This is a genomic window from Microbulbifer variabilis ATCC 700307 (genome assembly GCF_000380565.1).
GTDB classification, from domain to species: Bacteria; Pseudomonadota; Gammaproteobacteria; order Pseudomonadales; family Cellvibrionaceae; genus Microbulbifer; species Microbulbifer variabilis.
This window is the reverse complement of the sequence record NZ_AQYJ01000026.1, coordinates 171,767-229,437: the sequence shown is the minus strand read 5'-3', so window position 1 is coordinate 229,437 and position 57,671 is coordinate 171,767. Positions and strand designations below refer to the sequence as shown.

49 protein-coding genes and 1 pseudogene (1 of these 50 cut by a window edge) are annotated in these 57,671 nt (G+C 43.4%); 34 read left to right on the top strand and 16 right to left on the bottom strand.

Going from position 1 to position 57,671, the window contains the following annotated elements:
- The first annotated feature begins 207 nt into the window (after positions 1 to 207).
- Positions 208 to 6,828: an RHS repeat-associated core domain-containing protein gene (locus G367_RS0111800; RefSeq protein WP_020413338.1), complete on the top strand. Its 6,621-nt coding sequence runs from the start codon at positions 208 to 210 to the stop codon at positions 6,826 to 6,828.
- Positions 6,829 to 6,830: 2 nt separating this feature from the next.
- Positions 6,831 to 7,181 carry a DUF6984 family protein gene (locus G367_RS0111795; RefSeq protein WP_020413337.1) on the top strand — a complete coding sequence of 117 codons (351 nt, stop codon included), beginning with the start codon at positions 6,831 to 6,833 and terminating at the stop codon, positions 7,179 to 7,181.
- Between the two features lie 123 nt (positions 7,182 to 7,304).
- Here G367_RS0111795 and G367_RS26160 read toward each other — a convergent pair whose 3' ends face one another.
- A complete protein-coding gene (locus G367_RS26160) occupies positions 7,305 to 7,628 on the bottom strand; it encodes a helix-turn-helix domain-containing protein (RefSeq protein WP_157533486.1) in 324 nt (107 codons plus the stop codon).
- Positions 7,629 to 7,837: 209 nt separating this feature from the next.
- Here G367_RS26160 and G367_RS23740 point away from each other — a divergent pair, with 209 nt between their 5' ends.
- The 22 genes from G367_RS23740 to G367_RS0111645 all read left to right on the top strand — a co-directional run bounded on the left by G367_RS23740 (position 7,838) and on the right by G367_RS0111645 (position 23,662).
- Complete coding sequence (locus G367_RS23740; protein ID WP_020413335.1) at positions 7,838 to 8,734, top strand: hypothetical protein; 897 nt, start codon at positions 7,838 to 7,840, stop codon at positions 8,732 to 8,734.
- Positions 8,735 to 10,251: 1,517 nt separating this feature from the next.
- Positions 10,252 to 10,431 (top strand): carbon storage regulator CsrA, encoded by a 180-nt coding sequence (gene csrA, locus G367_RS0111770; RefSeq protein ID WP_020413333.1) that lies wholly within the window; start codon positions 10,252 to 10,254, stop codon positions 10,429 to 10,431.
- Between the two features lie 1,179 nt (positions 10,432 to 11,610).
- Positions 11,611 to 12,030: a lysozyme inhibitor LprI family protein gene (locus G367_RS25145; protein WP_020413331.1), complete on the top strand. Its 420-nt coding sequence runs from the start codon at positions 11,611 to 11,613 to the stop codon at positions 12,028 to 12,030.
- Positions 12,031 to 12,104: 74 nt separating this feature from the next.
- Entirely contained in the window at positions 12,105 to 12,497 is a 393-nt protein-coding gene (locus G367_RS0111755; RefSeq protein WP_020413330.1) for a DUF5958 family protein, read from the top strand.
- A gap of 67 nt (positions 12,498 to 12,564) precedes the next feature.
- A complete protein-coding gene (locus tag G367_RS0111750; RefSeq protein WP_020413329.1) occupies positions 12,565 to 13,029 on the top strand; it encodes a DUF4262 domain-containing protein in 465 nt (154 codons plus the stop codon).
- Between the two features lie 1,152 nt (positions 13,030 to 14,181).
- Entirely contained in the window at positions 14,182 to 14,484 is a 303-nt protein-coding gene (locus G367_RS0111735; RefSeq protein ID WP_020413326.1) for a hypothetical protein, read from the top strand.
- Positions 14,485 to 14,588: 104 nt separating this feature from the next.
- Complete coding sequence (locus G367_RS0111730; protein WP_020413325.1) at positions 14,589 to 14,918, top strand: hypothetical protein; 330 nt, start codon at positions 14,589 to 14,591, stop codon at positions 14,916 to 14,918.
- 511 nt (positions 14,919 to 15,429) lie between these two features.
- Positions 15,430 to 15,747, top strand: coding sequence for a hypothetical protein (locus G367_RS0111720; protein WP_020413323.1), 318 nt, complete (start codon positions 15,430 to 15,432; stop codon positions 15,745 to 15,747).
- A gap of 89 nt (positions 15,748 to 15,836) precedes the next feature.
- On the top strand, positions 15,837 to 16,214 hold the full coding sequence (locus G367_RS0111715) for a hypothetical protein (protein ID WP_020413322.1): 378 nt from the start codon (positions 15,837 to 15,839) through the stop codon (positions 16,212 to 16,214).
- A gap of 133 nt (positions 16,215 to 16,347) precedes the next feature.
- Positions 16,348 to 16,596, top strand: coding sequence for a hypothetical protein (locus G367_RS25675; RefSeq protein ID WP_020413316.1), 249 nt, complete (start codon positions 16,348 to 16,350; stop codon positions 16,594 to 16,596).
- A 149-nt stretch (positions 16,597 to 16,745) separates the two neighbouring features.
- On the top strand, positions 16,746 to 17,030 hold the full coding sequence (locus G367_RS0111705) for a hypothetical protein (protein WP_020413320.1): 285 nt from the start codon (positions 16,746 to 16,748) through the stop codon (positions 17,028 to 17,030).
- Positions 17,031 to 17,108: 78 nt separating this feature from the next.
- Positions 17,109 to 17,324 (top strand): hypothetical protein, encoded by a 216-nt coding sequence (locus G367_RS0111700; RefSeq protein WP_020413319.1) that lies wholly within the window; start codon positions 17,109 to 17,111, stop codon positions 17,322 to 17,324.
- 832 nt (positions 17,325 to 18,156) lie between these two features.
- The gene (locus G367_RS0111690) at positions 18,157 to 18,561 is read left to right on the top strand and encodes a hypothetical protein (protein ID WP_020413317.1); all 405 of its coding nucleotides are present in this window, start codon (positions 18,157 to 18,159) and stop codon (positions 18,559 to 18,561) included.
- Positions 18,562 to 18,672: 111 nt separating this feature from the next.
- Positions 18,673 to 18,921, top strand: a complete 249-nt coding sequence (locus G367_RS0111685) for a hypothetical protein (protein WP_020413316.1) — start codon at positions 18,673 to 18,675, stop codon at positions 18,919 to 18,921.
- Positions 18,922 to 19,172: 251 nt separating this feature from the next.
- Complete coding sequence (locus G367_RS0111680; protein ID WP_020413315.1) at positions 19,173 to 19,409, top strand: hypothetical protein; 237 nt, start codon at positions 19,173 to 19,175, stop codon at positions 19,407 to 19,409.
- 99 nt (positions 19,410 to 19,508) lie between these two features.
- Entirely contained in the window at positions 19,509 to 19,763 is a 255-nt protein-coding gene (locus tag G367_RS23730; protein WP_020413314.1) for a hypothetical protein, read from the top strand.
- An 83-nt stretch (positions 19,764 to 19,846) separates the two neighbouring features.
- Positions 19,847 to 20,326, top strand: a complete 480-nt coding sequence (locus tag G367_RS0111670; protein WP_020413313.1) for a hypothetical protein — start codon at positions 19,847 to 19,849, stop codon at positions 20,324 to 20,326.
- A 547-nt stretch (positions 20,327 to 20,873) separates the two neighbouring features.
- Positions 20,874 to 21,266, top strand: a complete 393-nt coding sequence (locus tag G367_RS26795) for a DUF5958 family protein (RefSeq protein ID WP_020413312.1) — start codon at positions 20,874 to 20,876, stop codon at positions 21,264 to 21,266.
- 67 nt (positions 21,267 to 21,333) lie between these two features.
- On the top strand, positions 21,334 to 21,816 hold the full coding sequence (locus G367_RS0111660) for a hypothetical protein (protein WP_020413311.1): 483 nt from the start codon (positions 21,334 to 21,336) through the stop codon (positions 21,814 to 21,816).
- 102 nt (positions 21,817 to 21,918) lie between these two features.
- Complete coding sequence (locus G367_RS0111655) at positions 21,919 to 22,332, top strand: hypothetical protein (RefSeq protein WP_020413310.1); 414 nt, start codon at positions 21,919 to 21,921, stop codon at positions 22,330 to 22,332.
- A gap of 467 nt (positions 22,333 to 22,799) precedes the next feature.
- Entirely contained in the window at positions 22,800 to 23,123 is a 324-nt protein-coding gene (locus G367_RS0111650; RefSeq protein WP_020413309.1) for a hypothetical protein, read from the top strand.
- 272 nt (positions 23,124 to 23,395) lie between these two features.
- The gene (locus G367_RS0111645; RefSeq protein ID WP_020413308.1) at positions 23,396 to 23,662 is read left to right on the top strand and encodes a hypothetical protein; all 267 of its coding nucleotides are present in this window, start codon (positions 23,396 to 23,398) and stop codon (positions 23,660 to 23,662) included.
- A 117-nt stretch (positions 23,663 to 23,779) separates the two neighbouring features.
- Here G367_RS0111645 and G367_RS0111640 read toward each other — a convergent pair whose 3' ends face one another.
- Complete coding sequence (locus G367_RS0111640; RefSeq protein WP_020413307.1) at positions 23,780 to 24,298, bottom strand: hypothetical protein; 519 nt, start codon at positions 24,296 to 24,298, stop codon at positions 23,780 to 23,782.
- A 55-nt stretch (positions 24,299 to 24,353) separates the two neighbouring features.
- The gene (locus tag G367_RS0111635) at positions 24,354 to 25,589 is read right to left on the bottom strand and encodes a polymorphic toxin type 44 domain-containing protein (RefSeq protein ID WP_020413306.1); all 1,236 of its coding nucleotides are present in this window, start codon (positions 25,587 to 25,589) and stop codon (positions 24,354 to 24,356) included.
- Between the two features lie 1,120 nt (positions 25,590 to 26,709).
- Here G367_RS0111635 and G367_RS0111625 point away from each other — a divergent pair.
- The 3 genes from G367_RS0111625 to G367_RS0111610 all read left to right on the top strand — a co-directional run bounded on the left by G367_RS0111625 (position 26,710) and on the right by G367_RS0111610 (position 28,726).
- A complete protein-coding gene (locus G367_RS0111625; RefSeq protein ID WP_020413304.1) occupies positions 26,710 to 26,907 on the top strand; it encodes a hypothetical protein in 198 nt (65 codons plus the stop codon).
- 7 nt (positions 26,908 to 26,914) lie between these two features.
- A complete protein-coding gene (locus G367_RS0111620; RefSeq protein WP_020413303.1) occupies positions 26,915 to 27,283 on the top strand; it encodes a LexA family protein in 369 nt (122 codons plus the stop codon).
- 1,095 nt (positions 27,284 to 28,378) lie between these two features.
- Positions 28,379 to 28,726, top strand: coding sequence for a hypothetical protein (locus G367_RS0111610; protein WP_020413301.1), 348 nt, complete (start codon positions 28,379 to 28,381; stop codon positions 28,724 to 28,726).
- Positions 28,727 to 28,906: 180 nt separating this feature from the next.
- On the opposite strand, the gene G367_RS0111605 is transcribed toward G367_RS0111610, so the two are convergent.
- The 3 genes from G367_RS0111605 to G367_RS25135 form a co-directional block, all read right to left on the bottom strand.
- Positions 28,907 to 29,245, bottom strand: coding sequence for a hypothetical protein (locus G367_RS0111605; RefSeq protein ID WP_020413300.1), 339 nt, complete (start codon positions 29,243 to 29,245; stop codon positions 28,907 to 28,909).
- Between the two features lie 1,101 nt (positions 29,246 to 30,346).
- On the bottom strand, positions 30,347 to 30,988 hold the full coding sequence (locus G367_RS25140; protein WP_020413298.1) for a hypothetical protein: 642 nt from the start codon (positions 30,986 to 30,988) through the stop codon (positions 30,347 to 30,349).
- Positions 30,989 to 31,333: 345 nt separating this feature from the next.
- On the bottom strand, positions 31,334 to 31,978 hold the full coding sequence (locus G367_RS25135) for a hypothetical protein (protein ID WP_020413297.1): 645 nt from the start codon (positions 31,976 to 31,978) through the stop codon (positions 31,334 to 31,336).
- A gap of 345 nt (positions 31,979 to 32,323) precedes the next feature.
- Here G367_RS25135 and G367_RS23715 point away from each other — a divergent pair, with 345 nt between their 5' ends.
- Positions 32,324 to 33,178: a hypothetical protein gene (locus tag G367_RS23715; protein ID WP_020413296.1), complete on the top strand. Its 855-nt coding sequence runs from the start codon at positions 32,324 to 32,326 to the stop codon at positions 33,176 to 33,178.
- Between the two features lie 555 nt (positions 33,179 to 33,733).
- Here the strand turns inward: G367_RS23715 and G367_RS26945 are convergent.
- The 4 genes and pseudogenes from G367_RS26945 to G367_RS0111565 all read right to left on the bottom strand — a co-directional run.
- Positions 33,734 to 34,084 (bottom strand): annotated as a pseudogene (locus G367_RS26945) (PhnD/SsuA/transferrin family substrate-binding protein); the annotation flags it as partial.
- A gap of 56 nt (positions 34,085 to 34,140) precedes the next feature.
- Positions 34,141 to 34,335 (bottom strand): PhnD/SsuA/transferrin family substrate-binding protein, encoded by a 195-nt coding sequence (locus G367_RS26940; protein WP_211214929.1) that lies wholly within the window; start codon positions 34,333 to 34,335, stop codon positions 34,141 to 34,143.
- A 633-nt stretch (positions 34,336 to 34,968) separates the two neighbouring features.
- A complete protein-coding gene (locus G367_RS0111570; protein WP_020413293.1) occupies positions 34,969 to 35,187 on the bottom strand; it encodes a hypothetical protein in 219 nt (72 codons plus the stop codon).
- 107 nt (positions 35,188 to 35,294) lie between these two features.
- On the bottom strand, positions 35,295 to 36,272 hold the full coding sequence (locus G367_RS0111565; RefSeq protein WP_020413292.1) for a trypsin-like serine peptidase: 978 nt from the start codon (positions 36,270 to 36,272) through the stop codon (positions 35,295 to 35,297).
- Positions 36,273 to 37,716: 1,444 nt separating this feature from the next.
- Between G367_RS0111565 and G367_RS0111560 the strand changes: the two genes are divergently transcribed.
- Positions 37,717 to 39,543 carry a DUF885 domain-containing protein gene (locus tag G367_RS0111560; protein ID WP_020413291.1) on the top strand — a complete coding sequence of 609 codons (1,827 nt, stop codon included), beginning with the start codon at positions 37,717 to 37,719 and terminating at the stop codon, positions 39,541 to 39,543.
- A 198-nt stretch (positions 39,544 to 39,741) separates the two neighbouring features.
- Here G367_RS0111560 and G367_RS0111555 read toward each other — a convergent pair whose 3' ends face one another.
- Positions 39,742 to 40,242, bottom strand: coding sequence for a phytoene desaturase family protein (locus G367_RS0111555; protein ID WP_020413290.1), 501 nt, complete (start codon positions 40,240 to 40,242; stop codon positions 39,742 to 39,744).
- A gap of 323 nt (positions 40,243 to 40,565) precedes the next feature.
- Positions 40,566 to 40,760: a hypothetical protein gene (locus tag G367_RS0111550; protein WP_169337112.1), complete on the bottom strand. Its 195-nt coding sequence runs from the start codon at positions 40,758 to 40,760 to the stop codon at positions 40,566 to 40,568.
- Between the two features lie 256 nt (positions 40,761 to 41,016).
- Here G367_RS0111550 and G367_RS0111545 point away from each other — a divergent pair, with 256 nt between their 5' ends.
- The gene (locus G367_RS0111545) at positions 41,017 to 47,586 is read left to right on the top strand and encodes a BamB-related PQQ repeat family beta-propellar protein (protein ID WP_020413288.1); all 6,570 of its coding nucleotides are present in this window, start codon (positions 41,017 to 41,019) and stop codon (positions 47,584 to 47,586) included.
- Between the two features lie 322 nt (positions 47,587 to 47,908).
- Here the strand turns inward: G367_RS0111545 and G367_RS0111540 are convergent, their stop codons facing one another.
- Together G367_RS0111540 and G367_RS0111535 are read right to left on the bottom strand one after the other, a co-directional pair.
- Positions 47,909 to 49,486: a phytoene desaturase family protein gene (locus tag G367_RS0111540; protein ID WP_020413287.1), complete on the bottom strand. Its 1,578-nt coding sequence runs from the start codon at positions 49,484 to 49,486 to the stop codon at positions 47,909 to 47,911.
- Between the two features lie 309 nt (positions 49,487 to 49,795).
- Positions 49,796 to 50,359 carry a hypothetical protein gene (locus G367_RS0111535; protein WP_020413286.1) on the bottom strand — a complete coding sequence of 188 codons (564 nt, stop codon included), beginning with the start codon at positions 50,357 to 50,359 and terminating at the stop codon, positions 49,796 to 49,798.
- A gap of 466 nt (positions 50,360 to 50,825) precedes the next feature.
- Here G367_RS0111535 and G367_RS0111530 point away from each other — a divergent pair, with 466 nt between their 5' ends.
- The 4 genes from G367_RS0111530 to G367_RS0111520 all read left to right on the top strand — a co-directional run bounded on the left by G367_RS0111530 (position 50,826) and on the right by G367_RS0111520 (position 56,245).
- Positions 50,826 to 51,725, top strand: a complete 900-nt coding sequence (locus tag G367_RS0111530) for an NmrA family NAD(P)-binding protein (RefSeq protein ID WP_020413285.1) — start codon at positions 50,826 to 50,828, stop codon at positions 51,723 to 51,725.
- A gap of 141 nt (positions 51,726 to 51,866) precedes the next feature.
- Complete coding sequence (locus G367_RS26935; RefSeq protein ID WP_083922721.1) at positions 51,867 to 52,085, top strand: GDCCVxC domain-containing (seleno)protein; 219 nt, start codon at positions 51,867 to 51,869, stop codon at positions 52,083 to 52,085.
- Between the two features lie 1,203 nt (positions 52,086 to 53,288).
- On the top strand, positions 53,289 to 54,416 hold the full coding sequence (locus G367_RS0111525; protein ID WP_020413284.1) for a hypothetical protein: 1,128 nt from the start codon (positions 53,289 to 53,291) through the stop codon (positions 54,414 to 54,416).
- 335 nt (positions 54,417 to 54,751) lie between these two features.
- Positions 54,752 to 56,245, top strand: coding sequence for an APC family permease (locus G367_RS0111520; protein WP_020413283.1), 1,494 nt, complete (start codon positions 54,752 to 54,754; stop codon positions 56,243 to 56,245).
- A 118-nt stretch (positions 56,246 to 56,363) separates the two neighbouring features.
- On the opposite strand, the gene G367_RS0111515 is transcribed toward G367_RS0111520, so the two are convergent.
- Both G367_RS0111515 and G367_RS0111510 read right to left on the bottom strand, forming a co-directional pair.
- Positions 56,364 to 56,963 carry a hypothetical protein gene (locus tag G367_RS0111515; protein ID WP_020413282.1) on the bottom strand — a complete coding sequence of 200 codons (600 nt, stop codon included), beginning with the start codon at positions 56,961 to 56,963 and terminating at the stop codon, positions 56,364 to 56,366.
- A gap of 286 nt (positions 56,964 to 57,249) precedes the next feature.
- Positions 57,250 to 57,671: the 3' portion of a patatin-like phospholipase family protein gene (locus G367_RS0111510; RefSeq protein ID WP_020413281.1), read on the bottom strand. Its footprint extends 745 nt past the window's final position; 422 of the gene's 1,167 nt are visible here — the last part of the coding sequence; the start codon falls outside the window, past its right edge; the stop codon is at positions 57,250 to 57,252.

Sequence of the window (57,671 nt, the reverse complement as noted above, 5' to 3'; positions counted from 1 at the left end):
ATTTTGAAATGGCTTTTAGATAGCCCCTTGGTTTTACACCTTACACCGAGTATTTCGTTGACCTGAAGTCAAAAATCAGGAAAATGCGCAGCGCTGTTAATAATATTCAAATACTCGGTGGTGGTTGTGTTTCCAGGCCTACGCGTTCTTGCACCTCTCTTCCTTTTGCTTTTTTCCTCCTTAAGTTTCGCTAACAATTTCGGAGGCATGGTTTCCACCGCGACAGGTCCATTTACTGTTAAATGGACTGTTAGTGAGTCAGGGTTAGACGGCTGGAGGGTCAATAAAGTAAGTGGCCCCAGCGGCAGTTTTTTTAGTCGAAGTGGCAAAACAGCAGGGAGCTACTCAGAAACTTTCTACCCCACTGAGGATGGTGTCTATACATTTGAGCTCACTGTAGATCGGATCTGCTGTGCAGGGAAGGATATCGCCTCCTACACGCTTGACGCTCATTCAGTGTCAGTGAGACTGGCAAAACCGGGGAAACCTGCTGCTCCGACCTCTGTAACCAATAGTCAAACCGGAGCATTTACGGTTTCTTGGTCCTCTCCCTCAGGTGCAGCTAGCCAGCGTTATGAACTGGTGCATCAATTAAATGATGGCAGCTGGTCATCTCCGATAAGTGTTTCGGGCCGCTCCTATAGCGTGAGCGGACTATCTACAGGTGAGTGGGACTTTAAAGTGCGTGCCTGCAATAGTGCGGGCTGTGGGAGTTACTCCAATGAGAAACGAGTCAATGTAGCCATTCCGCCCTCTACGCCAAGTGCTATTTCTGTATATGGTGGGGAGGAAGAGCGACAGCAGATAGTTTTGCCCCTGCTAGAACCGATACCGATGGTACTGATTATCCCACCTAACAACTCGGAGTCGGAGGGGGCTGTCACTGTAAAGTGGAGTGAGGCTGATTCTGGAGAAAGGGCTACCGGGTATGAAATCGAGCAATGTAAAGATAATTGCTCGGCAGAATCAGATTGGACCCGTGTTTATTCAGCCGTAGGCGTTGGCCCGATCAGCCTGCCTCTGGAGGGGGGCACACCATTAGCGAGCGGTACTTACCAATATCGTATACGAGCCTACGTTACCGTTGGTAGTTATACCACCTATAGCGACTGGATTACCTCCTCGTCAGTCACGGTAGTTCGAAAGCCAGATACGGTGCTCAATTTTACTCAACCGAGCCATGGCACACAAAGTGAAAGCTTTACAGTAGCCTGGTCGTCTGTCTCTGGTGCTTTTAATCCCGTTACTCGCTATGAACTCAAATGTAGCATCAATAATGGTGGATACACTTATTCCAACTGTGGCAGCTCAAACTTAGGCACTAGTACGTCTATGCAAGTCACATTGAATCAGGGAGATTCAGGGGTATACCGGTTTATTGCCAGGGCTTGTAACAGTGATGGTTGCAGTGGGTGGACGCCTTCGGCTAATACCAAGGTTGTAATGGTGAATGTCCCTCTAGAAGCACCGAATGCGCCCAAGTTTATCTCCACTCCTGAAGATAGTGAGTTTGGTGATTACGATATAAGCTGGAGTGAGCCGGATCTTACTTGGACCTCATTTGAGTTGCAGCGCGAGCGGCGGAACGATCCGGACCCAATCTGTGGCGATAGCTGTTGGAAGGTTGTTTCGGGAAATTTGGCGGGAACGACCTATGAGGCTCGCGGTGATCTAGAAGATAAGTATCGCTACAGGGTCCGTGCCTGTAATGGTCCAGAGTGCTCCGATTGGGCCACCAGTGACTGGATTGATGTTCACAACCTGGAAGGTATTGAGCCTGCGGTAAGCTTGGCCTTAGCTGATACTCCGGGAACCATGCAGTATAGCGCTGAGGTTAGTTCGCAAGGCGATGCAGTGATCTCAATACCTATCGAAGTTGCTCCTGGAGTTAATAATCTAGTTCCTAACCTGGGTATTCGTTATTCAGGTGCCCGTTATCGCGAAAGAAATAACGAGATGCTGCCAGAAGATATTCTGGGTTATGGCTGGAGATTGAGCGGTCTACAGGAGATTCGCCGCTGTGTGAAGAATCGTCCCAATACAGATCGTATTATGCTGGACGATACCGATTCGCTGTGTTTGAACGGTCAGCCATTGGTGCTCGTATCCGGCAGCTACTGGGAACCCGGTTCAACGTATCGAAAGTTGAAGGATGACTTCAGCCTTGTTGAGTTAAAGGAGACCGATGAGCAGCCATGGTTCCTTGTACACAAGCCCAATGGTGAGGTCCGTGAATTCGGTAATACAGAGGATAGTCAAGTTCGTGCGGGGCAGAACCCTAGCTTTGCCTGGAGTATCAGCAAGACCACCGACGTCTTTGGCAACAGCATAGCCTATCGCTACCACCTGGATACGGTTGAGGGCATTAACTACCCACTGGAAATTACCTACGGTAATGAAGGCGATGCGCGTATCGAGTTTGCCTATGGCACTCGCAGTGACGCACCGCCTCAACCATTGTCCCCCGGTGAAATTGAGCAGGAGCAACTTGTCTTGCTCCATCATATTAATGTTTATCTCGACAGCCAGTTGTTGCGAGAGTATCGCCTAATTACTGAGCCTGAGCCCGAACCTACCGGCGAAGATACCGAGCACTACCGTCGCCTGCAGCAAGTTCAGCAGTGTGGTTACGATGAGCACGGCACTAGCTACAAGTGCCTAAACCCTCTTGTGTTCGGTTGGGATGAAGTTGACAGCAATAGTGAGCTGGATCTCGATATTGGAGTCTCTAAAATTATTGACGGCTTAGGAAAAGCCACCAAGTTCTATCACACCACTGTTCGTGATGTTGCAGTAAAGTCCTCAGAGGGTGGTGACGGTATTTTTCTTGAAAGGCCTTTTGGGGAAGGGGTGCTGCCAGCAAATACAGAAAACCTCGAAGCGGATAATGGCGATTATCGAACGGTGGTCGGTGAGGTACACAAGTCCAATGGCATGGCCAATGGCTGGCATGTGACTAAATACTATTATCAGGGGGTTGGCCTGGTAAGCACGCAGAACTGGGGCTTCCTCGGCTTCTACGCACAAAAGATCCATGATGAAGAATCGGGTATTGTCACTTATTTACAGTTCCGTCAGGACTTCCCACATTTCGGTAAAGTGGCGAGAAAACTCCAATTCCAGGGAGCCTATGGTTCCCATACCCAGCAATTGGCCGATCAGCGCTACCAATATACGGCACTGGAACTGTCCACGGGTTTAGATAAGAGCTACTACCCCTTCCTTGAGAAGAGCGCTGAAGCCCTTTTTGAAAGAGATCAAATCGTTGGTTACCGCTCGATAGAAAATAGTGTCGAGAAGAACACCTTTGGGGCTTTCGGAGAGCTTCTGGAGAGTCAAACTACCCTGGAGGTGACTGCAAAATCACTCACTGAGTCGAGTGGCCAGGCCAGTTGGGGGGAAATTGCTAGCTTCTCCTTGAACGGCATCGACAGAAGTCGAGAGATTTTTACCAGCTTTGAAAACCGAGTTAGCAATGATCAATGGCTGGTGGGGTTTGTCGCTGCTCAGGAGTTGAGTGAGTACGATGGGGATACCACAGGGACACCCGACCGCACAGAGACGGTTATCTCGTTGCCCTACCAATCTACAAATCGAGTCGCAACTCGAGTGCGCTTCCCGGATGATACAGAACTGAGGCTGAGTACGGATTTCAATTATGACGAATCTGGCAATTTGGTTAGCGAGACCACCAGCGGATCTAATATTGAGACAAGAACAACCTTTGCGACTGACTTTGTTGATCGACGATACCCGGCAACGCTGACCAATGCGCTGAACCAGTCCTTGACCCTGAGCTATGACCACCGTTTTGGCGCTGTTTCTAAAATAATAGTAGATAGCGATGGTCTTACCACCAGTACTCAATACGATGAATTTGGTCGTGAGCTTAATAAAACCAATACCGATGATATTGCCTTTACAACCAAATACACTCAATGCTTTGCAGGCACTTGTCCTGTCTCTGGTGGAATACTTGCGGCCTATAAGGTAACTAAGGATTCCTCGATTACACCACAGGTGGACCTTTACTATGATTTACTGGGGCGCTTGGTTCAGCAGGACCAAGAGGCTTTCGATGGCCAGCGCATAGCTCACCGCGAATTCAACTACGACCTGCAAGGTCGCTTGTACCTGGAAACTGAACCTTACTACCCAGGGGAAAGCAAACCGCTGACAATTTATGACTACGATATAAAAGATCGTATTAGTAAGGTCGTCCGTCCAGATGGAAGTGAAATCCGCACTAACTACTATCCCGACCTGGCGCAAAGGTACATCCGTATCGAGGCAGAGGAAGATATTTTAGACAGTAATGGCAGTCTGCTTGTGACGCAGATTAAACATCACTTCTACAATATTTCTGGTAGCCAGGTGAAAGTGGTCGAGGCAGTGGGAACGGATAAAGAGGTTGCCACCGAGTACGACTACTATGGTAGTGGCTTATTGAAATCTGTACTGGTTAATAGTGACTCCACCACCCGCTCCACGTTCTTTTACGACAATGCAGGTAATAATGTACAGACCGTTGACCCTGCTTTTGGTACGGTCACGACGCACTACACTGCACTGGGGCAGGTTAGAGAACAGACAAACAACAAGGGGCAAACCCTAAGTTATCTGTACGATAAGCTTGGTCGTATGCTTGAGCAGGTCGATGCCAATGGCGTGTCTACTTGGACCTATGATGCCCCGAACGCCACTGGCAATATCGCCAGCCGAAGCTATAGCCAGAATGGTTTAACCCTGTTCGCTGAAGGTTATGTTTATAATGCGGCCGGCAAGCTAGAGGAACTGAACACTGATCTGCAGGCCGGTGGATTGCAGCGCAGTTATCAGCATAAATATAGCTATGACCACTCAGGGCGCCTGGAGAAGTTGACTTATCCCTCTGGTGCGCAGGCCCACCACTTTTACACGAGCCAGGGCTTCCTATCGGAAATTACCGATGGGCAAAACGCTCTCAAAACCTTCAAGGACCGAGACGCCTCAGGAAAACTACTGGAGTTTGCTTTTGGTAACGATCTAACGACTTCCAGAAGTTACGATGCGAAGAGTGGCCTTCTCACCTCCATTAATACTGGCGGTGGCTCTATTCAAAATAATATCTATAAGTGGCGCTCCAACGGCACTCTGGAAAGCCGTACGTCCGTAAGCGGGAGCAATACCAAGGTAGAGCATTTCTTTTATGACGCGCTCAACCGGCTGGAGTCAGCCGAGACGCTGCTTGGCGGTAGTCATCAGCGCACATTGAGCACACTGTATGATTCCCTTGGGAATATTGTCAGTAAATCGGCCACTGGTGCTGCTAACAATCAGGTGACTGGCTACCAGTATGAGCAGAGTAACAATGCCGGTCCAAATGCGGTAACTCAGGCCACCATTAATGACGTCGTCAATTACTTAAATTACGATGAGAATGGTTCAGTAACCCACTATGATGCTGCTGTGGGTGATGACAAGTGGATCACCTGGAATGCGCGTCACCAGGCCGAAGAGATAACTGTAGGCAGCGCTCAAAACACAGCGACTCCCGTTGCCAGAGATCGCTTCCAATATGGCCCCAATGGGCAACGCTACTACCGTGAGTCCAGCTGGTGGGATGAGTCGCAGCAGAAGCTGATGACTGAAAAAGCCTTTATTGTCGGTGACTATGAGGACCTACTGCCGGCCAACGACCCTGACTATCAGCAGATCGAAAAGGTGCGCATTGGTGGGGATGTTTTACAGGTAACGGCTACGGACCACCTTGGTATCAAGGTCGAGGTCTTCGAGTTCTTGCACCGTGATCACCTGGGCTCCATTGAGAAAGTCACCGATGAAGCAGGGGCTGTTATCCTGGATACGGCGTTTGACCCCTACGGTAGCCGTAAGAAAGGCGACTGGAGTGGTGTTCTAAGCAAGGCTGAGATTGAGGAGCTGGTGAACTCACAGGGGCTCACCACCAAAAGAGGCTTTACCGGGCATGAGCACCTGGATAGAACCGGCCTGATCCATATGAATGGTCGGATCTACGATCCAACCCTGGGTAGGTTCTTAAGCCCTGATCCCTTTGTGCAGTTCCCATCGAGCTCGCAGAGCTGGAATAGATATTCCTATGTCAGGAATAATCCACTGAGTGTGTTTGATCCCTCTGGTTATTTAGAGCGCAATAAGAAAAAGTCTCTTGTGTCGTCGGAGAGACCAGTAGAGGATGGACCAACTGTAATTGGTGACCCTCTGCCATCAGGTGCATTAGGTGGTGGCAAGATTTATTCTGTAGGCACTGGAGGTTTTCCTGGAAGTGGGGGGATCTTGAGAGATACCGGTGGCGGTGGCTCTCAAAATTCAGAGGAAGAGGAGGAGGAAGAAGAGGATAAGCCCGAAGAGGTAAATAAAACGGCCAGCTGTGAAGATTATAAAAGAGCAGGCATGTCATGTGGTGGCCAAAAGAAGCCAGGATATTTTGATAAATCACTGACAATGATTCGCTCCTCTCTAAATTGGAGAGAGGTGAAGCGCCAGTTTTGGCGAACAATAGAAGCATTTCCTGGCGCGGGAACTGTGTCGGGTACAGCAAAACTTGGGGCAGTTTTGGCTGTTGCCAAAGTAGCTCCCAAGACATCGTTTAAAACAAGTCATTATGCACCTCGCTTGGAGGCTGCGGGCTTAAATGTTGCACACGTTGAGTCAATAATTGCGAAACAAGTTGCCTCCATGACAGCACATCTAACGCCTAAAGCTCCATTTGCCGGAAGAACAACCATCGATGGTGTGTTGGTAGAGTATAGAGCTATGACGCTACCAAATGGCTCTGTAAATGTTGGAACTATCTTTCCTGTAAAATAAATATGAATTTTTTACTTACTGACAATGAAAAGAATTTAATATTGGAGATCTCTAGTCTGCTTAATCAAAAAGATGGAGACCAATTGCGTGCTGATTTAAAAAATGCTCGTGTGGAATCCCGGGCTTCTGATGGGTCTAGAGTTTGCTTCGACATAATTGGTTATGAGAGACCTCAATATAGAGGTCAGCATCCATATGAGGTTGAAGGTAAGCTGACTGATGAAGATGGGGGAGATTTATCTGTTTTGCTTTATGCCGATGAGAATGATCGACTTTTAGAGTTGGAAATTATCCGCTGGGATGGAAACGATTTAGTGAACCCAAATTGGAGTTCACTGAGCCTGTATAAATAATAATTGGCTTATCGTGAGATAGATTGCTAGCTTGTTGGCACTAAGCTTTATAGCTTATAAGCAAAACCACCAAAGCCCCGGCAGAGCGATCTGCCGGGGCTTTGTCGTATCTGGCGGAGTGTGTCAGTGACTAGCCTGCTGAATCACAGTCTCCAACATTTCGCTAACAAACTTCTGTTTGGCTTTGGGTAGTAGGGTCACTTGTTCGACCTGCCGCAGCAGCTTGGGCACCGGCCCACGCTTGGCGGGTTTATCCTCCATGCCCACCAGCTCATCCACACTGATTCCAAACAGTTGCGCCAGCTTCGGCAGCATAGAAGCAGACACCTTGCGTCGCCCGCGGCCTCGAAGGACTGCATGTTTCTTGAGGCGGTACTCATAGGCAGCTGACTTGCAAAATCTTGGATAGAGGGCGACCTCTGTCGCTAAATGACAAATATCCGCCAATCCCAATCTTGGAGGGTCAGGAGCTGATAGTTGAGGGGGGGGGTTAAGGTGTCAATTAGGTATCATCGTACCGCTTAATGCGGGACTGTATGCACGTACAGATTCGTCATTATTTTCGACGCTGCTTGCATAGGCGGCTATTTCAACTATAAAATCGTTTAAAACCAATAGGTTAGGTTTTTGTACCAGTACTTCTGGGGGTGTGGTGGTTGCCGGTTCAAATCCGGCGGCTCCGACCATATATATCGTTATACGGCAACGGCCAAAAAACCCGCTTTTTAGCGGTTTTTTTTGGGGCTGGAATTAAAGTTGGTTTGCCGGAGTGGGAGGCTAGCCAGTTAAAGAGACGGTTTAGAAATTTGGCTTATGGAAAAATAGAGGTGTCGTGGAAAAGGCAAATGCTTTGGGAGGCAGTGGGTTATGTTGCTGAGGCTGGTACGAAATTACGAATAATATTTATTGTTGCTTTTTTGTGTTTACTCTGGGGGCAGTTGGGTTGCTCTTCAGAATCCGCAAAGCTTATTAGTATGTGTAAGGAAGCTCAGAATTTTAATGCAAATCTGGTTGATAGCGTAGATTGGCTAAATCAAGAAGGGACTTTTGAGAGTTACTCGAAATTAGACGCTGTAAACTACAAGGCTTTAGATATCCCTGTTTTTGACACTCAGCTGGACTCAAAGAGTGAAATGGATCTTGGGAATTTTAATGGGGTTAAATTCAATTTTAAAAAAAGTATTACAGAGATAATGCTTATTCCGTATGAAAATGAGCATTATCTAACAATTTCCGACCTTATCTCTAACGTGTCTGAAGAGGAAGGTATTAAATATCGAAAGTTTGTAGAAAATAGAACGTTCAAAGATCAGCTCAATATATATTTATCGGAATTACAATATGTTGAAGGGTGCAAATCTTCCTTATCTGATGTGTGGTCTAAGTTATATGTAGAAGAAATTTTAAAGACTGTATTGCTAAATACAATTGATAAAAAAGAGATACAGGTCTTTAAGGGTGGAATAATATATAGGCATGATGGAGCGTTGGGTTTTATTTCGCTAACGCCTGATAAGAAATTTATCTTAAAAGCTTATACTTATTACAAGTGACTGCGTAAAGGTGGGTTTTGAGTGCGATGTTTAGCGTCATGTTTGGCGTTAAATTTTGTCAATAAGATTCTATTTTTTAGTTTTCCTTGAGGGGGTATTTGTCCTGGTTTCGTTAGAGAGTTTTTGATTTTTGACTTGATCAAACTGCTACTGGCGATCAAGTTATTAAAGAAGGAAAATTTATCTGTTCTATGAAGACCTGCTATGCCATAGGGGGTCTTTATTTTTTGGGTTGGTTTAGATAGGAATATCAATTGCGTTACATGAAGTTTCTGTGGAATGACTACTTGTAAGGACTGGATATAAGGTAAAAGGCATGCGCAGGTCTCAGTCAGAGTTTTCTGATTCATGAGCTTTAGGGTCATTTTTTAAAGTTAATTATAGTTAGAGGGAGTTTATTTCGCTCCTGGACACCCAAAGATTAGAGAGGGGTATCAGTTACGCTTCAAGTATCGTTTCTGGTGGTTCTTTTTATCTGATTTAGATGTAAGGGAGGTGAAATGTTGGGAATTTGTGTTCAGGCTTTGGGTAACGAAATTTTGGATAAAAACGGCAATCGTACTAATGAGAACTTGGAGCAGGGCTAGATTAGCAAGGAGTGGCTGAGAGGAAGCGCTGGCAATCGCCAATGCTGTATACCCAATGTTTATTGAACTGTCTACAAGCTTGTTGCAGGGCCCTTACTGATTCCACCAATCCTTTAAGGCGACTTTCAAAATTCCGGTTGAGAAATTGCCACTTATTGGGTGAGATACTGAGCCGCTCTAGGATAGGGTTCATGCTTTCGGTAATACAATATCATTTTCTGGGGTCTAAAACCGGCAACTCCAGCCCACCTGCTCGAAATAGTGATCTAGCTAAAAAGGTAGCCCTTTCGGTATATTCAAACGCTAACCGCCGATAAACGGAATTAGATCTTTAATCTTTTCGGAAAAGCACGCAGGAAATTCCAACATAAATTGAAGTTGCAATTGTTGACTGAAGTTTCCCCGGGCTGAAATATAAAAAATATAGGCGCGAAAATAATCTTATTGGATTTTATTCTGTTTGTTTCAGTGTCAAAGCTGCGTAAAATCGATAGATATTTTTGGTATTTTGACCGTAACTGAGTGAGCCGATTAAAAAGGCTTCAGAGGTTTGAACGGTTTGAAAGCCTAGAAAGAACCGAGAATTTTCTAAAAGACCCATCCCCTCAAAGGAGAACGGTAGCGTGACACAAGAGTAAGTAAAAGGCGCTGACCCAAGGTGCTAGGAACACCCGGGGCCAGCTAACCAAATTGATATCACAGTTATCAAAATGGCTATATGCATAGTACGCTAGAAACCCGCTCGTCTTCAATAAAGTCGAGTACATTCAGCAGTTTGGGGCCTGTTCCCAAGCTCTGGAAGCCTAGCGCCCGCCTTTTCCTCTTCTCTGCCTACCGCCCCCGCGCACCACCCCACATTTCCTCCAAACGTTAAAACCCAGATTCCCCACCCCGGAAGCGCCCAAACTTTGACCATCGAAGGAAATAAGTATGTTGATTTTAAAGAGGCGGACAGGTGAAAACTTAAGGATTGGAGCGAATGTCTCAGTCACAGTGCTGGAGGTTAAAGGTAATCAAGTGAAGATAGGCATAAGCGCACCCAAGTCGCTGCCGATCCATCGTGAAGAAATTTATATGCGTATCAAAAGGGAGCGGAAAATGAAGGCCTGAACATGCCAAAAGGGTGGGGCAACTCTGGGCACATAATAATTAAAAAACGGGATTCCAAGCAGAATCATTGCGCCTATGTTCGTCAGGCGTATACGCACTCTGGTTCGAATGCCTCTTAAGTGCCAAAGGTGGTTAGGTAGCGAATTCTGAGTAGCCAAACAGGTGTCTTGGAGGTGTTTAACAAGCAGCCCCTCTTAGCCGACTGGAGGAGAGGGTAAGCAAGCCTTGCCAGCGCCATAAGGCGTGTGCTTAATGCTTGGCTTGCTATACACAGATCCTCCACATGAATGTTGCCGAGCCCACCAGCTGCTTAAAGCGGCTTTCAGGATTGCGCTGAATATAGAGCTTACGTTCTGCCAAGATACCTAGCCTTTCGATGATGGAGGAATATTTCCATCAATGCCCTCTAGCTCTAGTGAGCCAAGTCAGCGAACAATCCAGCTGCCAACAACGGAAGTTCCACTTTTGACGGAATCTGTATTTTGGTTTTCCCGCTCCTCGCAGCTCATCCTTTCCTGGATGGAGTCTAAAGCGGCTCGCCTATCCTGCAAAGTACCCCTCCACACCTCTAGCCTTCAACCCCTCACGCTTTTTTGAAGCTGTGTAACCAGAACCTCCCCAGGCTCGTTACCGCCACTTATAAAGATGGCAGCAGAGAACCTATTGACACCGTATGACAAAAATTGGGAAGTCAGTAAGTTTGAGGAAGAAAGGCGAGTGAAAGTGCAGCGTATCGACCTGTGTTTATAAGGTAGTGAAGTTGAGCCATACAGCTTTCGGCGGGGCTTCATCTGGCGATGTGGAGCATACCGTGCGCAAGCGGCTGCTAGGTGAGGGGCTGTTTGGAGGGCTCAAGTGGATGACTAGCCCAAGCTACAGATCATCGGTATTGAGCATGTAAGAACGGTCGATATTGATTGAAAAATGAACAGCTATGTGTTTTATAACAAAGATCAGCAGCAGCTTCTCATATTTATTGGTAAAAACCAGTAACTCATTGACATTCAAAGGGTTCCCAAATAGATATAAAGCAGCGAAAATGCTGAGATATAAAGACGCTGCTTTATATCTATGAGATTTTTCTTATGCGCGAAGAGAGAAGGGCTTAAAAATATAGAGTAGGGTGATATAAAGAAGCTTCTTTTGAAATAACTGTTAGGAAATCAGGGATGTTAAAAAGTGAAGAAGTATCTAAGAGCGCTTTTGTTAGTGATTCCATTGCATATACCAGAAGTTTACGGGGGAGATGAATCGGAGAAACTGCTATTAGAAAGTTCTAAGTGTGGACAATTTACAAGTTATTCTGCAATAGAGTACTGCTATACAGAGCTCTATGGTAAGAGCGATAAGTCTCTTAACAAAGAGTATTCAGAGGTAATTCAGTACTTAAATGGAATAGAAGATAAGGTACATAAAAATAGACTCGTAAATGCGCAAAGAACATGGATTAAGTTTAGAGATTTGGATTGCGAGTTTTACAGTGACAAGCAACCTATTCGATTGAATAAATGCCTCTCAGAACGGACAATCCAGCGACTAAAAGAGATAGAGATTTTTAATACCAATTATGCTATGGGCTGCAATGGCTGCCCGTGGTGATACTCCTAACAAACGCATGCATTTGACCTCCGCTGCGCTGCAGCAAATGACGCGGGCGTTATAGCTAGTCGAGCATGGAACGATACGAAGTCACAATAAATAGGATCGCTCAAGGTGAAATTCCTATAGAGGAAGGAATAGAGTGGTTTAAAGCTCTCCCAGAAGAGGAGCAGCACAAAGCTCTTCGGGGTATGAACTTATGCATCCACCAATCTCATCCTCGAGAGCTTGAGATTGAAGAAGGTATCAAGTTGTCTGGTTTAAAGGAGACCTACACGCCCTGTGTAATAATGCGTAAGAACACTTTCAATAGCGCACGGGCAAAGGTTTTAGCTTTACCTAGCCATGAATGGCTTAAGGCCTTTAGGCTTTGGCTCGCAATATTTACTATCGCAGACAGTCGTAGAAGATCTACGGATTGTCAGGCTGGTTGCGATCATTGGTGGCACAACCTTGAAATGCTCTAACAAGGTAAGGCTTGGGACGGCCATAAATAGCCGCCCCAGCTTGCAGAGTGAGGGCACTTTACAGCGCATGAATAAAGCAGAAGAAAAAATTGTAAAAAACATCGAAGAATACGGATGTCACGTTACCTCTGTCTTTGACCCTAAAGAAGAAGACCCAAGCTTTACCTATAGTATTGGCATTAGCCAATGTACTGACGCTCCAGAGGTTATTATCTTAGGGCTCAGGAGCGAACTCAGCTCTTGGATAGTAAATGAATACAACCGAAGGGTTACTGCTGGTGAAAAGTTCGAAGAGGGTAAATTTTACGAAGGATTCCTTGATGGCTTCGAAGTCACCTTTGAGGCTGTCGCTACAAAGTATAGAGAAGAATTTATGTTGTCTTGTAATTGGCTCTATAAAGGTAGTTCCTACAGCGCACTTCAACTAATCTATCCAGCTGTAGATGGCATATGGCCATGGGATAACGACGCTAGCGATAGTTTTAAGGCTATTCAACCAAGCTTTCAGGAGCCTGCCAAGTGGGCGCCCTAACAAAGCCATCAACCCGACGTCCACTGCGTCGTTAAGAGGCAAAGTTGAGACTGATTAAATATAGTGTAACCTGGTACTTAATCAGAGCATTTGGCTGGTATTTTGCTGGTGTTGCTATTAGCCTTGTCCAGCACTCAGAAAACCATTTTGAAAGTATGGCCTTATTTTTGAGCCCCATAGTAGTGCCATTCACTTTGTACGATTGTTTAGGTCGTTCACAAAGTAAGTTGGAGGGAAGCGTAGTTGTTATGGGGGTATCTTATACGCTCATTTTTATATTGTTATTTTTGTTGTGGCATCGCAATAAAAATGCCCCTTAACCAGGCCAAGCAGGACTGCCCAGCTGACTGCTGGGCTGGACGGCCTACGCTTTACTTCGGCCACCCCTATTGGCAACGTTATAAATCTTGGAGAGTTTTGTGCTTGGAAAGCTGAATGCAATAGCTACATATATAGCTTGGTTGTTTCTAGGAGGTATGATTGCATCCTTTGTTCTTGGCTACTTCGGCGTTAGTTATGAGATGCCCGTCTACCAAATGATCTTTGGCGGTTTCTTCTTGTTTACAATCATTCATTTTGTATTGGCGTTTTGGGTGCGTTGCCCGAATTGCAACAAGTGTTTAACCATTAAAGGTATGCATGGGATTCATCCTGCTTCTATACATAAAAGCTGGTCGTCCGTTGTATTCCACTGTTTTTCAGGTAGGGTAGGTTGCATACATTGTGGTACTACAGTTTCTACAAATGATTTATAACAAGCCGCGGCAATCGCTCCCTTCGGTCTCTGGGACAGCCAAAACACTGCACTTACTTGTCAGCCCCTATGCGGGGCGTTACTGGGCAATATGAATAAATTCAGCACTATGGCTGTCGCCTCTATTTCAGGACTGATTGGATTGCTTGTCGGCTAAGTAGAATTTTTTATAAATCGGAACGTGTATGGTGGAGGTATGTCGGGTTACAAAGCTCTCTTGCTTCCGGGAAATGTATCACTAATTTATATATGGCATCCCATTTTTACGGAAGAAATCGATTTTTGGACAAAACTTGCACTCCAGTCGCTCGGCCAATTTGATATTGTTGCAGTAGTGAGCGGAGTCGGCACTAAGCTAGTAAGGTAAGCTGCCCCTGCCGGCGGCGTTAAGGTAATCCATGAATAGACTCCATACGGCGATTAAAAATCTGGGCATGATTCGCCTCATTAAACTGGGTGATAGGGAAATCCGCTTGGCCATACTCCTAAAAGAGGAAGATTGTAAACACTTAGCAGCTCCTTGGTGGCGTGGTAAAAGCGCATCTATTGTTGGGGTGGATCTTGATGGCAATTTCATTCTTTGTAAAAGCTCCGGGGCATTCATCCTGTGGGATCATCAATTGTCATCAGAGATTCCTATATCCAACAGCCTGGATGGCATGCTTTCAAAGCTGGAGCTGGATTCAAGCAATGTACCTTAACAAGGCAATCAAAGGCGCCACTTCGTGGTTGGACCTACATTCCGCAGCTTCGCTGCTACATTTCGGCCCTTTATTGCGGTGTTATGCAAACCTAGGAAAAGATTATGCAGCCGGATATGACTTTCGATGAAGCAGAAAAAAGAGCTGTCGAAAGTGGCTTACTTATTGATAAAGAGGTTGAGTCACTAAAGAATTCCCTAATTGAGATGAGGAAATTAGCCGAGAAAAAACGTCTTTCTTATCGGGAAGAAAAAGAAATGGAACGCCTAAGGTATATGTTTGATGACTTGGTGGTAAAGGGGATTCCTGAATTTGAGCATTTGCGCCCCAAACCACAAAGCCTAACAGCTAAGATATTGCCATTTTGTAGTTGGGCTAGGGTTGGCAGCAGTATATTTATGGTGGAAAGTTACAAATGTATAACAAGGCTATAGTGCCGCATATGACGGCATTATATTTTATGATGAGAATACCGTTACTATTTAGCTTCTTACTTTACTCATCACTTGCTCGATCATGCGGAGATGATGATTTATTGTCCTACTTGGAATTCGAAAATCTCCGGTGAGGAAAGTCTGCTTCAAGTTAAACTGTCAGTGCCTTTAGTTTGGAGGCATATGAACCTTGAGGGGGCCACATTTGTAAGCCCGAGTGCCAAAATCGCGCTCAAGAATACTGGGGAAGATACTGGCTTTCGCTCATATAATCTGAGTGGGTCAAAAGAGTTTTTAGAGAAATCAAAGTTTGTAGTGTTTTATGAGCCGCATATTCGTGTTGAAAGAAATAAAGACGGAAATGGCCACAAGGTATCTATGGGGCCTCTTTGTGAGATCTCATCCGATGTTCCACTACAAATATAACAATCACAGGCACATGACCTTTTTTTGCTGTTTCTATTCGTCACATCCAAAAAAACGGCATGTGCTGCAAGCGTTATGCTTTATCATGAAAAAAGTAGAAGCACATAAACATTCCTTCAGCCCAGAAGACTGGCCATTCGATTTTGATGACAATGTAGGGGCAGTTACCACCAAGTTCGTCATGAGCGGAGAGCAGCCCATTGTTGAGGTTCTCCACTGGAAGGATGGTGATTGGCAGTTCATGTGGAATACCACCGAAGATGCAAGTGACGGAATGATTGTGTGTATGGGGTGCTTGTTTACGAAATTTCCATGGATAGCTGGATTTAAAGATCTAAAGCCCGGCTATGTGGCATATTTAGATAAAGGTCGATGGTTAGTTGAGCCCATCGATGAAACATAATAAGCCGCAGCGATCGCTCCCGTTGGTCGCTGGGACAACCAAAACGCTGTGCTTATTTATCTGCCCCTGTGTGGGGTGTTAGGCATCATATGAAAATAATCACCGAGCAAGATGCTTACTTCCTTGTCGCTCTGAATGCATCAGAGGAGTCATCGCTGATAGAGCTAAAATGGGAGTTTGAGAAGTGGGACCACGGTTCTATTGATGTAACCAACATCATAGAATCTCTCATCAATGACGGCACCATTTTGCTAAGTGAGCGAGACGGAGATAGCTTTAGTGACTACTCCATAAGCGACGCCCTAGTTAAGGTAGAGACTTGGAGTAATTCTGAGTCTTGGAGTACCATTCTATTTCTAACCGAGGCAGGCGATAGGCGGTGGGAAATCGACGATTGGGGTATTACCACGAAGCGTGCAAAGCATTTAATGTTTTCAAATAAAGGGAGTGTTACTCGTGTTCAGTAGCTGAGTAGAGAGCATGCCTAACAAAAAGCTTAACTACATTCCGGCCGCATGCGACCTCCGTCGGACAGCCAAAAGCGTGCTTCGCACTGGCTGCCGGTTAGCTCAATGTTAAATGTCATTCAGGATTAAAACGATGTTTTCATGGATAGTATTTATTTTAGGTTTAGTTGCTTCATGGCACTACACCGACCTTCAATCAGAAAGTGTATTTCAAAGTACGATCTTGCCAATTTTAGTAGGCGTATTTCTAATTCTACTGCTAATCAAATTTGTTTTTCTTTTAGGTCCGGATAGTGGTCGTGGTGGTCACAGTGGAGATGGCGGTGGTGGATTTTTTGGTGGTGATGGGGGTTGTGGAGGTGGAGATGGTGGCGGTTGCTAATGCTAACTTTAAAGTGCATGACAAAAACATTTAACAAAAAAATTTAACAAAAATGTTAAACACCGCTACATGCCTTCGGCATTCCGCTGGATTCGCTCCTGCGTCGCTTGCCGTTTACATTGGCGTTATGTTTTCTGAACGAGTGAAACATGGATAAGAAGGATGCCCAAATAAAGATTCTTGCTCAGGCTGTTTATGAGATGCGCTTACTGCTTAGTGATCATCTTGGTAGCACTGATAAAGAAATGCTTTGTGAGGCTGTATCTGCGCATTTAGCTTACGCATTACATAATGAAGCCTTGGCAATAATTGAAGGTCGCCCTGAAGATTTCGATATAAATAAGGCAATCGAAAGTATCAAAAAGGTCGATGAAAGATACGGTGAGCAATTCGGGAGTCGATTTGAGGAGCTTGTCAGTGCCACTAAAACATAACAAGCGCAGGTTGTCGGAACGCCTTTTCGCTCCTTCGTCGCTACAAGTCGTCCGCAACTGCAGGAGTTATTGGGCAACATGAATAAATTCAGCACTATGGTTGTCGCTTCTATTTCAGGACTGGTTGGACTGCTTGTCGGCCTAGTAGCATTTTTTATAAATTGGAACGTGTATGGCGGAGGTATGCCGGCTTACAAAGCTCTCTTGCTTCCGGGAAATATATCGCTAATTTATATATGGCATCCCATTTTTACGGAAGAAATCGATTTTTGGCCAAAACTTGCACTCCAGTAACTCGGCTAATTTGGTATTGTTACAGTAGTGAGCGGAGTCGGCATTAAGCTAGTAAGCTGCCCCTGCCGGCGGCGTTAACTGTACGCTATGAATAAACATATTTGGGTGTTCGTAGTTATTATTGCTTTACCGTTTACCCTTCTAATGGTGGGGCGAAGCGATTCTGAGGCAATAAGTAATATTGGTCAGCTGGTTGAGATGCTATATCTCTCTCCTGGACTCATAGCAACAGACGAATTGTTCGGGTTCCAAAAAGATATAGGGCTTCTACCAACAAAATTAGGTAGGTTTTTATTTACAACGTTCTATTTGTTGATTTATTGGGGCGCTGTGTTCCTAATAACGAAAGGCGTGTGTAGTGACGTGCACCACAGTTAACAAACGCATGCTGTCGGACAACCGGGACGGCGCTTCGCGTCTAAAATCGCCGGTTTCCGCAGTCGCAGGCGTTATGTGCAATAAAACTCCGCCCTCTTCTAAACTAAAATACTCGCACAATGAATGAAAAGCACATCACACCCCTTTATTGGATTATTTTCATTATCATACCGACCTTAATTGTAAGCAACGCAGTCATAGCACTCTCTATGCCCAAATGGATTATCGTAGTGACAGTCTTTAGCCTTCTTATTGTGGGTGAGCATGGTTTAAGAAAGTGGAAACAAATCTTAAGCAGCAAGAAACCACCCAGATAACCATTACTAAATGCGCATAACAAGGCGCTCAAGGCGGACTCATTTTCATTGCATCAAATTTGTGCTTGAATAGCACAAATTCAATCAACAAAATCAGCCGCTTAGCACGGCGTTAAGTGCGCGGAGGAATCGAGAAAGTGTGGGATGATCCCGTATTACCAAACATAGAAGAGCACTTTTGGGAAATCCGAAACGTTGAGTTCGAGCAACAGAAGAACCCTGAAACTTTCGAGATTCCATCTAAAGAAGATCGTTTCAACTTAAAGCGAGGGCAAGCTGCGAAGCTTGCTTTCGATATTGAAACTCAAGACGGAGATGGATCGGTTCAAGTCTCTGGAGAGCGGATGTGGGTTATTGTCCTTAAAAAGACAAAAGGTCATTATTTTGGCATCCTTGATAACGAACCAAGTTGTATCGAGCCGGGTAGTGGCTATCTAGAGCCGGGCTGTAAGCTTTGGTTCAAACCCGAGCATGTAATTGGTATTGATAACCCTCCAATGAAATATTTAACAAGTAGTTACCCAAATGAGTTCAGCACTTAACAAGGGCCAGCAGCGGACTGTCAAACCTGTCACTTTTTGTGCTTGCGCACAAAAATCGTCAGTTTTGCCAGCCGCTGTGGCCGGCGTTAAATGTCATTCAGGATTAAAACGATGTTTTCATGGATAGTATTTATTTTAGGTTTAGTTGCTTCATGGCACTACACTGACCTTCAATCAGAAAGTGTATTTCAAAGTACGATCTTGCCAATTTTAGTAGGCGTATTTCTAATTCTACTGCTAATCAAATTTGTTTTTCTTTTAGGTCCGGATAGTGGTCGTGGTGGTCACAGTGGAGATGGCGGTGGTGGATTTTTTGGTGGTGATGGGGGTTGTGGAGGCGGAGATGGTGGCGGTTGCTAATGCTAACTTTAAAGTGCATGACAAAAACATATAACAAAAATGTTAAACACCGCCACATGTCTTCGGCATCCAGCTGGACTCGCTCTTGCGTCGCTCGCCGTTTACATTGGCGATCTACAAATATGATACGAGTACCACTGACCATGTCGATTTTTCTTATTAGTTCTGCAGTGCAGTCAGAGATCCAATTTGTTAAGCAGGGTCACGAAGCTAATATTCCAGAATTGATTTCATCACTCATCTAAGAAAATATGAGTAGTACAGGAGAATTTACGGTTAAAGATCTAAACAAAATCGATGAAATACCCTGGCAGAAAATCAGTAGAGATCATGTTGTTTACAACTATTACATTCCGTCAAATCCAGTAATAAGCGATGGATATAGTTATGAAATCATTATTGATTTGAATTCTAATAGATATTGGGTAAAAGTTATGGGCGGAATTGCTGGCACAGAAAACCTGTACGGCCCAGATATTATCCAGTAAATGTAGAACAAAAGGTTGCAGTATGTTCCAGCCTGCGGCCTCCATCGGACCTCGTCAAGCTACGCTTGCCGCGGCCGCTAAACCTGGCATTAAATTCGCATGGTCATATTCGCAACTACAAAAGAAGGGTTTAGAGAGCTTGAAACAGTAATTAAAACAGGTAAGTACCTTGTTTGGATTGGCTGCAACGTTTTGAGTGCATCTGAGCTAGATAGCTATCGAGAAATGAAGCTTGATATTACAAACTTCAGCTATGAAATTGATCCAGTAAATGAAGAAGAACTGAACGAGGCCCTTGCAACAATAGCGGAGCATCACCCTGGTGAAAGAGTATGGCTAGAATGCAGGCCCTAAATTTAACAAGACAAGGAAAAACCGCCCTGCGGGCTGGACGCGCTAATGCGCGCCTTTGCTTGTGGCGTTAGCGTTCGAGAATAATGAAGAATATCGTAATTTTATTGACATTATTTCTTTCAGGTTGCGTGGTTGTTACAGAAACAACCACAGAAGATGGTTTTGTGATTGCTTACGGAAAACTTCAGATCGACATACTTCAGTCAAATCTACCCGAGGAAGAAATTAACGTTTCATTTGCAGATAAAGATGGCAATGAGTTGCCAGAAATTGCTCAAGTCCGCAAGCCAAACGGAAAAGTTGTTGTGAATATTGATCAAAACTGGGGCAGAGAATACGGAAATACAAGAGAGTGCTTATTGTATGGCGGAGATAGATTCTGCCGGAGACAACCTAATCGCTTAGAATTTGAAGAGTACATTGTGGTGCGGAGCAATGGTTCGCCTATTAGAAAGTACCTTATTTCCGATCTGAAAAATTGTAATTTATCTGGTCTTGTTTGCAAAAACCTAGGTGCTGATGGATGGGTGGTTACAATGGATATCGCAGTGGTAGAATACTAACAATCGCAGGCGGTATCCTACGACCTTTTGGGCCTCCGCGAGACGTTCTACTTTGCGTGCTTATTGCGCCGGTCACTTCGCTCCCATTATCGCGCAAAAAAGCGCACAAAGTTGGCCGCCCCTGCTGTGGGCGTTATACGTAATAGAGATATGAGAACTATCATCCTTCTAATCCTACTTTCTAGTTCTACATTCGGTGCAGAATTAACCTTGAGAAAAGGGCAAGGCTATGTCGTTCCTGGTGGTAAAGTTTGGATTATTAAAGATGCACTGGCCGTCGATTGCCGTGTTTGCACCGCAGATGTCTATCTGCGAGGTGAGCTTACAATATCCAAATTAGTGGCATTACATTCAGCGGGGAATTAAATTTCTTGTTCAATAATGAAAATAGCGGTGAGATCAGAATGTATTCTGGCACAGAGGTCTGGTTAGGAGATAGCCGTAGGTTATTGAAAATCAGTGAAGAAGATCTGTAAACGTATATCAAGTAAGGGCACTGGACGCAGCAAAGCTGCGCCCGTGCTTTAGGCGTTATAGCTAATCGAGCATGGATCGATACGAAGTCACAATAAATAGAATCGCTCAAGGTGAAATTTCAATAGAGGAAGGAATAAAGTGGTTTAAAGCTCTCCCAGAACAGGAAAAGTATAAAGCTCTTCGGGGAATGAACTTGTGCATCCATCAATCTCATCCTCGAGAATCTGAGATTGAAGAGGGTATCAAGTTGTCTGGTTTAAAGGGGACTTATACATCCTGTGTAATAATGCGTAAGAACACTTTCAATAACGCACGGGCAAAGATTTTAGCCTTACCTTGTCAGGAATGGCTTAAGGCCTTCAAGCTTTGGCTCACAATATTTACTATCGCAGGCAGTCATAGAAGATCTACGGATTGTCAGGCTGGGTGCGATCATTGGTGGCATAACCTTGAAAAGCTATAACAAGGCAAGGCTTGGGATGGCCATACATGGCCGGCCCAGCTCGCGGCGTTAAGTTTTTGAGTGAAATATGCGCATTTTCAGGAACCTCAAAAAGTCACGTCAATTGCAGCTAACGGCACAGTTTCCGAATTTATATGATTTGGCATGTATAGAAAAATTTGAGGACTATCATTTCCTTGCTGTAGCTGTTTTTGATCATTGGTTAACGAGAGGAGAGTACTGTGAAGATCGCCCCTCAAAAGATGAAGATCAGATTAGATTTAATTTATTAATGGGTGAAGAAACGGAGCTCATAAACTTTAGATTTAGAGGTAGCGGCATCAGACCTTACCCTCTTTTTAGGGAATTTACCTCTGATGAATCTAAAGAAAGCTATATCCAGTCTCGAGGATATAGCAGCAAAAACTTCCGTAGATTAGTATTGCCGGACCTGGGTGCGGTCTATTTTGAAAGTTGGGACTATACAAACGTCTTTTACCTTAGGGATGTAAAGGCGTCTATAAAAATAGAAGAGTGGGCGCGTCGTGTAGGAGTCCACTGTCTAGAGTAAAAGGAACTTAACAATCGGCTGTTATCGACCCTGCGGGGCTGAGACGGCCTTTCCGCCGCTTCGCGGCTCCAAGTCCGCCCCTTAACCGGGCGTTAGGTGCCTATGAGACTTCTCATCTTCTTGTTACTAATTTGGTCTTCATCATCTGTTGCAGGGGCTAGGGTAGAGTTTGAGTGTACACCGATTGAAGGTGAGACAAGTTTTCGTGTGAAGGGCTACTTTCATGAAACAGCACAAGGTGAAAATATCGGCATGGCCCACAGTTATGCTATTTTGGGCGAATACGAGACCATAAAAGGTTGTCGCGCCCCTTGGTATGAGAAGTTTCCTATTAGCGGCTCGACCAGTGTCAAGTTCATGCTCCACTGGCACGAATACATGCCTGGTTGTATGCAGCGCTTCATGATTCCACAGATATCCACTACTGGGCACATGTGGGTTTCAAGAAAGGGAGAGCCTAATTTAAAAAGCAAAATGATCAGGGCTAACTGTGATATTAATAGAGTTTCGGAGTAAGCACTTAACAAAATGTTCAACTACACTACGTCCGCAAGCGGTCTCCGTGGAACGCGCAAAAGCGTGCTTCACACCGTGCGTTGGTTAACTTAGCGTTATTGCTGTGACAGGTTGTGTTTGTTCCTACAGTTGGATTTCTGTACGTTTCCTCAAAATAATAGAGTGGTTGCTGCTTAGACTTTATCAGCGGAATCTAAGATAAGTATAAATTTTGACAAATAGTGACAGGCATCTTAAGCAATCCCCCTAATCTGCCACTAAAATTCTATTATAGGGGTTCTCAAATTGGTCGACAGCGGTCAAAATATCGACCAGCAAAAGAGTGATTATGATTCTGCCATGTGCTTGGCTTTAATCAGAGATATAAACTATTTGATTTAATGGATTTAGCATGCAAGGTAGATAACATGGCACTTTTTTAGATGCCTTATTATTTATTATTTATTATTTATTATTTAGATTAGAATATGAAAAAAATATATTTTCTTTGTGCTTTTTTTTCTATTTCAAACAATGCGCTTAGTGCCGAAGTGCCAGTGTCTGAGATCACGTACATTGCTCCCTGGACTCCCTTTGTTGATGTACGGATGAGCACGCCGGCTATAGACCCTGAGAACTGTGGTAGTAGCAGTTCATACCGTATTGATCTCTTAAACGATTCAGGAAGCGAGGCTAAACTGTCAACTTTACTTGCAGCTTTTATGGCCGGTAAACAAGTAGGCTTGAGTATTAGTGGCTGCTTAAGTGGTCGCCCAAAAATAAATGCCGTGCGCTTGTCTAATGTGCAATAACCTGTGTTTGTTCTCCTAATCTACCTCCTGTGCGATCCCTTAAAGCAACAATGAGGGGTCGTCATGCACCTGATTCTACCGTTTTATCTGGCTGCCACGCTGGTCTGACTCTGACGGTAATTGTCAGAGCACACACCATGAGCTCCTAGTTCAGTTCTCCTTGGCACCTGTAACCTTCACCAATGCTAAGCGCTGTAGATACAGGCCTGTGGTTGGACCCTTATACAGGTTAATTCTTCAGTCTGGCGTCCGACTTAGATGTTGAGCACATCGTGCCGCTCTCTTGGGTGTATGAGTACGATGGTCACAATTGGACCGTTAAGCTGAAGCGTAAATTTGCAGAAAACCCTGAGAATTTATGGCTAGTCGATGATGGCCGGAACCAGAGCAAGGGGGACAAAGGCCCTGATGAGTGGATGCTACCTTATGAACCGGTCCAGGCAATCTTTGTGCAGCGGTTTATGGCGATAGTGGAGAAATATGGGCTGAAGCTCTCGCGGGAAGAGTCAACTCAGATATTGACTTTCCTGGAAGAGTAGGGTCAACTGCTTTTGTATGGCCTTGCACGCATTGTGATGATTATCTTCAGTCTTGAGTACTTGCTAGGCCGTAAGATTTATGAGACCTCCTCCTTCATTTGAGGAGGTTGACGCCGTTCATTGAACATTACCTTTTAGATTGTTAACTTCAATTTGATCAGATTCAATCTTTCCTGAGTAGTCTTCTAATTCTATTATTAAGTGCCCCCCCTCTACGGACTTAATCTTTTCTTTTTTAACATTCTCGTATGTTTTTATCACAGTTTTTTTTGCGAGAATTAATGCTACTCTGTCTAGTCTGATAAGATTAGATAGAGTGGAAGAAGTAAAGGCCCCTCCATCAAATCTATCAAAAGTATAATAAGTGCTTGGGTTTATTTCGTATGATGATTTTTTTTCTACTGAAAAATAATAAATCGTAGATATTGCCAAAAATAATACGCTATATTTAACTTTTTCTCTAAATGAGACTTTCCACTGTTTCAGTATCGTAAAGTAGATTGAAAAAATTATTACAAAGAATAGAAATATATTAAGCAGGGATGGAGAGTATTTCCAGAAAAAATCATACCCAGTAAAGGGGAAAATCATAAGGAATGTGAAGTAAATAATTGCGGTCAAGAAAATTTTTATCATAGTGATATTCACTTATAAGTGAGGCCTACCTTGGATTGACAGGCCTCAAAGTATTTTAAAGCGATTCTACAATGATTACAGTTCTACTACAGCTACCCCAGCAGCCGCCAGATCCGAAATACATACCGCCTCCGCTCCAACCTCCACCATACCCTAGACCACCAATACCATAGCCAGGAGCAGCTGTAGTAGGTGAGTTTACAGTTTTGTTCGGACTGCAAGAGTCAGAGTTGCTATCGGCGTTAGCATCATTCTCATATATATCTTTACTATAACTATGCCCGCCCTTAATTGGTGCCGCATCATCATGGTTGTCCCCTTCTCCGGTTGCGAGCGCATGAGCAATATTTCCCACTAATTTTCCAATGTCATTAGCGTCGGGGTGGTTTGAGTTATTATAGTTTTGCCACTGTTGTACTACTGCTCCAGCGGTAAGTGCTTCCTGTTCAGTAAAGCCCATTTGATGAGCGGCAGCTCCATAAAACCAATTCCCAAACTCTTGGTCTGCATTGTAATTCGGGTTGTTTTTAAGGTCATAGGTTCGATTAGGTGCAAACATGCTAGCCATAACCGCCGCACTTAACGTGACTTTCCCTCCAGGGAGTTTGCTTGCTGCGATGCCTGCTCTCTTGAATTGCTTCAAGTGCTTATTGATATCAAAATTTGATGGCGGATTTGGGGCCTTCTGACTTGCAGTGCATGCTTGAGCAGAGCTTGAGGTTGCCATAAAAAATACGGGTTCTCTACACATGACGCTATCACAGCCACCTGGATCGATAGGAGGAATTGTGGTTCCACCTCCCGAGCTGCCTCCCGAGCTGCCTCCTGAGCTGGTTTGTGATTTAACGTCGTAAATCTTTACAATAACCTGTGCTCTTCCATTTACCATAAGGTATGTAATGTCAACATCTTTGTTAGAAGTTAATTTTATGGTTGGAGCAATTTCGACAATGAGAGATTTATTATGTGTATTTAACGAAATTGCGTTAACAGTATCAGTACCTGAGATTGAATTTACGACTAGTTGCTTGGTATTGGAAGACCCTACCTCATATACAGATAATTTATTCTTAGTATCATCAAAAGCAAAGGAGACTATGTCAACTGGTGTTGAAGAAGGGATTTTATCTAGAGAAAAGCAGTTCTGATAAGAATTGGATTTATTTAGTTCAACCTGGACTAGGTCATTTTTTTCAATAACCACACAGTCCATACTGTCAGAGGCGAAAGCTTTACTACCAGCTAACCCCCCAATCAATAATAAGCCAGAAATAAATCTTGACAAATACATCAATCAATTACCTATTTAAAGTTATCGTTATTGGCCAATAAATATTGACAATCGAAGATTACCAGGGTGACTTTTGGTGCACAACTGTCAAAAATGACCATTTTTATATGCACGGTTGTTAGGAGTGCATATTGATACGCTCTTTGAGAGTCCCACATACTGTGTGAATATTATTTAACGGTTAGAGCTAGCGAGAGTCTTTTTTGCTGGTTGCTTAACAACCATAGGGAACTGTTATTTCTAGTGGTGCCATGTGTATGGTGGTTTTTAGCAGCTTACTGATCTAAAAGTCTTGGGTGGAAGATAAGGGTCGAAAGGTTGATGTTAGAAAATGATAGATAGTAACCATTTTTCCCCGGGGGAAGTTGGGGCTGTTAGTAGGGTGGGAAGTTGAGGGCAATAGTGGAGAAGTATGGGCTGAAGTTCTCACAGGAAGAGTCAGCCCAAATTTTGGCCTTGTCACAGCAATAAGCCATCGTTATACCTTACTACCCGCATAGTAAATAGCTAGGTAATTGTTATTTGATGACTTCAGCATCAACCACTCTGCAACGGTTGGTGCTCGCGCAGTTATCAGCGCAAAGCAGGTTAACACTCCTATCAGCCATCATAGCTGCAAGTAGTACCGACATCACTGCGCCATGATAATCTTGGCTTCGATCAAGGTAAGCAATATTATGATTTACACAGGTTCCTTCAATTGAAATAGTTGAACTCAGCTTTACAGATGTTGAGCTCACGCTAGTAACTTTCAGTCCCTCTTCACTTGACCATTGGTCAGCTATGGAAGCAGAGGATATGAGCAATAGAATGATGCTAGTAATTGGAAGGAGTGGTTTCATTTGAATCAAAGCCGTTAAACACGAGAAGGCTGATTTTAGCAATTTTAAAAAGTTGATTCTAGATTGTAGAACGTGTGAGCTACGCTTCCCAGTATCTTCTCTGGCAGTAGTCGCTCAATCTCTACCAGTGTTCCACACCGGCTCCCGCCGTCTCCTGTCTTTTCTGACTCCCTAAGCACACCTATGTGGGCGCCAACTTCTTTTTGATATCGATTCTGTGTATGTATACAGTATTTTGGTAGATTGCCTCTGTGTCGACAGAAAGAAGGAGTTGGACCATGACATTCATAGAGGTTGAAGCCGAGATATGCGCTTGCTGGAACACTATTGATATGACCGCAGACACTGCCGACCCGAAGCTAAGGGACATGCTTAAGGTACAGGTGAACAACCTGAATGCGGCAACCAATGCACTAGTAGATGAGCTGAACAGTCTTAATGAGAGGCAGGCTCAGCTCAAAGAACTATTGAAGTAAAACTACTATGAAATTACCCCCTTTATATAGCAGCGGCGTCAGCTGTGGCTTCCCCTCTCCTGCTAATGACCACAAAGAGACAGCCCTTAGCCTTGATGAACATTTAATAACCAAGCCGGCTGCCACTTTCATGTCGAGGGCTAACGGTGACTCTAGGCTGGGCGTGGGTATCTTTGACCGCTCACTGACACCTGTGAATGGTGATGTTGAGGTAGTGGTGCTTGATGGGCATCTAGCTTGCAAAATTTTGGATAGAGGGAGGGGACGCTTGCTGTCTGCAAATGAGAAATACCCACCAATTCCCATCTGGGAGGGCCAGGAACTGATAGTTGTGGGTGTTGTAAAGGCGTCAATTAGGTATCATGGTACTACTTAGTTTGATGCTGTATGTCTATACAGTCCCGTCACTATTTTCGACGCTGTTTGCGTAGGCGGCCATTTCAACTATAAAATCGTTTAAAATCAATGAATTAAGTTTTTTTACCAGTTCTTTTTGGGGTGTGGTGGTCGTCGGTTCTAATCTGGCCGCTCCGACCATCTCTCTCTATATCTCATTCAGTTTTCAGCCGATTTTCCAGATTGAGTACACAAAACTCTCAATTACTTTCGACTTAATAGTTTTGGGTCGATGCTAATGTCGACTTCGATGTAATCCTTCTCATGCCGAGCTAGGTAGAAGTTTTCAGTAATTTCTGCATCAGTGTGCGCATTAATCTGAGCGATTTCTTTGGGGCTGTGGCCTGATTTCTGGAGTAATTGAGATGATAATGCCCGAACTTAGTGGAATGTGGGTCTCGCCTGGCTTGGTAAGTCGATGCGAATCCCAGCCATATCCCGCACCTTTTTGAATTGGTTAGAAAGGGGTGCAGGCATTAAGCGGCACCAGAGCTCATTTTCTTTTGCTCTAGGTTGGTGTTTTTTCGGTGTATAGGAAATTGCAAAAGTACAGTTGTAATTTTTAAATGGTAGCTTTGTCGCTTGTTGTAAGTCTTCATAACTCAATTCTCCGTCTGTATCATGAGTTAAGCTAAACTTTACTAATTATGTGTCTCTTTCTGTAAAGTAAGCTGGTATATTCAAACCTATTGCGAATGTCTTCAAGGATACTCCAAATGCACTTGTAGTTGATTAACATATATTTTTTAATTGGTCTTATTTACAGAAAGCTATGTGTATAAGCTGAACTATATGTTTTTTTAAAGCTAATAATTCAATCTTTTAAGTACAACAGCTAGCTATGTGTCACTTGAAGTATTTCAGGGTGGGGCCTTTACGACCATTGCGAATGCGTTTAATGTTACTTCCGGCACATTTCAAGTTGAATAAGAATCATTTTTTCAGTTAGAAATTTTGTGTTTGTGTTAACCCATATAATTGGTGTTAAGCTTAGTGCTTTCGAGCTTATTATTACACCGTTGATGGAGTGTAATTAACATAGTCACTTAGTAAATATCGTTTTGAGAGTTGTAAAGTGAGGAAATTTTTAATTCCGGTTATTGCGGCGCTATATGTATCAAATGCTTATTCTTTAGGCTCGGTCAGTGCAAAGGTGGAGCAGATTCGAGTCGATGGAGATGGGGGAGCCATGATATTTTTTGATAAGCCTTTAGGTGGAACGCCGGCAGCCTGTGTGGATAAAACAAACTATGGCAATGCATTGGCAGTGGATGCAGCTACTGATGGAGGAAAAGCGGTTTTAAGTATGGTTTTAACGGCAAAGGCTTCAGGAGCAACTGTTACTGCTTATGGACATGGTGTATGTGGTGTGTATGGCGGTAACGTTGTAGAAGTCTGGAATCATGGTTTTTATTGTAATTAGTTTTAATGGATCTATAGTACTGTATTCAAGCCTGAGGTTAAAAAGCTTAAGCAGTTTGACCCTCAGGCAGATCTTCTATTTTACCCTTTGGTTAACCTCTAATCAGCACTTTGTTATATATAGGTTGCGATGTGGGAATTTAGTTTGGACTGAAACGGGAAATCTCAGAGCCCTAGACAATTAATAAACGTAGGTATGCAATATTTCAGCATAAGCACCGATACATCTTCCACTATCTATTTGGAATGCGATATCGCTTTGCGTAGCTTTTGCAGCAAGAATTGCGGAAAATTGACCTTTATTTTTACCATCGGTTAAGTCCAGATAGTAATAGCTTTTGTCACTACATGTATTTCCCACCCCATTAGATACACCCATCATTTGCGTGGCGTGGATACGGGCAAAGGATTCGCCAACTGTGATATGGTCAATCTTGGCGATAGGGGAAGTTTCGGCGCTAGAATTTAGGGAAATTGAGGCACTCAAAGAAATACAAAGAGCTGGGAAAAAATACTTCACATCTATTCCTATAGTATATTGGTAAGCGGCATGTGAACCATAAACAAGAATTTTACCAAGTTGTAAAGGAATATTGTAGTTTAGTGTGTAGAGGTGGCACACTGAATGCTAGGTCGTGGGGGGGGGATGGGCCAATGTCGATAATGGCTCGACATCTTAAGTGTAGAGCCACATATCATATGAGACCTTTCAGCGCAACCTTCCCAAGTTGGATATTCCAGGGTATCAACGCCTCATAACCCTCAATGAACTGGCAATGTGGAACCTTCTTGCAAATTATTGAAGCCAAACTTCAGTTACAACGGGGTATCCTACCTCCGGTAAACAGTCCGTTAACGCAAGGCTTACTTCTTTACCGGTAGCATAAGCGCTCAGAATTGCTGAATAGCTAGATTTGCTTAAGACACTATCGCTTAATTCCAGGTAAAGATACTCAGTATTTGAGCAATCTCCTGGGTTAGCGGCTCCAGTCTGAGTAATTAATATGCGGGTGTCTTGTATTCTGATTTTTTCAATTTTCCCAGAGCTCCACCCATCATATGCAAACGAAACATTAGATATTGCTATAAGGAATAAAGCAATTAACGATTTTCTCATGATCTTTGAAATACCTCTTTGATTAAATATCAGAAAAATATATTGGGCCACAGGCTCAAGTCGTCTAGTTTAATCTCTACATTATGAGGGAATTTTTTCAGGAGGGCCAGGTAAGGTACGAAAACGCAAATAATCGCTTTTTACTAGCGCCAGAAGAGTGTGTAGCGCAACAATATATGGGCTATTCTGTAAATACGGTCAACTCCTCGGCAATACATTATCGTCTTAATTGATTGATCAGAACATTGACGGAGCTAGCGATCCAGTGGTTAGCGTCTATGTGATTACTAAAACCCTCCATTCGGACATATCTAGCGAAGGAGGGGGCGCTTGTAAAGCCTATTGATACACGATTTTATTATCTCTACGGTGGCTGATAATCTGTATACAAAAGAGTGACTTATAAAGGCGGGGGCGAACACTTAAAAACTTGATTCATTGATTGGTGAAATACTAAGTAGGCCAACCCCTAAAATAGAGGTTGGCAATTAGAGTTAAATTATTTTATTTGCATGTGGTATGACTGCGTTTACCGGCATAAGCGGGCTTAACCATGCAAGTGTATACGCCTTTATAGGGTATACCAATTTCCTGTGAGCTTGGCACTAATTGAACGTAAACAGTGCATTTGGTGTTTGTGTTCCAAATGTACCCGTCTTGTACCTTCCCGCCCCACATATCGATAGTTTTTGTTGTGCAATTTTGTGGTTCGTCAACGGTACCGGTGTGCCATATAGGCGTCATATCTGGCTTGTAGATAACAAGGTTCCCGTCATTTTGCAACAAAAGTTTTGAATTTTTGTTGGAAAAGCTAGCTGTTTTGAAGGTGGCCCAAAGAGGACCATTGTTAGTGCTGTAGACTACAAAATTACCGTCAGAGGCTTGCATTACTGCTTTGGCGCCATTATTTCCAGTTGTGTGGGCTGCCCACAATACAACAGTCCAGGAATCCCCCTTGCTGTTGGTGCGAATTTTATATAAGACTAAGTTTCCGTCATTTTGCATGCGGAGTTCATACTCACCGCTACTGGATACCAGTTTATCTCCAGGCAGTAAAGATTCGCCTCCTTGAAGAGTGTTTTTTGCGTAAGCTTGACTGCAAAAAGCAAAGAAAGCGGAAAATATTAAAAAAGAAATTTTTTTCACTGTGTTAAATCCTTCAACAACTTTAATTTTTCAAACTAATAACTGACGATCAATTTGAGGTAGGAAAAATAAAGTATTAGTGATTGGTAGTAAAGCTCTCAAATGAATCTTTGGGATAAATTTCCGTTTTTAAAATTTATACATGTTTGTTTTATTTTCGGGTTCGGTAGCTGCATAAAGCAGTAGTTGAAAAACTGAGTTCGACGTCGATTGCTAGAACAATAGCCATATCCCACTAGCTCGGTCTCACCATCACTAGTACCAAAATGAATCCTGTCTTCCTTTTGCAAGGCATGGATGCCAGCCTCCAAATTTATCGAGGCCGGCATTAATCTTCAGGTAACTTTAATCACAGGTTGTATGAGGAAGTTTGCCAGCGTAACCGGGATACACGACACAAAACTCACTTGACCAGTTTACCGGTAAATAAAGTGCAGCTGGACTGGGGACTCTGGGTGTATGAACCCAGCATTCATTTTCGGACCGTTGAAGCTTACCCTGCTCATAGGAGCCACCCCACAAATCAATTGTTTCGGTTTTGCATTGCTTCGGGCCTGTACCTGTATGCCAAAAAGGAGTGCCGTCCTCCCTTAAAAGAACCAGATTTCCGGTATCCATTAAGAGTAGCTTCCCGTTTTTATTGGCATTATTTGCAGTGTCTGAGCGCCAAAGCGGCTTCATATCTTTAGAGTAAACTATGAACAAGCCATTTGATTTTTGCAGGAATGCTTTCGCGCCCGGATTTCCTGGGTTGCCACCTGTATGTGTTGCCCAAAGAACGTTTCTCCAAGAGTCGCCCTTACTATTTGTGCGGTTTTCGTATAGAACCAAGTTCCCTGGTGTTTGCATGATCAGCTCAAATTTACCATTGGCTGAGACCAGTTTCTCACCAGATTGAAGCCAAGTGCCTGACTCCAGGGTATTCTTAGCACTTGCTTGAGTGCTGATGGTTAGTAAAGTGGAGAAGATTAAGAAGGAGATTTTTTTCATTAAGTTACATCCATTAACTCGCGGACACTTAAAGACAGATCGGGGAAGTGTCTTGCAGCATCCTTGCTTGCATTTTTATACCTACTAGATTTTGATCAAAGTAGATGGCGGTGATACTAAATCATTTATTTTTTTTTGCAATGAATGTTCCTCATTTTTAGTGTGCCAGATAATTGCACTGTTGTACTAGTAATGGACTTCTATTGATGATTGATTAAAGGGTAAAAGATTTCTTAACATCAATATGTGCTATGAGTTAGTATTCGGAAGGCAGGTCTTTGACCTGTGGCGAAGTTTTCTAAAAAGAAACAAACATTAAAGCTAAAAATTGGTTTGTAGGGTTGTATGAAAAATAATTTTATCCAGAGAGGCTACCTCTCCTTTGCAGCATTTTGTATATTTGGATCTGTAGCCAGTCAAGCAAGCGCCAATGTTGTGCCAGGTTGTGATACTTGGCATGCTAACAAAGCCAGCGTTATTTATGTAAAAGATCATCCAGATCGGGCTGTCGTTGGTAGGTCTTATAAATTTGAGTCAAAATCACCAGTTCTCACATCTTGGGGGCATGGAGTAGAGTGGAGGCTTGCATACTTTACCCCTCCATCAAAAACAACAATAACTCAAACTCGCGATAGTTCAATTAATGCAGAAGGTGAATCAGGTCTCCACTTGGTTCCGACTTACCGTGGTAAAAATTATGTAGCGGTCATTGATAAGAATGAAGACGTTTGTGATAACGCATCCTTTCTTGCTCTTAATGCTCCTACAGTATCACTAACAAAAAGTGACTCATCTGTTAGTGGTGGCTATGAATCTGGCTACCTGAATCTATCTGGTACTATGGATCAAACATATGCTATCAATGCTGTTGCAGGGCTACCAATGAAATATCAAATCCAGCGGAAAGGGATAGCTCGTTGGACTGGAAATTTCTGTGATGTGGTAGAAGAAACGGCAACTTGGGAGAATTTTGCCTCTCTTAGCGTACAAGATAGTTATAGCTTCTCAGAACGCTGCGATACTCAGTTTCGCGCCAGGAGCTATGATGGAGAGTTTTTTAGTAGTTGGAAGTTAATCCATGTTGTAGGTGGCAGTACTGGAGGTGGTACTGGAGGTGGTACTGGAGGTGGTACTGGAGGTGGTACTGGAGGTGGCGGCGGTACCTCTTGCCCACGTTCACCCTGCGATTTTGAGCCCTAATCGGTTTAAAAGTTAATCCGATATCGAAGCCCCGCACCCAGCGGGGCTGGGTGGTTACTGTGGTAACCGCCCAGATATAGTGGTCCCCCACTGTTGTTGTGGTCAAGTCTTACCGGATACCTCTTTAAGCATATTGCTCAAGTCAGGTGAGCTATTTCCCTCCAGCGTTATGTGTATCCTGCGTAAATTGTAGTAAGCAGTATGTGAACTAAATACTTTCTATGACTACGGTGGATCATGTATCAATTCCCCACATTTTCATTGAACTGAGAAATATGCATAAAACCATCTATTTGTTGTGATTAATAATTCCACAGCTGAATTCAAATATGTCATCTAATGTTGCAAGATGCCAATCCCGCGAGCAGTTTCCAGAATTGGTTCGTACATGGCCTTGTCGGCCTTAATAAACCTTTTGCAGGGAAATGTGGCAAGCAGTTCAGGATCTCGCATATTCAAAAACGCTTGTTGTACTTTGTCTGTAAATTCCTCGCCCCGGGTGTCGTCGACATCACCTCTAATGGTCCAGTTGTAATTCGGATAGCCTGGGGTCTTTCATATTACTTGTAATTTGCTGTCATCGACCTTGCCGGCATTCTGTTCGTTTTCCCACACTTTGTAGTTTACTGCGCCAGCTTGATATTTACCCGATTGTATAAAGTCCAGGGTTTTGGAGTGGTCGCCACCAAAACCCACCCGCTGGAATACTTCGGCGGGGGGCTTGCCTAAGGCCTTTCGGATAAAGTATTCCGGCATAAGACGCCCGGAGGCTGAATGTTTTGAGTCAAAGGTAAATGTCATGCCTTCAAAGCCGTGAGGAAAGTCTCTTGAGGGTTTTAACCCTGTACTTGTGTTGCCAATGAAGTAGGTGATGAAGTCTGCTTCTTCTTCTCCCTGGGCAATAGCCTTTGCGCCAGGCTTGGCAGAGCGTGCTTGTACCCCAGAGAGACTACCAAACCAAGCTAGCTTAGCTGCACTTTGTTATTTTTAAACTGCTCAACAGCATCTCTGTACGACATCTCCGGCATATATGGGACTTCAACACCTAACGTATTTGACAGGTATTGCGCGACCTTGCCAAAACGCTTTTGCAGGCGGGCCGCATCCTGATCCGGGATGGCGGTAAAGATAAAAGCCTTTGGCTTCTCTTGCGCCATCAAATGAGATAAGCCGCCAAGAATAACCAGGTTCAGGATGAGTGCGAACAAGTGATTGGGCTTTGAATTCTCCCTTTGCGAAGCTGGATTCTATGTTTTCCGGAGGAGAGTTAAGCCTCTATAAATAGATGTCAATTAGATATGGCAAGAAAACCAATACAATCTTAGATAGCTGTAGGCATGCATGCCATGTTGTATCGGCGTATGCGCTCAGCTAACCCCTCCTCTGGTTTATACGATGGGGCGGGTTTCATTGTGTCTTGAAGATAGTACTAGACCAGTACGGACTCTTAAAACAATCGTCGCCAACGCGTAATAACCTCTTCTAGAATGCACTTCTCGGCAGGTTAGGCATCAATATTTGGTACACTTTAGTAGTTATTACTCATTAAGGCATAAGCTGTAATCTGTAGCACAGAGATTTCAGTAAGCTTACGCGTGCGGTTCTTAATCCATTTGCTCCCGTGAGCGAATAAGTATATAGAAAATTCTGAGAGGTGCGGTTGCTCGTTTGTTATTGGTAGTAGAGGGCGGCCCCAGAATCAGCAGTGTCTTCCACTCCGCAACCAGAGCGGCTTTTACTCTCAAATGTACTTCTGAGAAACCTTTAGTACCTTGTAAATCAGGATACAGTCAGCGTGACGAGCTATTTTTTTTAGATAGTGACTTCAGTTTTTCAATTGTCGCCAGGTCGGCACTAAACCATATCTGCAGTGGGTAGGATTCAAGAATAACAACATCTTTTACCTGCCCCAATTGTTCCAGGCGCTTTACTTCACGTAAAACGGGATCGGGTGTCTTTAGACTGCCTCTCACCATCACACGATGCCATTCGGGCTCATCATCGGCCATTATCCCGCATGCACCTAGAAAAAAGATCAAAGGAATAAGTGTTCTCATATTATTAACAAAGGCGCCCAAGGGCGCCTTTTTCCGAACTTGAGTGTGGTATTTTCACTTTATGGGTAAGTCGCAATCCAATCCTGCAAGGTAGTATACACTGTGCTGGTTAAGCGAGTTCCGCAGTTCTGTGAGGGCGATCCAGTGGTGTGGATTCCGCGAACGGTGTTATTAGTATCTTTAATCCCACTGCCACTTTGGCCACCAGCTGTATCTAATGTATAACACACTCTATAGGTACTTGAGGATGTACTACCTGAGTCAGTCCACATAGTAGCAAATGGCTTATCTCCTGGGTATCCAGTAACACTATGGGTTCCGCTCGAATAGACCCCCCATCCTGAATATCCATTGTGAGGTGGTTCCGCTAATACAATAATCGCATAGTCATAGTTAGTGTCTCCATTATTATGCCATGCGGTGGTAGTCACAGCATTGGTCCAGGTTTCACTGCCCCAGGGTTTATAACTACCAGATTGGGCCACCGTGAAATCAAGAGAACTGAACCAGTTGCCGGAACCATCAGAAACACAGTGGCCTGCCGTTAAGACATGTTTTGCTGTAATCAATGTACCGGTACATCCCACATCAATGCGGCCATTATACCAGTGGGGATTTTGCACAGTATTAGTGATTTGAACTCTGTCGTCAGTACCTATTACAACTGTGGGTAGCAGTCGTTCCTGACCTTCGATCATAGTGGGCAATTGCCCTTTAGAGGAAAAAACACTTGCATCCAAGCCTTGAGACTCAAAAATCGCTATAGCTTGCTCCAGCAATGAAAGCGATTTCTCATCTACGTCTGCTACATATTGCTTACCGTCTGGAGTAACCGCAATGGCGCTTAAAGAAGAGGTGCGCTCTATTAACGTATATTCTTTCTTTACAGCAGTCTCGTCTACTACCGGCTGCTTGGCAACATTATGCCCGCTGATGAAACTTGCGGCTTGGTCTATCTCAACAAAATTGTAAAGGGGATCTGCATATGATGCCCCTGAGAGTACTGCTAGTGAAAGAAAAATATGAGTTCTATTCATATCTAATCCCTCTAAATTAATAGATGTTTAGTAGCGGTACGACCATTTTTATTTTCACACTTAATTCTTGTGCGGGCGCATAATATAGTACTTTCGTGCATATTTACAACTCGATGATTGTAAATTAGAAGCTAACCAGCGCCAGTTTTCATACCAAAGAATGCTCTAAGTATTTCAAGAAATAATTAACATTCTTTATATGAAGAATTAAAAAAGCCCGCAGTTGTTGATATTTTTTGAAATGCTAAACAAATGATTAAAGATATTCTTTCAGTCAGGCTTTTAAGAAACCATTATTTTTTGTACTTTTACAAGTATGAAAAAAATTATCAGCAATAATTCCATATAAAATCTATGAAAGTCACACTTGATAATTTAGAAATGCTAAATTAATCGGCTTGTGTGAAATCTGATGTCACCTGTTTAGCTTGTCCTATGAACAGAAATCACACCTTAATCAATATATTTTCATATATAGTTTTGTTAGTTTAGAAAGATACGGTAGGTACTGGAGTGCAATGATTCTGGACGCCCAAAGATTGGGAGTCTGGAATTTAGGTGAGAGTTTTATGCAGCAGTGTGCTGGATGGCATATTTTCTTCAGCGAAAATAGCAACATGACACCTAAACCTCTCTTAGTGTCATAAAGGGGTAAGTGGAAAATCCAGGATAGGTGTGCTGCAAATTTGAGAAGTTTAGTGGGTAGATTTTGTTTGTTTAGTTGTTTGTTTCGGTGGGTGGTTGGGTAGGGCTAAGAATATATTGACAATCTCGTAGTCCATATACCTTGCGCTTACTCTACTATATTTAGATCTGTCGATTCTGTTATCTGTTTGGAGCGACTTTCAAAGTCACGATTTAGGAGTGTGATGTCTTCATTGAAGTTGTTCCAGCTCTTGCCGCCAGGCAGTTCTGGAAGGAATTACTTGCTGAATAGGCTGGCGACATATTGGCTTTCTGCCACGAGAGGGGGCAATGATAGAGGGGGTTAACGATTCTACAATGGGCTACTTTGAGAAACCATGTTGCATCGTGTCCATATAGGCTTGCTCCAACTAACTTATGGCCGGGTCTGCAATCAAATAATTTCTACCATTTGTTAATGGTCATTTATTTAGAATTTAAGGGGTCGTTGGGTACCTTCCATTGAATCCTTACTAGTCATACTTTTATTTTAATGGTGAGTATATGTTCATATCTCTCATACGAACTTATGTTTTCCTTTCTTGTCCTCCGTAAATAGATAGCAACTTAGCGCAATGGTAACTTGCACACAAATTAGGAATGTTGATTTTCCTTAAAGAGTGCGGACCCTGATTTGATGTGCCTGCAATATGCATTTTATCGCCTTATTCAGTTTGTTCGACGCTTTGCTTGGTTCAAATGGTTGTACTTCACTTATTAGCATGGCGACAATGGCGGCCTAAAGTAGGAGGGGTCAATAATGATAAAAACAACAGCCAAATGGTTTGGTGGAGCTCTATTAATTGGGGTGGTTGCAGTTTCAGCCTTTGCGGCCAATGCGATCTATTTTAAGCCTTGGGCTATAAATGTGTATTTTGAAAGGGCATTCATCAAAATTCAAAGTACCAGCCCGGAAACGCTGTCAATTTTACGGATTCTTGAACAATTTGGATTTGATGGCCACAATGCCCATCTTGATGATCTTTCTGAAAAGATGGTACAACATAAGCTTCAGATAGTTAAGGATGAGCTATCTACTTTAAGGAAGTATGATCGATCTAGTCTCAATGATCGACAGGCAATTTCCTATGATATTTTTGAGTACTACCTGGAAAGCATGGTAGAGGGAGATCGTTGGAAACATCATAACTATCCTCTCAATCAGATGTTTGGTGTTCAAAATAAGCTGCCGGAATTTCTTGTTGAGTTGCATCAGATTAATAGTATCAAAGAGGCTGATTATTATCTTTCTCGCTTAAGTGAAGTGGATAGAAAATTCTCTCAGGTATTAGATGGATTAAGAATTCGGGAACAGAAAAAGATCCTGCCTCCGCGCTTTGTAATTGATCGTGTGTTGAAGGAAATGCAAGGATTTATTGATGTTCCAGCTCAAGAAAACATACTCTATACCTCTCTGGAAGAGCGTCTGAGTGCGCTTGAAACTCTACCAGACCATGAGCGTACACGTATCCTTGATAGGGGAAAGATACTAATAGAAACTGAGGTCTACCCCGCGTACGTAAGCTTGATCGCCTATTATCGAGAATTGCAGCTTAAAGTTACAGGGAGCCATGGAGTTTGGGCTCTTCCGGAAGGTGATGAGTTTTATGCCTATCAAGCACGTGTTCATACCACTACAAATCTGACTCCTGATGAGCTGCATGATACTGGCTTGAAGGAAGTGACACGCATAGAGGAGGAAATGAATACGATCTTTGCTTCTATTGGCCTTGATAGCGGTAGTATCAAATTTCGTTTTTCAGCAATCAATAGTGACCCTCGGTTTATTTATGAAGATTCTGATAAAGGACGCGAGCAGATTATCAGAGACTATCAATTGATAATTAATGAAATTAATGAAGGTATTGATGACTATTTCAATTTAAAACCGACAGCGGGAGTAGAGGTTCGACGAATAGCAGAGTTCAAAGAGCAGGGTGCACCTAAAGCATACTATATGCCCCCAGCAATTGATGGCTCACGCGGAGGAGTATTTTATGTGAATCTGCGCGATGTTAATGAAACCAAGAAATTCAGCATGCGAACTTTAGCTTACCATGAGGCAGTTCCAGGGCATCATTTCCAGGAAGGGATTGCGCAGGATCTAGAGGAGCTGCCAACTTTTCTTAAGGCAGTATCAAATACTGCTTATTCAGATGGCTGGGCTCTCTATACTGAGCAACTTGCAAAAGAGATGGGTTTTCAAGATGATCCTTATGATGAACTTGGACGATTGCAAGATGAGATGCTTCGGGCTGTACGTTTAGTGGTGGATACCGGCATACATCACAAGCGTTGGGGTCGGAAAGAGGCAATTGAGTACATGGTGGAAAAGACCGGTATGGCGAGAACTGAGGTCACAACTGAGGTTGAGCGTTACTTCGTAATGCCAGGGCAAGCTGTGGCTTATAAAACTGGCATGTTGAAAATACTGGAATTACGTGAACGTGCACGTCAAGAACTAGGAAATAAGTTTGATATCCGTGAATTCCACGATGTTGTATTAACCAACGGCGCTGTACCCCTGATGGTATTGGAGCAATTAATTGATCAATGGATAATCAATAAAAAGGGCTTGGAGAGTTAATAGCGGGGGCGTTTCAGTGGATACCCTTTACTGTTTCAGAGTTATTATGCATTAGTTGTAGTGGAGCTAAACAAGGCTCTTTGAAACGTTTGAATTCGAAGTTGAGCTTAACTCATTTACTGAAACTAAATCTCATGCTATGAATGGCCCGCATTCGCAGGCCATTCTTATTTATCTTTTAATATTTCCATTGCAGTGTTATGACCAGGTACTCCAGTAACCCCACTTCCCGGGTGGCTTGGGCTGCTTCGACCAGCCGTGTTTTATCGCGTCTACACAGGCCTGTTCCAAGTAGTTCATTGTAGGATCAATGACTATTCTAGGTTGATGGTGTGGCTGTAGGTGAGTTCCGTGCTTGCAAGTGAAGCCTGGTAGTTCATACAGCGTCACATTCATATGGAAGGTCCCGGAGCCTACCCTGAAACCGCGCACACGGCGGCGAAACTCAGTCTCCTGATGTTGTTCGCGAATCATCTGGGAATAGAGCAGTTTAGAGTCAACATTGGTAACTACTATAATGGCTGTAATGGTTTCCCGACTACTTAGCGGCACTCCGGTAGCGCGACCACCATCAATCAACACCTTCTTAATTTCAGCTTTTATGCGAATGGTGACTCCGAGATACTCAGCCTCTTTACACATGGTCTGGGCGATAGCACCTATATCACCCATATCACCCATATCACCCATATCACCCATGGTATGACTCCAAGCGCCTTTCTCACCATTGACCTTACCAAATACATGGTGCAATAACTCATAATCAGAGCTGCAACGATGTTGGATACCCACCAATTGGAGAGTACTGAGGTGGGAGTCAAATGCTTACACCAATTAATTGGTTGTCAGAGGTTCTGCGTAGAAACAGGCGGGTATGCAACTCACGATAGCCGCTCATCGGACAGTTGATAGGAATTTAGGCAAAGAGCCACACAAGCAAGATAGTAGTCCTTGATGAATTGGCTGAGTTTAGCGGTGGGAAAAAGAAAGCGCTGGCAATCCTTAACCCATGCATCCTTGGTTTATTCGGTTACAGTTGCCAGCCCCTCCAGTCTACAGGCTTTAAATAGCGGCTCAGCTGAAAAGGTAAGCCTTTGGGCATCCCGGCGCTCCTCGCCCACCAGAGGTGGGTTGCTCGGTTGAGATTGCAGCGTGAATACGTTTCTGGATCGAGTGGTAATTGGGACTGCAATATCGAGAGTAAAGATCTCGGCCATTTTTTGCATTCTATCTTCTACTCGCTGACGCTGGTGCTCACAGTTCTTCCCGGATTTGGCCTTCCTACCGCAGAGGAATGCCCTTCGCACACAGCGGGAGATATAGTGATATAAGGTATTGTATTCCAGGTTTGGTTTTGCAGTTCATTTAATAGCCGTATATGATTCGCGCCCTCTTATAGTAAAGAATCGCACAGTGGCTAAAAGGCCTCGATTTATACAGCTCAAGTACTATCGCACCAAGTATGCAGGCTGAGTGATTGAAAAGGATTGTGATATGGGATCGCGAACAACGGCATTTAATTTAAAGCTTGTACTGGCAGGTCTCACTGCGGTCTTATTAGGTTGCGGAGGAGGGGGAGGAGGCAGTGACTCTTCACCTGAACCCGAGCCACCAGCCCCCCCACCCGTGACGTATTCACTTTCAGGGGCAGCCGTAAAGGGACCCCTAAGTTTTGCCAATTATAGGATTCATGAAGTTTCTTTTGAGGCGGCGGACTTAAAGGGGGATATTGTAGCGAGAGGTGAAACCACAGAGTTAGGTAAATTCACTGAGGAAGGCTTAGATCTTCCGGGTAATGGTTACTATCTAATTGAATTTTTGGCTGGTGATGCCACGGTAGACCTAACGACTGGAATGGCCCCAATCCTTCCTAGCCTGTCGACAATTGTTGAATCTGAAGCTCTCGAGAAATCTAAAGATATCTTCGCAACACCGCTAACAACCATCGTAGTTGATCTGATCCGGCGTGGAAATATCGAAGATAAGCAGGGATTGACCGATACTTTGATATCCCAATCTCTGATTGTTAAAAGTCAGTTAGGCTTTGACCTGCTAGATAAGGTAGACCTTTTTCATACGCCACCAGTGGCTTTTGGGAATGAGGCCGATCTTGATGATATTTTGAGCTACCGTACCGCTTCTGAAGCTACCGCGTCTCTTGTGTGGGCTCTTAAAAACGAGACAGATATAAGCACTTCAACAGTACTGGAGTTGTTAGTTTCAGATCTAACAGATGGGGCGTTAGATGGCCTTGCCGAAGGTCTTGATACAAATACCACGCAGGCAATACAAGATAATTACGACTTTTTGTCCAGGCTGAACGTTGGTGAGCTATCTGTGCCCAACACCTTTGACCCCGAGTCTTCAGACGCTGAGACTCCTCTCAAAATTGGTGGCTTAGTTAAGCTCCTTATTCATGAAACACGCCAATATGACAGTTCAAGAGAGATCTCAGCCTGGGGAGATAAACCAAAATACTCCATTATCAAAGCTATCGGAGCCGACTTAGATGGGGATGGTACCCCCAATGACGTTGACAATGATATCGACAATGATGGCGTAGAAAACGAGAACGACGCATTCCCTTGGGATGAAACAGAGTCATCAGATCTGGATGGTGACGGAGTTGGCGATAATGCTGACCATTACGATCTTGATGCGTTGTGCTCCCGGATAAATGAAGGTGATGGGGAGAGCTGTTTCGCTACTCTGACCGATACACTAGCTTTGGATGAAGTATTTTCTGATGCGAATGGTGTTATATATCTCAGCTTCTCTGAAAATGGGGTTTACAATTTTTACCAGTGGAGTTCAGAGACCCAAAACTTCACTGGAAAACTTGATCTAGTAGTTGATGATCAAAGTCCCCAGGTCGTACGTTACCATGATGAGCACAAGAGAGTATATCTTGCTTATAGTGACGGCTGGATCCGATATTTTTCAATTGATACACCTGAAAAGATAGTTGACCTCATTCAAATGCCTGTTGGTGCAACTGGACTGGCTGAGGCGGGTAATTATTTATTGCTTCAAGATAATCAGGGAGCTTGGTACTCACACCATGTCTTGTCTAAGGATGGAGATTTATTAGATAGCAAGGATTGGAATAGGTATTCTCATTATTACGCTTGGAACGACGTAAATAGCCGGATTTATCATTTTAGAGATGGCACATCCCCTAATGATATACATTTTGAGGAAATCTCTCAGTCGAGCGGCGCTATAGGTGTCCAAGGGGAATCTCCCTACCATAGTGATTACACTATCAGAGGCCCCATTCTGATTGTGAACGGTGGTAATGGAGTACTGCTTGGTAGTGGTGATTATTACGAAGCCAGTGACTTGAGTTTTATAGGTTCTCCAGTAACTAGTTTTGATTATGGATTTTCCGATAGTAGTGTGATTGTAACCCTATCAGCGTCTGTTACTAATAATAGAAGCTCTTTAGTTGCTTACAATAATGATTTTGAGGCGTTTTTTTCTGCTACCTATACAGGGCTTCCTGAGGGCTTAGTGCAGTTAGATGAAGTGGCCTTAGTCATTACTTATACTGAAAATCATGGCCGAAAGTATCAGCTCGTTGAGCTGTTGGATGATATAGATGGCGATGGAGTTCCGAATAGAGAGGATGCATTTCCAAACGATAGGGCTGCATCAGTAGATTCTGACCTCGATGGTGCGCCCGACTCATGGAATGATGGGTATGATCCGTCTGTGGGAGAATCTAGTTTAAGCCTCGATTTATTTCCTCTGGATTCAGCCTGCTACCTTGCAGAGCATGGCATAAATGGTATTTGTGATATTCAAGGGCAAGTGCAGGTCAAAAATGTAGATGATGTTGCTCGAAGAGGAGACGTGCTTTATTTACTGGATGACAATTCCAGCTCAATTTGGAAGTGGGATACGGTAGCTGGTAAATATTTAAATCCTTTACATTTGGGGCACTTTGAGAGCAACGGTAAGGCGCTGTCTATTAATGTCGACAATTCATCTTCGATATTGGTTGGTTTTGAGAATGGTAAACTTCTTGAGTTTAGTGAAACTTTACCTATAAAAAACCAGGAAGTGGCCTCGTTTGAGGGTAATCTGGAAGCATTAATAAGTGCTGGTGATTTCTATGTGGCAGTTGCTGGAGGTGGTTCAGGTAGCGCTTATTTGAATTATCACTTGCTTAATAAAAGCTTTGTGATTAGGGATAGTTACAATTGGGTAAGCAGCTCACAGGAGCTGTTTTACGTGGAGGAAACCGGCCGGTTTTATCATTATTCTTCTTATGGAGATTTAAATAGCTTTAATATTGATAATGATAGAAAGGAGTTTTCCGGGTATCAATATTATTACTTCGGAGAGTCTTTAGGTGCATGGCTGTCGCAATCACCGGATGGTAAATTGTTTGTGACTGGAGAGGGGAATGTTATCCAGGGGTACCCCGCTAACCCCCTCGTTAGCGCACTTGATTTGAGCTCTTTATCTGAGGATGTGGGTGCGGAGATACAGCTACTGGATTTCACCTGGAGCGAGAGTGTTGCTGTTGGCCTGGTTAAGGTAGATAGGGAATATCTTTTAGCAATTTTCAGTCATGATCTTAGAGAAATTCTATTTAAACAATATCTCGATATCGATACCTATATAGACCTTATTGCTGATGAAAATGGTGTAATACTAATTCATCAATCAATTGGCAATGAGCTGAATATAGTAAATTATCGGTATGAATCTGATGCCGATAACGATGGCTTGCCAATGTGGTGGGAGTTGGCCCATGGTTTGGATGACACTGACAAACTAGATGCCTTGAAGGATTCGGATGCTGATGGCCTAAATAATCTTGAGGAGTTCTTAGCCGGCAGTTCGCCTTTGATGGCAGATACGGATCAGGATGGGTTGTCAGACTTTGACGAGGTTATCACTTACTTTACCAATCCATCTAACAGTGATACAGATGAAGATGGTATGCCGGATGGCTGGGAAGTACTATTTGGACTGAATCCGTTGGATGCTTCCGATGCCGATAGTGATTTGGATAATGATACGTTTTCTAATCTAATCGAGTACCTTTTGGGCTCTGACCCAACTGAGGAGTTATCTTTACCCTCTCCAATCGATGAATTCTATTTTTCTTTTGAAAATCAAGAATTGCCGGGGGGCTGGGTCTCACAAGGTAGCCCACAATTTGTCACTCAATCAGCTAGTGATGGGGTTGTTAGCTTATTTACCGAAGGTAGTTGGGGTATTTCTACAACCAATTACTTTTCCCCTGTAGAGTTTTCTCTACAAGCACGATCTACCTGCTATTCCATCTATGATGCTGAATTGGTTATTGAGCTAAATGGTGAGAAATTATTAGGTGTGTCTGTCTCCCAAACATCATGGGAAAAGATATCTGTTCCCATTGCTGAGGGTTATCATACATTAGATGTGAGGATTGAATCCTCAGCTAACGATTGTGGCATTTTGATTGATGAACTGAAGGGGGTTTCTCTTCCTACAATTTTTGAAGTGGGAGCCTCTGGAATTTCTATTTTTGAAAATAAGCTTTACTTACTTGATGTCGATGGTCGTGAAATAAAAAGTTTCGACATCCCTAATCCGAGTGGAAGTGATTTCACATATGCACGAGATGCGGTGATTTTGGATGATGGAAGAGTAGCGATTTTCAATGGGACATTTGAGCCTTATTTAAGTGTGTATTCACTAGAGTCAAATCTTTGGGAGCATTATCCAGCGCCTGGTTGGAGTATTATTAATAATTTGAGTTATGGCGGCATAGATGCTGTTGGTGAACAAGTTTTCGTTACCAACCAGTCAACTAGTGGCAGTCCTAGTCAAGGGTATGTGAAGTTTGACTTAGCAAATGGTTCTGTGAACTATGTAGATGCAGACTCATTTATAGATCTGACAGTTGGCGCAGATGGCTACCTTTACGCATTAAGTGGCAGTCAGGTTTCTCAATTCAGTCCGGAGTCAGGAATTCTGCTCTCCAACATATCTATTGAAACTTCCCGGGCAATTGCGGTAGATGAGGCTGGTAATATTTTTTCAGCTACCTGGAATGGTGAGATACATCAGTTTACGGCTGGTGGGGTTTTGCAAAAAACATTATTCGTTGGCCAGAGCTTTAATGATCTAAATCTCCGTAGTAATGGGGAGTTAGTCGCTGCTACAGCATGGGACGGACTATATCGTGTCACGGCAGACTTAAGTAGTTTTTCCAAGCTAGATGCGCGGGGTAAATTTGTAGATCTGACGCCAGATTTCGACTCTGACAGTGATGGACTTCCTGATTGGTGGGAGTATGGCTTTGGATTAGATCCGAAGAATGTTGCTGATGCGGGCTCCGATTTGGATGGGGATGGCTTATCTGCGTTGCTGGAGTACTCCTTTGGTACTCATGCGGACAACCCTGATACTGATAATGACGGCGTTAACGATGGCGATGAACTGTTGATTTATGGTTCTAATCCTTTTGTTACGGATACAGATGCTGATGGTTTGTCTGATGGAGCGGAGGTGGAATTAGGTACAAGTTTATTGGCGCAAGATAGTGACAACGATGGGCTTACTGATTTTACAGAGGTGAAGGAACTCGGCTCAAACCCATTACTTGAAGACTCGGATAGTGATGGTATGGGAGATATGTACGAGTTCGAGTATGGTTTGGATTTGTTGGCAGATGATAGCGCTGGTGATATTGATGCTGATGGCCTGACCAATCTGCAAGAATATGCCTTGGGGTCTTCCCCAATAGATATAGACACAGATGGTGATTTCCTTTCGGATTTTGAAGAGTCGAATACCTATGGTACATCTCCAATTATTGCTGATACTGATGGCGACCACATGAGGGATGGATGGGAAGTGCTTTATGCGCTAGACCCCATCGATGCTGACGATGCAGCAAATGATGAAGATTTTGATTCTTTTACAAATGTTGAAGAGTTCTTCTCAGACACCTCACCTATTGATAGCAATAGTTACCCCTTACCTGTGGTATGGGCGACATATCAAGGCGGAGCAACGCATACTGGTTATACACCGCTACAGCTAGATGTAGATAATTTCTCTCACCATTGGTCCGTGACATTACCTAATATGACAAAGTTACACCCGGTAGTGGTGGCTGATGGTAATGTCTTCGCATCTAATGAATCCTATTTTGCAGAGCAGAGAATTGTTGCTCTGGATGCAAGCAACGGCAATTTGGTGTGGGAGCGTGCTTATGACGGTATATCTTCTATAAATCCCCCAGCTTATGACAGTGGAAAAGTCATTTTTCAAACTGGTGGTCATGGGAATTCCTTTATACGAGGGCTTGACATAGATGATGGCTCACTATTGTTTGCTACTAAATATGAAAATCAGTGGTCAACTTATATGTCTCCAACTGTATATGATGGAGGGATTTATACTGCGGGGGGGTATTACGGAGGACTTTACTCATTTGATCTGAGTGATGGGTCGGAGTCTTGGTTCGCATCTACAGCGCAGTATGAAGAATTTACGCCAGCTGTAGATGAAGAGTATGTATATGCATTTATTACTGATCTACAAGTTTTTCACCGTGATTCTGGTGAATTGGCCTATAACATTGAATATCCTAATTTTGACTGGATAGGATACGATGTAAATTTGGCCACAGTTTTGACTAGGTATAATAATGTTGTGGCAATTCAATCGGGCTCTTTAGTTGTATTTGATCTCAATAAACGCAACATTTTGTGGGAGAAAACTTCTGCTGGATTTTCAGGACAGCCAGCTTCTAGTGGTGGAATTATTTACGCCTTGCAGTCTGGCATTTTGAAAGCTATTGATGAAGAAGATGGGAGCGAAGTGTGGGCCTGGGAGGCGCCAACGTTGTTAACTTCAAATATTGTGGTAACCCGAACGCATATTTTTGTTGGAGATTCATCGCATACTTATGCCATTAATATAGGTACTCAGGAGCTGGATTGGAGTTTTGAATCTTCCGGGCACTTAAGTCTTGGTGACGACGGAACCCTGTATATCGCTGGCTCTGAGTTGACTGCTATTTCGCTACAGTAACTGAACTTTTAATTTGACTGGGTTTTGTTTACTGGGACGACTGTTGGTATGGTGGGGTAACTCACCATACCATCAGTATTTGTTAGCTTGACGCAACCTAAGTCTTATAAGGCTGCTGTGTAGTGGTCCAGATAGGATTAAGATCTACATAGATCATACAGGCTGTCAGCGCTCTCCCATTATGGTCCCTGCACTTGTCAGCAAGTGCAGGGACTTATTCAAATAACGTATATACCAGCTGATTTCTTGAGTGGTAAACCTTGGCCTGAACACTCTATGAATAACGGCCGTACAGGGGTCATAGGGTCAGTTCGAGCGAGTCTTATCTATCTTTCAGAATCTCCAGTGCAGCATTATGCCCAGGTACTCCAGTAACCCCACCTCCCGGGTGCGTACCGGAGCCACAGAGATATAAACCTTGAATCGGCGTACGGTAATCTGCAAAGCCCATAAAGGGGCGGTTGCTCCAAAGCTGGTCCAGCCCCAAGGCACCATGGAAGATATCGCCTCCCATCAAGCCAAACTTGCGCTCTAAATCCAGAGGTGAGTGAATTTGCCGGGCGATGATGGAGTCACGGAAATTGGGAGCATAGTTAGTGACGGTATCGACAATGGTTTGTGCCGCTTGCTCGCGGTAGTCGTCCCAGCTATTGCCGTCCGACAGTTCTGGAGCAAATTGCTGGCAGAATAGGCTGGCGACATGTTGGCCCTCAGGGGCTAAGGAGGGGTCGATGGTAGAGGGGATCAATATCTCTACAATGGGCTGCTTCGACCAGCCATGTTGTGTCGCATCCACATAGGCCTGTTCCAAGTAGTTCATTGTAGGGCCAATGACTATTCCAGATTGATGGTGTGGCTGTAAGTGAGTTCCGGGCCTGCAAGTGAAATCTGGTAGTTCAGACAGCGCCACATTCATACGGAAGGTTCCGGACCCTACCTTGAAGCCGCGCACACGGCGACGAAACTCCGGCTCTAGGTGTTGTTCGTCAATCATCTGGGAGTAGAGTAGTTTAGGGCCAACATTGGCAATTACTTTGCCGGCGGTTACGGTCTCTCCATTGCTTAGCTGCACCCCGCTAGCGCGACCACCATCAACCAGGACTTCTTTAACTTCGGCGTCTGTGCGAATAGTGACCCCCAGGCGCTCAGCCTCTTTACGCATGGCTTGTGTGATAGCACCCATGCCGCCCATGGCATGACCCCAAGCGCCTTTCTCACCATTAACCTCGCCAAACACATGGTGCAGTAACACGTAAGCGGAGCCGGGAGTACTGGGAGCGGCATAGTTACCGACAATAGAATCGAAGGCAAATGCTGCTTTGACATGGTCATTTTCAAACCAGGCATCCAGCACGCTGGTAGCGCTCTTGGTAAACAGGTCGAGTGCATCCCGGCGAGCTGCCATACTGAGCTTTTTCGCTCTCATGCCAAAGCTACCAGCGCGAATCAAATCTACAAACCCGCCACCCACGTTGGGGGGAGAGCGTAGCAATTCTTCACGTAAAATATCCGCTACGGTTTCCAGCATGGCATAAAAGTCGGGTAGAGTGGCTGCATCCCTTTCTGAGAAGCGGGCGACCTCTGTCTGTGTATCTGCCAGATTATTATGGAAGGAGAGACTCTCACTATCTGTAAGTGGGAAAAAGTTTGACTGTGGCCGTAACTTGATGTCCAGGCCATGCTCACGCAAGTGAAGGTCTTCGATGATTTTCGGGTTGAGCAGGCTCACGGTGTAGCTCGCTACCGAGTTTCTGAATCCTGGGTGGAACTCTTCAGTAACTGCAGCTCCGCCAACAATAGTCCGGCGCTCAAGAATTGTTACTTTTTTTCCCGCTTTGGCTAAATAGCAGGCGCAGACAAGGCCGTTATGGCCACCGCCAACAATCAAAAAATCCTTCATTATTATTCTCTGAGTCGTTAAAGGGTTTATTGATTGTCGTCAAAAAACGCTCAAAAATAAAGAGCCCCAAACTTGGTTGGTATCGCAAAGTTAATCGACTGTTAAGTGGCTCATTGCTTTAATGAATTGATAGTAAGGTAGCGGCACATATGCTCTAAGTTCTTTTGAGTGGTCCCCAAAAGACCAGTGCTCGCAAATATTTTGGCCAAGATTGTAGAATTTTCGGGAAGAAATCCTACTAAACTCAGTGAATATAAATAGTCTTGAGGTAAGGGCCAGGCAACCTTGCTATTGACATACCAGCATTTCTTACTTTTTATTGTCTTTTTTTATCGAATCAATAGTATAAATTACCATGTCAGTAGGCATTTCAGAGAACCAGTTCGCAATCTTATATGATGCAGATTTGTATAAATTTTCAGATTTCTTCCATCCTTTTAATTCCATTTTTCCGACAATAATACAAAGCAATAATTTCCCTTCAATATCAATTTTTGATCCATGCCCGGAAATAATGTACTCGGGTTTTTGGTTGTTAAGCTTAATGTGATAATCAGCGTCAGCTGCTCTGATCGTAATATCCAAAAAATCTGAATTACTTTGAGATTTCTTAGTGATAATAGATGCCGAAGTGCTATCAATGTATAGGTGGACTTGTGCAGATTCACTTGACTCCTTAAAATCAAAATTGGATCTATTTATTAATTGAAGTATATCTTCGCTGAAAAAAGCAGAGTTGGCGATTGCGCGCTCAGTAACAGATTTCAGTGAGTTAAAGTTAGAATCTTTTATTTTATTGTTCAGTATTTCGCTAGAGGCTGTGTTACTTATGAAGTAGATACAGAGTGCTGATAATAAAATCAGTATTTTCATCGGCCCCCTCTATCTTAATTTAAGAAGCATTTTTGTAGATTGAGTAAGAGAATTAGTGCATGTACAAAATTATTATATTAGATTGACGGCTAACAATTAAGTTCTACTAATCTGGGGAAATCTTAGATTCATTCGCTAAACTTTGAGAAGGCCGTTTAAGATAGGAAGCGTATTTAGGAAGGATAGAAGCTTATTGGAGCGAGTATTAAGGCGCCAGATTATCAATTTTATGTAGGTTGGTAATAGCTACTAGATTATATTAGCTGAAAGATAAGTCCATAGGTCAAGTGATTTGCAGGACAGGATGTTACCCCACTTCTCTGGCGTAGATAGATATCTCCCCATATTACAATACGCTTTAATTAGTCTACTCAGGTTTTCTTATTTCATGATTTAGCCTAGCGATATCAGATGACAAAAGTGGGTAGTCTAATGAAAAGTAACAAAAGTAGGGGAAAGTACTTTAATGAGTAATCAAAAGAAGAGGCGCCTCCTCGTTATTGGTGCTACTGGGAAAGTAGGTGCGGAAGTCGTTTATTCTTTAGTCAAGTACCCGGATATCCAAACAGTTGCTGCTATCCGGCGGGATGATCAGGCGCAGTCGATGCTTGATATTGGCGCGGAGCCAATTCAGCTTGATCTTGATGATATGACTACAGTCGAGAAGTCAGTAGTTGGTGTCGACGGAATTCTCTTGATGACCGGTTACACCGTAGATATGTTGAAGCACTCGAAACGTGTTATTGATGCTGCAAGGCGCTCAAAAGTTGATCATATTGTTCATATCGGCGCTTCTGGTGCTGATACCGCCGAGGTTTCCCATTGGGGGTGGCACCAGATGATAGAAGCTTATATTGAGCAGCAAGGGTTTAGGTATACCCATCTACGTCCCGAGGGCTTTATGCAAAACCTGATTAGTTTTGGGTGGCTGCAAAATGGCAGTTTAACCAACCTAATCGGTGATGCTCGCTGGAGTTGGGTTGATGCTCGTGACGTAGCGGCAATCGCGGCTGCAGCCCTTAAAAGCCCTGATAGATTTAGCGGTCAAGTCTGGCGTCTCGGTTATGATGCTGCGAGTATGGCTGAGGTTGCCGAGATGATGAGTGACTTGGTAGGGCAGTCAATAGCGTTAAGCCCACTTGACCCCCAGATCTTTTATGAGGAGGCTGTAGCTGCTGGCGCTGATCCTGTCTATATGGCCTGTATTAGGGATCAGTTCCGTTTAAATGCAGCTGGCGCAATACCTAATGCAGATCGGACTTTTGATGAGGCCGCATTCAAGGCAGCTGTTGGTAGGTTGCCTGCTACATGGAATGATTTTATTCGACGAAATGCAGAGGCCTTAAAGGTTGCCGCAATTTCATAAGGGTAGATAGTGATTCCTGACAGATAGTTTTATAGAGTTACTGGTTCTTGGTAGCAGTTATCTGAAATAGCTTTGTGATTATCAAGAGTTCAAGACAACTGTTATTTCGACTGTAGACATGTGAGAGGCTAAGAACTGGTAATGAGAGAACAAATTCTAACTTCTACGATTACCTGCCCTGAGTGTGGGTATAAACAGGTAGAAAGTATGCCAGTTAATGCTTGTCAATGGTTCTATGAGTGCGGGCAGTGTGGGAAATTATTAAGCCCCAAGCAAGGTGACTGCTGTGTATTTTGCTCCTATGGGTCAGTTCCATGCCCTCCGATTCAAAAAGGCAGTGAATCTTGTTGCTCCTTTTAGAGGATAAGAGATGGAGTGAAAAGGTTTAGCTACTCAGATCTTTGCTTAAGCTGTTTGACAGCTTGGTCTATTTGAGTTTTTGTTTGCTTCAAGTAATCTCTCGGCATGGATTTTTAGAGAATCTATAGACTCATAATCAAAGATACCAACTGTTGGGTTAATAACCTTAACGTTCAAATAATCGTACTCAACCTTTCCAGGGCAGATAATAGTTTGGCAATCTTTAGTGTGTATAGTTGCTGGTTATCCATCGATCTTTGCATATCCGTGATAATGTCATGAAACCAGCGTAGCTGCCCCCAATTTTTTACCTCTTCATAACTAGTGTTTACTCTGCTGAGAGGAGCAGAGCCTGCGCCAAAATCAGCACATAATAATTTTTATCCGGAAATTCTTCGATGATATCCAGTAATATTATGCGGTGGGATCATTGGCCGATACTCCTGCATCGGCAAAGTATCAGTGGCTAAAATCTCTATTTATGATCATAAAGTCAACTGGGGAAAAACATTTCAGCACTAGAAGCTGCGATTACTAATTGGTAGGGACTGTTCGAAGGCAGGTTGGTGATTTCTTCACCACCAACTCCTCCTTCATCCAGGATTAGGATATTGATAGTTTCCTTTTTCTTTAGGCGACCCTCACTGATAATTATTTCTTCTGTAACGGGGGGTTCTGTTGAATTTTATCTTTTCAGTAAAATGATGATTGTAAATATAGGCGGTGATGCCGAAAACAAAGATTAGTAGGAAAAATATAATTGTTGATCGCCAAGTTTTCATTGTGCCACCTGATTGGTTCAAACTCATTGTAGTGGTGTTCGATTAGAGAAGTAATATTGCTTTGTGACTTTTAGATGTATGTTTCATCTACAAGCTTATCCTTCATTAGTTATAAATATTAAAGAGCTCTTTGAGCACCACTAGATGCGGTGTTTTGTATATGAAATTTCAGAGGTATTTCTTTTTACTCTTCTAGCGTGGTGACTGATACTTCATATGGGTGGCTTCTTATTAAATAAACCAAAAAAGTGAGCTGGTAATTGTGGGGCACTCTGAATACCGTGAACGTATAGTCACAGAGAGTGTAAAAGGTGTACTTACCTGAGTATTTTGCACCCTTGGTTAGCACTTTTTGGGATGGTGAGCTAAATAATGTGCAGCAATTGCAGAAATCGATTATCTATCACCAATAGGCCGCACTATGAACAACCATATTTTCCTGAAAATATTTTTATTAGCATCTCTTTTATTTGTTAGCCAGGTTCAAGCCGGCTCTAGTAGAAAAGTAGATGGCGACGATCAGTTAGTTGACGCATTTGACGCTGCTTGGGTAAGAATTATTAATAGCGGTAAATATCGAAAAATAATCCAAGACTTTGCTGAGCCGATTCCAGGAGTAATTGATGCAACAGATTACATTGTAAATCAAGCTGACTGCCTTCCAAACCCAGAGATCACTCCCTTTCCCGCCAAGCCCAGGGGACGATTTGCCAAGATATTGTCTTCAGGTCAAATACGCCGTGGGTATATAGCTGGAATGCCCTGGTTTATTAGTTCTGGAGCTAGTACTTCTGATTGGTTTGATAATGGTATGTATGGCTCAAGCATACTTGACGATATTTTTGTAGAAATACTCAGAGAAATTGCCAAGCATTACAGTGTGGAGCAGATAGAGGTAAATTCTATTGAAATTCCATTTCCTTTCAATACAACTTCTGCCTTACAGGATGGGATCTTTGGTACAAACCTTAGCCCGTTTAGTGAAGTCTACGAGATGTTCGAATTCGTTAATAACCCAGGTATCATCGTTGATATTATAGGTCAGTTTAATGCAAAAGGTGGTGAGTCTGAAAATCTGCGCAGGCTGAAGGGGCGTCGGTCAACATGCACCATTATTAGTTCTGGCCAGTTTATTCATATACCTGTTGGCTCTCCCTATGTAGTTAGTTCCATTGACGATTTGCAGTCTAATCCAAGTATAAGAATTTGTACTGGAAACCTTTCAACTCAAACAGCAAATCAGTATTTTCCAGAGAATGTGGTTGTCACTAAACGACAGCTTGATATAAAGGAATGTTATGAAGCAATCAGGGATGGAGAGGCTGATGTGTTCTTTAATTCACTTCCGAAAAACCCCTCCCCTGAAGCGGTTGGTGTAGTTGGTGCACCAATTTTTCAAGCCACTATTGATACCAAAATTGTTGCAGGAACACCTTACTGGGTTAAGGGAAATTCTGTTATATGCAAGCCAGTCTTTGTTCCTGGTCCCTTTAACTTTGGAACCTTTCGGGAGTGTGTGAAGAAAAAATATAATATTTCAGACTCATAGATCTTAAAAAGTTTTTATATATGGGGACGCGCTATAGATGTTGCTTACTTTGAGGATTAATTTTGATTAAGCTGTGATGGCAATAGGAGCGAGAAGCTATTCCCTCTGAAGCTCTACCGTTTAACTAATTGTGTATGGAACGTGTTAGCTGAAAGGTAGGGATAAGGTTTAACTTTGAGTGAATTTAGATGATATATACGCCCTTAAAATGCTTTTGATGACGGATAAAGACCTGGTTATTTTTGCTGGTACTGAAAAGGTTAGTCTGTGCATTTGTCATTGCATAGTGAAACTGTAAACTGTTCTTATTTCATTATTTTACACAAATCAGCGATATGCATCATACCAAGCGTGGCAAGAAAAAAGTTTCGCTTTTTAGCGCAACATTACTCAGTGCCACCTGTATGATAGGATCAGGGTGGTTGTTTAGTGCTCAATTAACGGCGAAATATGCAGGTAATTGGGCTTTTGCGGCATGGATACTTGCTGCTCTGTTGGTCTTGATGGTAGGGCTTTGCCTTGCTCGTATTGTGGCGACTTACCCAGTGCGTGGAGCCTTGGCCCAAGCTAGTGCCCTTTCGCACAATAGCATCTTTGGTATGCCTTTTGCTTTTGCGAACTGGTTTGGTATCTTGATGGTTGTGGCTACAGAAGCACAGGCTACAACACAGTATCTATCATCTGCTATCGGTTCTGCGATACTAATACAAAATCATACTCTTACTATATGGGGGAAGGTACTTGCACTCAGTATTTTAGCTGTTTATCTGTTAATTAACTTTTACGGTATTCGTTGGCTTACTAAAATTAATAATGTAGTCACTGTACTGAAGATTTTTACTCCATTATTTGCGCTTACTGTGCTTCTCATTGTGGTTTTTACCAGTAATCAAACCAGCTCAAATTTCTCCCTTTCTTACAATCAGCAGTTTGATTTTCGTAGTGCATTTTCTGCCATCATTGGCGCTGGACTTATTTATTCATACAATGGGTTTCAAATTAGTGTTGCATTTGCCAGTGAAATTAGGAAGCCAAGACGTAATATTCCACTGGCTATAACATTGTCAGTAGTGATTATCACCCTGGTTTATCTTGCGTTACAATTTGCTTTTATGGAGGCGATTCCGCGTGACCTGCTGGTTGAGACTGGTGGTTGGCGGGGATTGAACTTTACCTCTCCACTTCTAGATCTTGCTACCCTTCTTGGTCTGCATTTTCTAGCGTTAGTGTTACTCGCTGACAGCGTAACTAGCCCCTCTGCCTCTGGGTATACTTATCTTGGTGCATCATCAAGAATTTTATTCGCGATGGCTACAGTTGGGCAAATGCCTCGTTGGCTCGCGGTGTTAGATCCAATACATAATATTTCCAGACGGTCCATGCTAGTCAATTGGGTATTAGCAGCTGTTGTTCTAGCTAATGCGGATAGCTGGGCAGCACTTATGGTGGTTGTAACTGGATATCATGTCGTTGGCTATATGGCTGCGCCTATCAGCATGGGAGCACTAGAACCTGAAATGCGGTGGTTTGGACTTATAGTTTTTGTTCTACTCAGCCTGATAATGTTGACCATGAAGTCTTCATCGCTGCTTCTGGTTTGCGCTTCTCTAACTATTTTGATATCTATTTATGCATCATTACATATTACGGGTACGGGTGTACGGAAGTTAGCGCTTTTCACGTTACCATTCTTAGCCTATTTATGGACTCTATATTTTGTATCAAGTATTTGGCCGGTACTGATGGTATCAGGAGTTTTTTATTTAGTAATATCATCTCGCTCTTATGTCGAGCTCTGTAAGGGTTACGGTAGGGGAGAGGGGGGATAAGAATAGAGTTAGGCCGGATCTGAAATACAACACCCTTAAGGCTAAATATGATCCTCTAAGCCGAGTGAGTTAGACCTGGCAGGTAAGTGGCACCACCAGTCAGGTCTAACCTTAATGATCAAAACATAGAATTCACCATCTCTTTACTTTTTGACTTACCTGACCCGTGATTACGATCGTCCCAGGTAACTCTTCCAGTCGCGAGATTCAGCTTCACACCTTGGTGTCCAACATAGGTATCACCTTGGCGTAGGGACATTTCGGTAAAGACTCCCTGACTATTAAAATTAAATTTTTCCAGGTTAGAGATATTAAAATTAACATCAAACATTCGATTAAAATCCAGTACTCCACGTACCACATCAATCAGGGCTTGAGTATGTCTTAGGCTGGATCCGTTCCCACTCATTGTTTGGTGCGAAGAGTTGCCATTTAGAGATACGCCGCCAAACACCCATCCTCTCCACTTTCTTCCCGGTGCAATAGGGCACACCGCTGCCATTATCTCAAAGGTATCATCCCTTACCTGTGGAGCTTGCATTGAACCAGAGAAGTGAGCGACTACCCCAATCTTTCTGGGAGCGCCACTATAAAGTACTAGTCCTACACAGGAGCCATAACCGTCAGATCTTAATTCTCCTGCATTGGTGCCGGTTACCCAAGTACACTCCGGCCTGAAACGATAAGCCGCATAGCCATCTCCCAATCGAACTGCCATAGCATAGACTCCTTATTGGAAATTTATTCAATATATGACCATTCAGTCTGTACCAATATAACGATAAATTACGTGAGAGCCTTGATCAATATCAGCAGATTACACCTTTGAAGAATGACTATTTGCTGGATAGTTAATGTCCAACCTTTAGTGCGGGAGCTTTTGGTGTTGGTCGCAGTGTTTTATAGGTTAAAGTTAGCTTAACGGGCTAACTGAACGGTAATCAAAGTCTGCTGGCAAACCCTTGCGCCGGGAAATAGATCTTGAAGTAGGGAGCTAGGTATTGTTATGTCTCCCCACCAAGATGCTTGAGAACGTGGCAAATTTCTTCTTTATTATCGTTAATAAGTCTTTCTGATAATATTTTCAACTTGTCAATTGATTTGTAATCGAATGGATCTACAAAGGGGTCAATAATTTCAACATTCAAATAGTTGAATTCTATTTGGCCTTCAGGAGCAAGCGATTTTGCTATGTCAAGTGTGTATATTTGTTGGTCATCCATTGATCTCTGTACATTGGATATGGCATCCTGCATCCAATTCAATCTTCCCCAATTTTTGAGTTCTCGGTAATTTTTCTCCATAGTTTCTAGTGGGGAAGTACCTGCGCCTAAAACAAGTACATAGTATTTTTTTCCAGGGAACTCTTTGATGATTTCACGCAGAATAATGCTTGCAGGGTTGTTTGCTGATATTCCTGCATCTG

Excerpts from the sequence above, each read along its gene's own strand:
- G367_RS0111560 (WP_020413291.1), top strand. The coding sequence starts at position 37,717 with ATGATAAAAACAACAGCCAAATGGTTTGGTGGAGCTCTATTAATTGGG.
- G367_RS0111540 (WP_020413287.1), bottom strand. The coding sequence starts at position 49,486 with ATGAAGGATTTTTTGATTGTTGGCGGTGGCCATAACGGCCTTGTCTGC.
- G367_RS23715 (WP_020413296.1), top strand. The coding sequence starts at position 32,324 with ATGAAAAATAATTTTATCCAGAGAGGCTACCTCTCCTTTGCAGCATTT.
- G367_RS0111550 (WP_169337112.1), bottom strand. The coding sequence starts at position 40,760 with ATGGCCGAGATCTTTACTCTCGATATTGCAGTCCCAATTACCACTCGA.
- G367_RS0111535 (WP_020413286.1), bottom strand. The coding sequence starts at position 50,359 with ATGAAAATACTGATTTTATTATCAGCACTCTGTATCTACTTCATAAGT.
- G367_RS0111570 (WP_020413293.1), bottom strand. The coding sequence starts at position 35,187 with ATGGCCGATGATGAGCCCGAATGGCATCGTGTGATGGTGAGAGGCAGT.
- G367_RS0111670 (WP_020413313.1), top strand. The coding sequence starts at position 19,847 with ATGAAGAATATCGTAATTTTATTGACATTATTTCTTTCAGGTTGCGTG.
- G367_RS0111515 (WP_020413282.1), bottom strand. The coding sequence starts at position 56,963 with ATGGCAGTTCGATTGGGAGATGGCTATGCGGCTTATCGTTTCAGGCCG.
- G367_RS0111735 (WP_020413326.1), top strand. The coding sequence starts at position 14,182 with ATGAATAGACTCCATACGGCGATTAAAAATCTGGGCATGATTCGCCTC.
- G367_RS0111650 (WP_020413309.1), top strand. The coding sequence starts at position 22,800 with ATGAAAAAAATATATTTTCTTTGTGCTTTTTTTTCTATTTCAAACAAT.
- G367_RS0111620 (WP_020413303.1), top strand. The coding sequence starts at position 26,915 with ATGAAATTACCCCCTTTATATAGCAGCGGCGTCAGCTGTGGCTTCCCC.
- G367_RS26935 (WP_083922721.1), top strand. The coding sequence starts at position 51,867 with ATGAGAGAACAAATTCTAACTTCTACGATTACCTGCCCTGAGTGTGGG.
- G367_RS0111525 (WP_020413284.1), top strand. The coding sequence starts at position 53,289 with ATGAACAACCATATTTTCCTGAAAATATTTTTATTAGCATCTCTTTTA.
- G367_RS0111800 (WP_020413338.1), top strand. The coding sequence starts at position 208 with ATGGTTTCCACCGCGACAGGTCCATTTACTGTTAAATGGACTGTTAGT.
- G367_RS26940 (WP_211214929.1), bottom strand. The coding sequence starts at position 34,335 with ATGGCGCAAGAGAAGCCAAAGGCTTTTATCTTTACCGCCATCCCGGAT.
- G367_RS0111755 (WP_020413330.1), top strand. The coding sequence starts at position 12,105 with ATGGAACGATACGAAGTCACAATAAATAGGATCGCTCAAGGTGAAATT.
- G367_RS23730 (WP_020413314.1), top strand. The coding sequence starts at position 19,509 with ATGGTCATATTCGCAACTACAAAAGAAGGGTTTAGAGAGCTTGAAACA.
- G367_RS0111635 (WP_020413306.1), bottom strand. The coding sequence starts at position 25,589 with ATGTATTTGTCAAGATTTATTTCTGGCTTATTATTGATTGGGGGGTTA.
- G367_RS0111700 (WP_020413319.1), top strand. The coding sequence starts at position 17,109 with ATGAATAAATTCAGCACTATGGTTGTCGCTTCTATTTCAGGACTGGTT.
- G367_RS0111680 (WP_020413315.1), top strand. The coding sequence starts at position 19,173 with ATGAGTAGTACAGGAGAATTTACGGTTAAAGATCTAAACAAAATCGAT.
- G367_RS0111660 (WP_020413311.1), top strand. The coding sequence starts at position 21,334 with ATGCGCATTTTCAGGAACCTCAAAAAGTCACGTCAATTGCAGCTAACG.
- G367_RS25135 (WP_020413297.1), bottom strand. The coding sequence starts at position 31,978 with ATGAAAAAAATCTCCTTCTTAATCTTCTCCACTTTACTAACCATCAGC.
- G367_RS0111565 (WP_020413292.1), bottom strand. The coding sequence starts at position 36,272 with ATGAATAGAACTCATATTTTTCTTTCACTAGCAGTACTCTCAGGGGCA.
- csrA (WP_020413333.1), top strand. The coding sequence starts at position 10,252 with ATGTTGATTTTAAAGAGGCGGACAGGTGAAAACTTAAGGATTGGAGCG.
- G367_RS0111640 (WP_020413307.1), bottom strand. The coding sequence starts at position 24,298 with ATGATAAAAATTTTCTTGACCGCAATTATTTACTTCACATTCCTTATG.
- G367_RS26795 (WP_020413312.1), top strand. The coding sequence starts at position 20,874 with ATGGATCGATACGAAGTCACAATAAATAGAATCGCTCAAGGTGAAATT.
- G367_RS0111655 (WP_020413310.1), top strand. The coding sequence starts at position 21,919 with ATGAGACTTCTCATCTTCTTGTTACTAATTTGGTCTTCATCATCTGTT.
- G367_RS0111795 (WP_020413337.1), top strand. The coding sequence starts at position 6,831 with ATGAATTTTTTACTTACTGACAATGAAAAGAATTTAATATTGGAGATC.
- G367_RS0111530 (WP_020413285.1), top strand. The coding sequence starts at position 50,826 with ATGAGTAATCAAAAGAAGAGGCGCCTCCTCGTTATTGGTGCTACTGGG.
- G367_RS0111555 (WP_020413290.1), bottom strand. The coding sequence starts at position 40,242 with ATGGGTGATATGGGTGATATGGGTGATATGGGTGATATAGGTGCTATC.
- G367_RS0111685 (WP_020413316.1), top strand. The coding sequence starts at position 18,673 with ATGTTTTCATGGATAGTATTTATTTTAGGTTTAGTTGCTTCATGGCAC.
- G367_RS25675 (WP_020413316.1), top strand. The coding sequence starts at position 16,348 with ATGTTTTCATGGATAGTATTTATTTTAGGTTTAGTTGCTTCATGGCAC.
- G367_RS0111625 (WP_020413304.1), top strand. The coding sequence starts at position 26,710 with ATGACATTCATAGAGGTTGAAGCCGAGATATGCGCTTGCTGGAACACT.
- G367_RS0111705 (WP_020413320.1), top strand. The coding sequence starts at position 16,746 with ATGGATAAGAAGGATGCCCAAATAAAGATTCTTGCTCAGGCTGTTTAT.
- G367_RS0111750 (WP_020413329.1), top strand. The coding sequence starts at position 12,565 with ATGAATAAAGCAGAAGAAAAAATTGTAAAAAACATCGAAGAATACGGA.
- G367_RS0111715 (WP_020413322.1), top strand. The coding sequence starts at position 15,837 with ATGAAAATAATCACCGAGCAAGATGCTTACTTCCTTGTCGCTCTGAAT.
- G367_RS0111720 (WP_020413323.1), top strand. The coding sequence starts at position 15,430 with ATGAAAAAAGTAGAAGCACATAAACATTCCTTCAGCCCAGAAGACTGG.
- G367_RS0111730 (WP_020413325.1), top strand. The coding sequence starts at position 14,589 with ATGCAGCCGGATATGACTTTCGATGAAGCAGAAAAAAGAGCTGTCGAA.
- G367_RS0111520 (WP_020413283.1), top strand. The coding sequence starts at position 54,752 with ATGCATCATACCAAGCGTGGCAAGAAAAAAGTTTCGCTTTTTAGCGCA.